Source organism: Cedecea davisae (assembly GCF_044095835.1).
Taxonomy (GTDB): Bacteria; Pseudomonadota; Gammaproteobacteria; order Enterobacterales; family Enterobacteriaceae; genus Cedecea; species Cedecea davisae.
The window spans coordinates 1,076,491-1,132,963 of sequence record NZ_CP172054.1; the positions used below are offsets into that span (position 1 = coordinate 1,076,491).

52 protein-coding genes and 1 other annotated feature (2 of these 53 running past the window's edge) are annotated in these 56,473 nt (G+C 55.3%); of the genes, 23 read left to right on the forward strand and 29 right to left on the reverse strand.

Annotated features, from left to right (window positions below):
• On the reverse strand, positions 1-1,134 hold the 5' portion of the coding sequence (locus tag ACG1VR_RS05640) for an EAL domain-containing protein (protein ID WP_016537681.1). It extends 432 nt beyond the left edge of the window; the window shows 1,134 of its 1,566 coding nt (coding positions 1-1,134); its start codon is at positions 1,132-1,134; its stop codon lies beyond the left edge, outside the window.
• A gap of 106 nt (positions 1,135-1,240) precedes the next feature.
• On the opposite strand from ACG1VR_RS05640, the gene ACG1VR_RS05645 reads away from it, so the two are divergent.
• Positions 1,241-1,963, forward strand: a complete 723-nt coding sequence (locus ACG1VR_RS05645; RefSeq protein WP_395490426.1) for a GntR family transcriptional regulator — start codon at positions 1,241-1,243, stop codon at positions 1,961-1,963.
• Here ACG1VR_RS05645 and ACG1VR_RS05650 read toward each other — a convergent pair.
• Positions 1,951-3,150: an enolase C-terminal domain-like protein gene (locus ACG1VR_RS05650; RefSeq protein WP_395490427.1), complete on the reverse strand. Its 1,200-nt coding sequence runs from the start codon at positions 3,148-3,150 to the stop codon at positions 1,951-1,953. The genes ACG1VR_RS05645 and ACG1VR_RS05650 overlap by 13 nt on opposite strands.
• A gap of 291 nt (positions 3,151-3,441) precedes the next feature.
• On the opposite strand from ACG1VR_RS05650, the gene ACG1VR_RS05655 reads away from it, so the two are divergent.
• On the forward strand, positions 3,442-4,842 hold the full coding sequence (locus tag ACG1VR_RS05655; protein ID WP_395490428.1) for a PTS transporter subunit EIIC: 1,401 nt from the start codon (positions 3,442-3,444) through the stop codon (positions 4,840-4,842).
• A gap of 43 nt (positions 4,843-4,885) precedes the next feature.
• A complete protein-coding gene (locus tag ACG1VR_RS05660; protein WP_016537677.1) occupies positions 4,886-5,881 on the forward strand; it encodes a LacI family DNA-binding transcriptional regulator in 996 nt (331 codons plus the stop codon).
• Here the strand turns inward: ACG1VR_RS05660 and ACG1VR_RS05665 are convergent.
• From ACG1VR_RS05665 to ACG1VR_RS05690, 6 genes are all read right to left on the reverse strand, one after another.
• Positions 5,876-7,318, reverse strand: coding sequence for a glycoside hydrolase family 32 protein (locus tag ACG1VR_RS05665; protein ID WP_395490429.1), 1,443 nt, complete (start codon positions 7,316-7,318; stop codon positions 5,876-5,878). The genes ACG1VR_RS05660 and ACG1VR_RS05665 overlap by 6 nt on opposite strands.
• Positions 7,319-7,322: 4 nt before the next feature.
• The gene (locus tag ACG1VR_RS05670; protein WP_016537675.1) at positions 7,323-8,573 is read right to left on the reverse strand and encodes an MFS transporter; all 1,251 of its coding nucleotides are present in this window, start codon (positions 8,571-8,573) and stop codon (positions 7,323-7,325) included.
• A gap of 200 nt (positions 8,574-8,773) precedes the next feature.
• Complete coding sequence (locus ACG1VR_RS05675; protein ID WP_395491063.1) at positions 8,774-9,433, reverse strand: methionine ABC transporter permease; 660 nt, start codon at positions 9,431-9,433, stop codon at positions 8,774-8,776.
• Positions 9,430-10,221 carry a methionine ABC transporter ATP-binding protein gene (locus ACG1VR_RS05680; RefSeq protein ID WP_395490430.1) on the reverse strand — a complete coding sequence of 264 codons (792 nt, stop codon included), beginning with the start codon at positions 10,219-10,221 and terminating at the stop codon, positions 9,430-9,432. The genes ACG1VR_RS05675 and ACG1VR_RS05680 overlap by 4 nt, the downstream gene beginning before the upstream one ends.
• Positions 10,218-11,024, reverse strand: a complete 807-nt coding sequence (locus tag ACG1VR_RS05685) for a MetQ/NlpA family ABC transporter substrate-binding protein (RefSeq protein WP_395490431.1) — start codon at positions 11,022-11,024, stop codon at positions 10,218-10,220. The genes ACG1VR_RS05680 and ACG1VR_RS05685 overlap by 4 nt, the downstream gene beginning before the upstream one ends.
• 30 nt (positions 11,025-11,054) lie before the next feature.
• Positions 11,055-12,092, reverse strand: a complete 1,038-nt coding sequence (locus ACG1VR_RS05690; protein WP_395490432.1) for an isopenicillin N synthase family dioxygenase — start codon at positions 12,090-12,092, stop codon at positions 11,055-11,057.
• 378 nt (positions 12,093-12,470) lie between these two features.
• Between ACG1VR_RS05690 and ACG1VR_RS05695 the strand changes: the two genes are divergently transcribed.
• The 3 genes from ACG1VR_RS05695 (at position 12,471) to ykgO (ending at position 14,903) form a co-directional block, all read left to right on the forward strand.
• Positions 12,471-14,375, forward strand: a complete 1,905-nt coding sequence (locus tag ACG1VR_RS05695; protein ID WP_395490433.1) for a methyl-accepting chemotaxis protein — start codon at positions 12,471-12,473, stop codon at positions 14,373-14,375.
• A gap of 123 nt (positions 14,376-14,498) precedes the next feature.
• Complete coding sequence (locus tag ACG1VR_RS05700) at positions 14,499-14,759, forward strand: type B 50S ribosomal protein L31 (protein WP_008460319.1); 261 nt, start codon at positions 14,499-14,501, stop codon at positions 14,757-14,759.
• A 3-nt stretch (positions 14,760-14,762) separates the two neighbouring features.
• Positions 14,763-14,903: a type B 50S ribosomal protein L36 gene (ykgO, locus tag ACG1VR_RS05705; protein ID WP_016537667.1), complete on the forward strand. Its 141-nt coding sequence runs from the start codon at positions 14,763-14,765 to the stop codon at positions 14,901-14,903.
• Between the two features lie 3 nt (positions 14,904-14,906).
• Here ykgO and ACG1VR_RS05710 read toward each other — a convergent pair whose 3' ends face one another.
• The 6 genes from ACG1VR_RS05710 to acrA form a co-directional block, all read right to left on the reverse strand.
• A complete protein-coding gene (locus ACG1VR_RS05710; protein WP_016537666.1) occupies positions 14,907-15,383 on the reverse strand; it encodes a YlaC family protein in 477 nt (158 codons plus the stop codon).
• Between the two features lie 120 nt (positions 15,384-15,503).
• Positions 15,504-16,055, reverse strand: a complete 552-nt coding sequence (gene maa, locus ACG1VR_RS05715; protein WP_039898584.1) for a maltose O-acetyltransferase — start codon at positions 16,053-16,055, stop codon at positions 15,504-15,506.
• 252 nt (positions 16,056-16,307) lie between these two features.
• Positions 16,308-16,523: an HHA domain-containing protein gene (locus ACG1VR_RS05720; protein ID WP_008460299.1), complete on the reverse strand. Its 216-nt coding sequence runs from the start codon at positions 16,521-16,523 to the stop codon at positions 16,308-16,310.
• Positions 16,524-16,551: 28 nt separating this feature from the next.
• Positions 16,552-16,926: an Hha toxicity modulator TomB gene (gene tomB / locus ACG1VR_RS05725; protein ID WP_016537663.1), complete on the reverse strand. Its 375-nt coding sequence runs from the start codon at positions 16,924-16,926 to the stop codon at positions 16,552-16,554.
• 562 nt (positions 16,927-17,488) lie between these two features.
• Positions 17,489-20,638, reverse strand: coding sequence for a multidrug efflux RND transporter permease subunit AcrB (gene acrB, locus ACG1VR_RS05730; protein ID WP_016537662.1), 3,150 nt, complete (start codon positions 20,636-20,638; stop codon positions 17,489-17,491).
• Positions 20,639-20,660: 22 nt separating this feature from the next.
• On the reverse strand, positions 20,661-21,860 hold the full coding sequence (acrA, locus tag ACG1VR_RS05735; protein ID WP_016537661.1) for a multidrug efflux RND transporter periplasmic adaptor subunit AcrA: 1,200 nt from the start codon (positions 21,858-21,860) through the stop codon (positions 20,661-20,663).
• A gap of 143 nt (positions 21,861-22,003) precedes the next feature.
• Between acrA and acrR the strand changes: the two genes are divergently transcribed.
• Together acrR and mscK are read left to right on the forward strand one after the other, a co-directional pair.
• A complete protein-coding gene (gene acrR, locus ACG1VR_RS05740) occupies positions 22,004-22,642 on the forward strand; it encodes a multidrug efflux transporter transcriptional repressor AcrR (RefSeq protein WP_395490434.1) in 639 nt (212 codons plus the stop codon).
• 150 nt (positions 22,643-22,792) lie between these two features.
• Complete coding sequence (gene mscK / locus ACG1VR_RS05745; RefSeq protein ID WP_395490435.1) at positions 22,793-26,161, forward strand: mechanosensitive channel MscK; 3,369 nt, start codon at positions 22,793-22,795, stop codon at positions 26,159-26,161.
• 9 nt (positions 26,162-26,170) lie between these two features.
• Here the strand turns inward: mscK and rsmS are convergent, their stop codons facing one another.
• Together rsmS and priC are read right to left on the reverse strand one after the other, a co-directional pair.
• Entirely contained in the window at positions 26,171-26,329 is a 159-nt protein-coding gene (gene rsmS / locus ACG1VR_RS05750) for a pleiotropic regulatory protein RsmS (protein WP_172569251.1), read from the reverse strand.
• Between the two features lie 24 nt (positions 26,330-26,353).
• Complete coding sequence (gene priC / locus ACG1VR_RS05755) at positions 26,354-26,890, reverse strand: primosomal replication protein PriC (RefSeq protein ID WP_016537657.1); 537 nt, start codon at positions 26,888-26,890, stop codon at positions 26,354-26,356.
• A 35-nt stretch (positions 26,891-26,925) separates the two neighbouring features.
• On the opposite strand from priC, the gene ACG1VR_RS05760 reads away from it, so the two are divergent.
• From ACG1VR_RS05760 to ACG1VR_RS05775, 4 genes are all read left to right on the forward strand, one after another.
• Positions 26,926-27,294: a DUF454 family protein gene (locus ACG1VR_RS05760; RefSeq protein WP_016537656.1), complete on the forward strand. Its 369-nt coding sequence runs from the start codon at positions 26,926-26,928 to the stop codon at positions 27,292-27,294.
• Between the two features lie 161 nt (positions 27,295-27,455).
• Complete coding sequence (apt, locus tag ACG1VR_RS05765) at positions 27,456-28,007, forward strand: adenine phosphoribosyltransferase (protein WP_016537655.1); 552 nt, start codon at positions 27,456-27,458, stop codon at positions 28,005-28,007.
• Between the two features lie 95 nt (positions 28,008-28,102).
• Positions 28,103-30,028 (forward strand): DNA polymerase III subunit gamma/tau, encoded by a 1,926-nt coding sequence (gene dnaX / locus ACG1VR_RS05770; protein ID WP_395490436.1) that lies wholly within the window; start codon positions 28,103-28,105, stop codon positions 30,026-30,028.
• Positions 29,364-29,428: a sequence feature (DnaX frameshifting element), on the forward strand. It overlaps the preceding gene by 65 nt.
• A gap of 86 nt (positions 30,029-30,114) precedes the next feature.
• Positions 30,115-30,444, forward strand: coding sequence for a YbaB/EbfC family nucleoid-associated protein (locus ACG1VR_RS05775; RefSeq protein WP_016537652.1), 330 nt, complete (start codon positions 30,115-30,117; stop codon positions 30,442-30,444).
• 46 nt (positions 30,445-30,490) lie between these two features.
• Here the strand turns inward: ACG1VR_RS05775 and ACG1VR_RS05780 are convergent, their stop codons facing one another.
• On the reverse strand, positions 30,491-31,396 hold the full coding sequence (locus ACG1VR_RS05780) for a LysR family transcriptional regulator (RefSeq protein ID WP_395490437.1): 906 nt from the start codon (positions 31,394-31,396) through the stop codon (positions 30,491-30,493).
• Positions 31,397-31,505: 109 nt separating this feature from the next.
• Between ACG1VR_RS05780 and ACG1VR_RS05785 the strand changes: the two genes are divergently transcribed.
• The 3 genes from ACG1VR_RS05785 to htpG all read left to right on the forward strand — a co-directional run bounded on the left by ACG1VR_RS05785 (position 31,506) and on the right by htpG (position 35,069).
• Positions 31,506-32,375, forward strand: a complete 870-nt coding sequence (locus ACG1VR_RS05785; RefSeq protein WP_395490438.1) for a pirin family protein — start codon at positions 31,506-31,508, stop codon at positions 32,373-32,375.
• A 103-nt stretch (positions 32,376-32,478) separates the two neighbouring features.
• On the forward strand, positions 32,479-33,084 hold the full coding sequence (gene recR, locus ACG1VR_RS05790; RefSeq protein ID WP_039898577.1) for a recombination mediator RecR: 606 nt from the start codon (positions 32,479-32,481) through the stop codon (positions 33,082-33,084).
• 110 nt (positions 33,085-33,194) lie between these two features.
• A complete protein-coding gene (htpG, locus tag ACG1VR_RS05795) occupies positions 33,195-35,069 on the forward strand; it encodes a molecular chaperone HtpG (protein ID WP_039899387.1) in 1,875 nt (624 codons plus the stop codon).
• 155 nt (positions 35,070-35,224) lie between these two features.
• Here htpG and ACG1VR_RS05800 read toward each other — a convergent pair whose 3' ends face one another.
• Entirely contained in the window at positions 35,225-35,575 is a 351-nt protein-coding gene (locus ACG1VR_RS05800; protein ID WP_227318793.1) for a hypothetical protein, read from the reverse strand.
• 372 nt (positions 35,576-35,947) lie between these two features.
• On the opposite strand from ACG1VR_RS05800, the gene adk reads away from it, so the two are divergent.
• Complete coding sequence (adk, locus tag ACG1VR_RS05805) at positions 35,948-36,592, forward strand: adenylate kinase (protein ID WP_039898575.1); 645 nt, start codon at positions 35,948-35,950, stop codon at positions 36,590-36,592.
• 134 nt (positions 36,593-36,726) lie between these two features.
• On the forward strand, positions 36,727-37,689 hold the full coding sequence (gene hemH, locus ACG1VR_RS05810; protein WP_172569256.1) for a ferrochelatase: 963 nt from the start codon (positions 36,727-36,729) through the stop codon (positions 37,687-37,689).
• On the opposite strand, the gene aes is transcribed toward hemH, so the two are convergent.
• Positions 37,686-38,645: an acetyl esterase gene (gene aes / locus ACG1VR_RS05815; protein WP_395490439.1), complete on the reverse strand. Its 960-nt coding sequence runs from the start codon at positions 38,643-38,645 to the stop codon at positions 37,686-37,688. The two genes, hemH and aes, sit on opposite strands and share 4 nt — an antisense overlap.
• Positions 38,646-38,797: 152 nt before the next feature.
• Here aes and ACG1VR_RS05820 point away from each other — a divergent pair, with 152 nt between their 5' ends.
• The gene (locus tag ACG1VR_RS05820; RefSeq protein WP_395490440.1) at positions 38,798-40,102 is read left to right on the forward strand and encodes an inosine/guanosine kinase; all 1,305 of its coding nucleotides are present in this window, start codon (positions 38,798-38,800) and stop codon (positions 40,100-40,102) included.
• 76 nt (positions 40,103-40,178) lie between these two features.
• Here the strand turns inward: ACG1VR_RS05820 and ybaL are convergent, their stop codons facing one another.
• Both ybaL and ACG1VR_RS05830 read right to left on the reverse strand, forming a co-directional pair.
• A complete protein-coding gene (gene ybaL / locus ACG1VR_RS05825) occupies positions 40,179-41,855 on the reverse strand; it encodes a YbaL family putative K(+) efflux transporter (protein ID WP_016537641.1) in 1,677 nt (558 codons plus the stop codon).
• Between the two features lie 218 nt (positions 41,856-42,073).
• Entirely contained in the window at positions 42,074-43,291 is a 1,218-nt protein-coding gene (locus ACG1VR_RS05830) for an MFS transporter (protein ID WP_016537639.1), read from the reverse strand.
• 189 nt (positions 43,292-43,480) lie between these two features.
• Here ACG1VR_RS05830 and ushA point away from each other — a divergent pair, with 189 nt between their 5' ends.
• Complete coding sequence (ushA, locus tag ACG1VR_RS05835) at positions 43,481-45,133, forward strand: bifunctional UDP-sugar hydrolase/5'-nucleotidase UshA (protein WP_395490441.1); 1,653 nt, start codon at positions 43,481-43,483, stop codon at positions 45,131-45,133.
• A 3-nt stretch (positions 45,134-45,136) separates the two neighbouring features.
• Here ushA and ybaK read toward each other — a convergent pair whose 3' ends face one another.
• From ybaK to copA, 3 genes are all read right to left on the reverse strand, one after another.
• The gene (gene ybaK / locus ACG1VR_RS05840) at positions 45,137-45,616 is read right to left on the reverse strand and encodes a Cys-tRNA(Pro)/Cys-tRNA(Cys) deacylase YbaK (protein ID WP_016537637.1); all 480 of its coding nucleotides are present in this window, start codon (positions 45,614-45,616) and stop codon (positions 45,137-45,139) included.
• A gap of 209 nt (positions 45,617-45,825) precedes the next feature.
• On the reverse strand, positions 45,826-46,626 hold the full coding sequence (locus ACG1VR_RS05845) for a TraB/GumN family protein (protein WP_395490442.1): 801 nt from the start codon (positions 46,624-46,626) through the stop codon (positions 45,826-45,828).
• A gap of 98 nt (positions 46,627-46,724) precedes the next feature.
• Entirely contained in the window at positions 46,725-49,229 is a 2,505-nt protein-coding gene (gene copA / locus ACG1VR_RS05850; RefSeq protein ID WP_395490443.1) for a copper-exporting P-type ATPase CopA, read from the reverse strand.
• Between the two features lie 496 nt (positions 49,230-49,725).
• On the opposite strand from copA, the gene ACG1VR_RS05855 reads away from it, so the two are divergent.
• Both ACG1VR_RS05855 and cueR read left to right on the forward strand, forming a co-directional pair.
• Positions 49,726-50,229, forward strand: coding sequence for a DUF4760 domain-containing protein (locus tag ACG1VR_RS05855; RefSeq protein ID WP_395490444.1), 504 nt, complete (start codon positions 49,726-49,728; stop codon positions 50,227-50,229).
• A 115-nt stretch (positions 50,230-50,344) separates the two neighbouring features.
• Complete coding sequence (cueR, locus tag ACG1VR_RS05860) at positions 50,345-50,755, forward strand: Cu(I)-responsive transcriptional regulator (RefSeq protein ID WP_016537634.1); 411 nt, start codon at positions 50,345-50,347, stop codon at positions 50,753-50,755.
• Here the strand turns inward: cueR and ACG1VR_RS05865 are convergent.
• Both ACG1VR_RS05865 and ACG1VR_RS05870 read right to left on the reverse strand, forming a co-directional pair.
• Positions 50,752-51,198: an NfeD family protein gene (locus tag ACG1VR_RS05865; RefSeq protein WP_395490445.1), complete on the reverse strand. Its 447-nt coding sequence runs from the start codon at positions 51,196-51,198 to the stop codon at positions 50,752-50,754. The genes cueR and ACG1VR_RS05865 overlap by 4 nt on opposite strands.
• A complete protein-coding gene (locus ACG1VR_RS05870) occupies positions 51,195-52,109 on the reverse strand; it encodes an SPFH domain-containing protein (protein WP_016537632.1) in 915 nt (304 codons plus the stop codon). Before ACG1VR_RS05870 ends, ACG1VR_RS05865 begins: the two co-directional genes overlap by 4 nt.
• Before the next feature lie 255 nt (positions 52,110-52,364).
• Between ACG1VR_RS05870 and cfa the strand changes: the two genes are divergently transcribed.
• Positions 52,365-53,516, forward strand: a complete 1,152-nt coding sequence (gene cfa, locus ACG1VR_RS05875) for a cyclopropane fatty acyl phospholipid synthase (RefSeq protein ID WP_395490446.1) — start codon at positions 52,365-52,367, stop codon at positions 53,514-53,516.
• Positions 53,517-53,564: 48 nt separating this feature from the next.
• On the opposite strand, the gene ACG1VR_RS05880 is transcribed toward cfa, so the two are convergent.
• The 3 genes from ACG1VR_RS05880 to tesA form a co-directional block, all read right to left on the reverse strand.
• Positions 53,565-54,419 (reverse strand): co-chaperone YbbN, encoded by an 855-nt coding sequence (locus ACG1VR_RS05880; RefSeq protein WP_016537630.1) that lies wholly within the window; start codon positions 54,417-54,419, stop codon positions 53,565-53,567.
• Positions 54,420-54,477: 58 nt separating this feature from the next.
• Entirely contained in the window at positions 54,478-55,248 is a 771-nt protein-coding gene (locus ACG1VR_RS05885) for an SDR family oxidoreductase (protein WP_395490447.1), read from the reverse strand.
• Positions 55,249-55,325: 77 nt separating this feature from the next.
• Positions 55,326-55,949, reverse strand: a complete 624-nt coding sequence (gene tesA, locus ACG1VR_RS05890) for a multifunctional acyl-CoA thioesterase I/protease I/lysophospholipase L1 (protein WP_039899385.1) — start codon at positions 55,947-55,949, stop codon at positions 55,326-55,328.
• On the opposite strand from tesA, the gene ybbA reads away from it, so the two are divergent.
• Positions 55,917-56,473, forward strand: partial view of a putative ABC transporter ATP-binding protein YbbA gene (gene ybbA / locus ACG1VR_RS05895; protein WP_216374858.1) — the 5' portion only. Its footprint extends 130 nt past the window's final position; the window shows 557 of its 687 coding nt (coding positions 1-557); its start codon is at positions 55,917-55,919; the stop codon falls past the right edge of the window. The genes tesA and ybbA overlap by 33 nt on opposite strands.

Genomic DNA, 56,473 nt, shown 5'->3' on the forward strand with positions numbered 1-56,473 from the left:
CGGTTTGATAAGCGGCAGGATGCGGTCGCTCAGCACGTCGGAGGGCGAAAGGTTGATGGAAATATGGTGCCCCGGATGGGCGTGCAGCCAGTCGCCCATTTCGCTGAAGACTTTATTGATAACCAGCCCGGTAATTTGGGTGATCAGCCCGGTTTGCTCGGCAATCGGAATGAAAATGTCCGGGCTGATAAAGCTCCCGTCCGGCAGACGCCAGCGTATAAGCGCCTCTGCGCCTACGCCTTCACCCGATTTCAAATCGATAATGGGCTGGTATTCGAGGCTAAATTCGCGGCCGCGAATGGCGTCCTGAATGCGGGTTTCAGGCGACTCCAGGCGGCGCAGCAGGCGGGTGATAAACCAGCCCGCGCTCAGGCTAAACAGCATACCGATGGGCAGCCAGATAACCATTTGCTTATACCAGGCCGTTTGCAGCGGAGCGCTGGGCGCCCAGGCTATCATCGCCAGCCCCAGTTCCGGCGCGCGGCGAATGACGTAATCGTTTTGCCCGTCCGACCAGGTGGTTGTGCCTTTGCGTATCCGCGCATGCCAGCCGTCATTGGGCAGCGTGGCGTTGCTGGCAATTTGCCTGTCGTGCTCAAGGCCAACCATCGCGATATTGACCGGGTTATGGCCGAAAGGGATAACGTCAATAAACGCGACGGGATCGATAACCACGACGTGCGGCGTTTTCCCGACGTAAATCATGGGCCGTTGAAAGCCCAGATCGGTGGTGTCGGTATACCAGGCGGAAAACCCCTGCGGGCCGATGGTGTCTGGCGGGCCAAGCTGTGCGCCGTTGTTGTTGGCTTCAAGCGAGGAGCAGCGGGCGCGATTATTCTCCAGGTAAAGCACTTCCTGAATGTAGCGAAAATCAAAGGCTACGCGGCGCATCGCTTCAAGGTGAGGGCGGGTGCAATATGTGCTACTGAAGCGGTTGATTTGCTTGAGTGCTTCAACGGCCTGATCCATCACTTTTTCGCTGCGCAGCAGCGCACGGTCGGCGTAATTTTCCAGCTCGCTGTGAAAGGTTTTTTCGGCCTTGTTATGCGCCAGGTAAATGCTGAGCAGTATCGGCAGCAGTACCGCGAGGATCAGCACGCCGTTAACGATGCTGACCAGTTTTTTGCCTGCCATAGTTGAGTCCTGGCGTCAGAAGTGAAAAGTCAGAGGAATTTATCTGCCAGCATAGTTCAGGCGGCGCAGCAGTGTTATGTTTCAGCGCAAAGGACAGGAGCCAGCGATGAAAAAAAAAGAATTTGTGACTCAGGATTTGCTGAGCAAAATTTACCAGCACGCAAGCTCGGGGCCGCGTAAATTGCCGCCGGAGCGCCAGCTTGCTGAAGAATACGGCGTTTCGCGCTTTACTATTCGCCAGGCGCTGGAAAAGTTGGTGAGTATTGGCGTGGTGACGATTATTCAGGGATCGGGCGTCTGGATTAACGAACAGGCCCGCAATAGCCCACTGGTGTACAACTCGATAACTGAAAAACACTTCGACCGCATTGCGTTTCGGCTAGTCAGCCTGCATAAGAAATTACCCGACCGCGACGAGCAGCAGGTTTTTGGCCTGAACGAGGACGAGTTTATCTGGCAGTTTTGCCGCCTGCGGCTGGTAGACAACCGCAAAGTGCAGATTGAAACCTCGCGCATGCCGGTAAAAGATTTCCCTGACCTGAACCAGAAGGCCATTGAAAGCTCGCTGCAACAATACGTTCTGAGCAAGGGTTACCGCATTTCTCACCTGCTGACCAGCTACCAGGCGGTGGTGATTAACAAGGAACAGGCTCAACTGCTGGAGTGCAAGAAGGGGTTTCCGGCGATGCAAATACGCAACCGCGGTATTCTGGAAGGGGGACGGGTATTTGAAATCAGCGACATCGTTGATATCGACTACTCCTGCACCTACGTCATCCCCTTCAACCACGATAATCTTGCCCGCCGCAGAGTGCCTCAGGGGGTGTGAATCGCCCCGTTTGGCAGGCGGCTTTGGGTCCACTCGTGCGGGCGGTATTCCACCGGGAAGCGCTCCGCTTGTCGCTCGTCAAAACCTACCCCGATTCCCGGTTTCTCCAGCGGATACATATAGCCCTGTTCTGCCTCAGGTGCGCCGGGGAACACCGCTTTGGTATTCGGCTTGTTCGGAATAAATTCCTGAATCGCCGCATTATGCAGGTGGATATTGAGATGGGTGTTCACCGCGACCGCAATCGGCGTCATATCAGGCGGCCCGTGCCAGGCAAGACGTACTCCAAAGGCCTGGCAAAGTACCGCCAGTTTTAGCGCCGGGGTAATTCCGCCTATCTGCGAAACGTGGCAGCGAATAAAGTCGATGCGGCGGTTAACGATAAGGTCATGCCATTCCGCCGGGTTGTTAAACAGCTCGCCCATTGCCAGCGGCACGGAGGAGTGGTTGCGAACCTGTTCGAGCCAGGCGCTTTGCTGCGGCGGCAGAATATCCTCGATAAACCACGGCTGGTAAGGCTCCAGCGCTTTGGCAAGCTGGACGGCCTGCTGCGGGAACAGGCGCTCGTGTACGTCGTGCAGGATATGGAAGCGATGGCCGTATTTCTCACGCAGGGCGCGGAACATTTCCACCGTATTAGCCATGTATTCGTCCTGGTCGTAATAGGCGCCGGGCGTTGGGGTTCGGGTCTGGTGCAGGCCCTGCGGCGTGCCGCCGTAGAACCCGAGCTGGCAACGAATATAGCGATAGCCTTCGCCCAGCAGCTTATCGACCTCCTGATACAACCCCTCCAGCGTTTCGCTGGCGGCGTGGCTGTAAACCGCAATAGCGTCTTTCGACTTACCGCCCAGCAGCTGATAGAGCGGCATCCCGGCAAGCTGGCCTTTAATGTCCCATAGCGCCATATCCACGCCCGCAATGGCGTTGTTCATCACCGGGCCGTTACGCCAGTAGGCGTTGACCGTCATCATCTGCCACAGGTCTTCGATATGGTTGGCATCGCGGCCAATCAGCAGCGGTTTGAGGTATTCATCGACCATCGTTTTCACCGCCAGCGGGCGCTGCTGGAAGGTGGCGCAGCCGAGGCCGGTGACGCCTTTGTCGGTAGTGACGCGCACCGTGACGAGATTATGGCGGTCCGGTTTAGTAATAAAACATTCAATATTTTCGATAATCGTTGGTAGCACGAGCAAGCTCCACCGTCAGGCTAAATTAAACGGAAAAATATAAGTTCTGCTATTACTATCACCCTATTTTTCCCCGCCGGTAAACGGTTTTTTTACTCTTTTTTATTGGTCAGTTATTTGATTGTAAAGCTGGATGAAAACGTACCAATTTAGGCCGGTGTTGGGTTTTGTTGTCTTTTATATGGCTAATTGTGACGTGGTTCATGTTTCATTGGTTTGTTTTTTATTTTTTGATTCTCTACCATCGGCAACAACAAAACAGAACAATAAGCCAACACCGGGGAGTGCTTTATGGGGAGTCGCGAGGTCATCGCTTCTATTATCCGTTTGGTCGGCGGAACGGATAATATTAATAACGTCTGGCACTGCATGACGCGCCTGCGTTTCGATTTAATTGATGATAATAAAGTGAATCAGCAGGAGATTAAAAAACTGCCCGGCGTGCTCGGCGCGCAGATCCAAAGCGACCAGTTTCAGATAATCATCGGCCCGCAGGTTAATAGCTGGTATCAGCAACTGACCACTTTGCTCGGCGGGGCGCAGGAACAGCCCGCAGCAACGGCGCAGAAGAAGGAGCGCAAGGGGCTGGTGTCGCTGTTTATGGACACGGTTTCCGGCGTTTTTGGTCCAATAGTGCCGGCGATTGCCGGGGCAGGGATGATAAAAGGGCTGCTGGCGGGGCTGATTGCGCTCAAAGTTATTTCGGCTAAAAGCGATACCGTGGTGGTTATCGACCTGATTGCCAGCGGGGTGTTTTACTTCCTGCCGTTCTTCCTGGCGATTTCCGCCGCAAGGATTTTTAAAACCAACGAATATCTGGCCGCGGCCGTTGCCGCCTGCCTGATGTATCCGTCGCTAATTGAGGCGGCAAAAGCGCTGGCCGCGCATCAGGCCGGGGCGGTGGACGCTTTCTACTTTCTTAATCTGATCCCGGTTTCGGTGTTTAACTACGCCTCAAGCGTCATTCCGGTCATTTTCTCGGTGCTGGCGCTGAGTTATATCTACCGCTGGGTTGACCGCATTATGCCGGAAGTGCTGAAAACGGTCTTCACGCCAACGCTGACGCTATTCCTCGCCGCGCTGGTGGCGCTGGTGGTGATTGGCCCGCTGGGAATTTACCTCGGGAAAGCGCTGGCCTGGTTTATCGAAGGGCTGTTTGGCGTCTCCGCGAGCTTTGCCGGGCTGGTGGTGGGAGCTATCCGCCCAATTGCGATTCTCACCGGGATGCACCACGCCATGACGCCCATCGCACTGCAAAACTTCACCGACCGCGGCTATGACATGCTGATGCCGATGATGTTTATGGCGAACATGGCGATTGCCGGTGCGACCTTCGCTATCTGGCGGCAGAGCAAGTCGAAGGCGGATCGCTCGGTGGTGCTTTCGGCGGGGATTTCCGCGCTGCTGGGGATCACCGAACCCGCGCTGTTCGGCGTGCTGACCCGTTATAAGAAAGCGTTTATCGCCGCCACGATAGCCAGCTCGCTCGCCTCTGCGTTTATTGCCTTCTTTGGCGTGCGGCTATATGGCTATATCCTGTCGAGCATCTTTAGCCTGCCCGCATATATTGGCCCGTACTTTATCCCAGCCCTGCTGGGCGTGGCTCTGGCGCTGATCCTGTCGTTTACGCTGACAACTCTGCTGGTGCGCGAGAAAGGCGCAGACTCATTCTCGTCGAGAAAAAACGCGTAAAAACGGCTACTATCGGTTTTTCTTCTACGCTGAATGACTGGATATGGCTTCTCTGAAAGACGTAGCAACCCTGGCGGGCGTGTCATTGATGACCGTCTCCAGGGTTATTAATCAGGCTGAACACGTTAGCCCGGCAACCCGGGAGCGGGTGCAGCGGGCCATTGACGAGCTTAATTATGTGCCGGACTATTCTGCCCGAAAGATACGCAGCAAAGGCGTTAAAGCTTCGACAATAGGCATTCTGGCGCTGGATACGGCGACCACCCCCTATTCTGTAGAAATGCTGCTGGCTATCGAGCAAACCGCGCGTGAGCGGGGCTGGAACAGTTTCCTGATTAACATTCTTTCTGCCGACGACGCCGAGCGAGCGGTCAATCAGTTATTGGCCCAGCGGCCTGATGGCATTATTTTTACTACGATGGGCCTGAGGCACGTTGAGCTACCCGCAGTATTAAAAAACCATCGTGTGGTGCTGGCTAACTGTACGAGCGGCGATGCGGGTTTACCGAGCTATATCCCCGATGATTTTAACGGCCAGTATCAGGCCACCCGCTATCTGATTGAACAAGGATACCGTCGCCCGCTGTGTCTGTGGCTGCCCAGTGAAGCGCTTGCCAGTCGTCCTCGCCGGGACGGATTCGAGCAGGCCTGGCGTGAGGCCGGGCTCGACGTTGAGGCGGTGAAGCAGTATCACATGCAATGGGGCGATGCCCATTATCCTGAACTGGCTGAGTGTATTGCAGGGCATAGTAAGGACGGGAAGGCGGATTTCGATGTGCTGGTTTGTGGTAACGACCGTATCGCTTTTGTCGCCTATCAGAAGCTGCTTGCGCAGGGGATTGCTCTTCCAGAGCAGGTGGCGGTACTCGGATTTGATAACCTGGTCGGGGTCGGCGATTTGTTCCTGCCGCCGCTGACAACAGTCCAGTTGCCGCATGAAGAAATTGGTCGACAGGCGGCACTGCACTTGATTGACGGCCTGACCAGCGGCGGCGTGAAGCGGCTGCCTTGCCCGCTGGTTAAGCGTGTTTCGCTATAGCGCGTTCAACTGCCACAGGGTGCCGCCACGGCATAAGGCTTTTCCCTGGCTGGCGAACAGCTCAAGCTGACGTTCCCCCTCTTGCGGATAGAGACGGCTGCTGAGGCAATATTCTCCCTGGTTAACAAAAACTTCAATGGACGAGCGATCGATAAAAATACGCAGGTGAAGATCGCTGCTTTCCGATAAGGGCACGCTGCGCTCCCCGTTAAGCTGCCCATCCTGATAGCTTCGTGACAGCACCAGACGTCGCGCCTGAACATCCACAAACAGTTCGCAGCCTTGCCCCAGACGAATACCGTAGCGTTTGGCCGTGCTTTGCCCGCATTCCCAGGTTATCTCCAGCTCCACCGCCTGCGCATCAGGAAACAGCCTCTGGTTATTTTTATCCAGCACGCAGGGCAGAACCAGCTGCTCATGGGCGCGCAGCGTTGCCAGTTCATGAACCGGATTCTGATAGAGTTTTCCATTTGGCATCATGCACACTTCCCGGGGGAGGGTAAGGCAGCCCGCCCAGCCTTCGCATTTAGAAGGCATTGGTGATTCCCACATGTCCATCCAGCCCATTACGATACGGCGACCATCTTCAGCGACAAAGGACTGCGGCGCATAAAAGTCGTGCCCGTGGTCCATCTCTTCAAACGGCTGGCAGAGCCTGAACTCTTCCCCCGGCTGCCATCTCCCGCGCAGATAGCCGCTCTGGAACAGATTTTGATACTTCAAGCCTTGTGACGGGATGCCCTGCGGGGAAAACATCAGGATTTGGCTGTTACCGAGCGGGAAGAAATCCGGGCATTCCCACATATAGCCCATGTCCGAGTCGGCTTCAGTGAGGACACGATCCAGCCGCCACTCCCGCAGTGAACTGCCGCGATAAAGCAGCACTTTTCCCCGATCGTGCTCATCGCGCGCACCTATTACCATCCACCAACTGCCATCCTGTTGCCAGACCTTTGGATCGCGGAAATGCATGATACCCGGCGGTGGGGTCAGAATGACGCCCTGTTTCTTAAAATGGACGCCGTCTTCACTGGTCGCGAGACATTGTACCTGACGTATAGCGCTGTCATTTCCCGCGCCTTCCAGCCAGATATGCCCGGTGTAGATAAGTGCGAGCACGCCATTATCATCTACCGCGCTGCCGGAGAAGCAGCCGTCCCGGTCCCATTCTTCACCCGGAGCCAGTGCGATGGGCTGGTGTTCCCATCGCACCATATCCCGGCTGGTGGCATGCCCCCAGTGCATCGGCCCCCAGTTTTCATCAAACGGATGGTGCTGATAGAAGGCATGGTACAGCCCGTTGTGATAAATCAGGCCGTTAGGATCGTTCATCCAGCCTGCGGGCGGCGCCAGATGATAAAGAGGATAAAAGGCGTTACCGCGCGTTGCCTGTAGCGTTTCTAAGGCAGCCTGTGCCTTGATCAGTGGGGTATTCATAACATTACCTGGTCGTCAGATTTAAAGAAGGGTGTGAGTTATCGGGGGCCGAGTCGCTGAGCAGTAAAGCGGAAACCAACGTCAGTGCCAGCACCAGTCCGGCCAGAATCATATAGGTGTCGGCAAAGCCGAGCTGGTCGTATCCGCGCCCAACAAGAGGAGAAAGTACGGTGGCACATATAGACGTAATAAACTGGAAGCCGACCAGATAGAGCGTGGCGGAGAGGCGTTGATCGAACTGCGTGGTGATGTACTTAAACATTGAAATCAAAAGAATAGGTAGTTCGACCGCGTGCAGAAGCTTCATGAAGGAGATGGTCAGCGGGTCGCTTGCCATGCCTGAACCAAAGATACGCATAGCCATGATCAGGCCACTGAGCAGCAGCCCGCGCTTTGCGCCAATGCGGTTTACCAGCATCGGGGCGAGGAACATCCCGCCTGCTTCGAGAAATACCTGGAAGGAGTTGAGAAAGCCAAACATTTCGTTGCCGCGCTGCACGTTGTTAAACAGCGAGGCGAAGTAAACGGGGAATTGCTGATCGTAAACGTTGTAAACGCTGACGCCGCAAACAAAAAGCACCAGCGCCCAGAAGCGAGGGAGCTTCAGCAGACCGAAGGCATCGGCAAGCGTCAGCGCGCTGGTTTTACCGTATTCCAGTTCGCTGAGGGCGTTAGGCTGCATGTCACGCATGCGCCACAGGAGCAGCAGAAACAGGCAGGCAGAGACGCTACCCATCCAGAAATTCAGCTGCGGATTGAGGTTAAACAGCAGTCCGGCAAAAAAAGTGGCACCGGCCCAGCCTAAAGACCCCCACATGCGTGATTTTCCGTATTCAAAGCCGACGATACGGCTCACGCGTTCGGTATAGGACTCCAGTGCGCCAATACCGGCAAAGAAGGTGGCGCCAACGTAAAGCCCGACGCTGATTGCTCCTGCGAGAATATGCACCTGAAGCAGCGGGGTGCAAACGAAGATAAACCAGGGGCCGCTGACTAGCAGCAGCCCGCCAATAACCCACAGCAGCGATTTGCGCAGACCGAGCTTGTCCTGGATGAAGCCGTACAGCGGCTGAGCGCAGAGCGCGGTGAAGGCTATTATCGAGAAGATAAGCCCGGTTTCCGCGCCTTTCAGGCCGATTTTCTGATTTAGCCAAAGTGAGATCAGCGAAAAGGCCGATGACCAGGTCCAGAAAAAGGTAAATAGCAGCCCGCTCAGGATCAGATAGTGATGTTTATTGCGTTTTGTCAGTGCCATGTGTGCAGCCTCTGAGAGCTTGAATGGCGATATTGTTAACGTTAACTTTTTGGTGTGAGAAGAGAGTGACCGTCATAAATGTGATGTTAATCGCAATAGTTAACGTTAACAATTTGGTTTTGTGATCCAAGGCGGATAATAAACGCGTGTATGGAAATGGGTTAAAAGCCCGGTAGAGGATACAGGGCTTAGAAGAAAGATCAGCGGCGGTGGGCGAGGCTGCGAACCAGCCTGTCGCCAAGACTTTGTACCAGTTGCACCATCACGATAAGAATGATGACCGTGCCAACCATCACCTGATTATTAAAGCGCTGGTAGCCGTAGCGTATCGCCAGGTCGCCCAGCCCGCCGCCGCCGATGACGCCTGCCATCGAAGAGAAGCCAATCAGCATTACCACCGTGAGCGTAATACCCGCCAGCACAGCAGGCAGCGCTTCCGGGAGCAGCACTTTGCTGACCACATGCCAGGCGTTGCCGCCCATCGAGAGAATGGCTTCAATTCGTCCTTTGTCTACCTCGTCGAGGGCGTTTTCCACCACGCGGGCAAAGAACGGAAAGGCTCCGATGGTTATCGGCACAACCGCCGCGGTGCTGCCGAGCGTGGTGCCGATAATGATGCGCGTGAACGGGATCAGGGCTATCAGCAGCACGATAAACGGCAGCGAACGGCCAATGTTAATTACTGCGCCAAGGATCTTGTTGAAGCGAGGAGAAGGCAATACGCCGTCTCGCCTGCTGAGAAACAGCAGCACGCCCAGCGGCAGGCCAATCAGGATGGTAAACAGCGCGGCCAGCCCGACCATGTAAAGCGTGTCGAGGGTGCCTTCCAGCAGCAGCGGCCATAAATCCTCCCAGCTCATGCTACTTCGCATAACACATTCCCCTCAACGCCGTGGCGGCGTAAAAATTCTCGCTCGGCTTCCTCGTCATGGAGCAGGGAAGTCCTGAGCCGTGAGAAGGGATCCACCAGCCTTTCGGACAGCGGCCCGCTTTCGATTAGCCTGCCGTTCTCCAGCAACGCGGCGTGGTCGCAAATTGCTTTCACCACCTCGAGCTGGTGGGTGATTAGCACGATGGTCAAACCCAGCTGGCGGTTGATATCCGCCAGCAGCGCCAGTACCGAGCCGGTTGTTTCCGGGTCAAGCGCGCTGGTGGCTTCGTCGCACAGCAGAATATCAGGGCGAGCGGCCAGCGCCCGTGCAATGCCAACGCGCTGCTTTTGCCCGCCGGAAAGCTGGGACGGAAACGCCCGGGCTTTATCGCTCAGGCCCACCAGCTCAAGCAGTTCAGCTACCCTTTTACGCCGCTCATCTCGCGCCAGGCCTGCGATTTCCAGCGGCACGGCAACATTGTCTTCAACGCTGCGGGCGTGGATCAGGTTGAAATGCTGGAACACCATGCCGGTACGCTGACGGTGCAGGCGCAGCTCGCGCTGGTTATAAGTAGTGATGTCTCTGTCGTTCATGATGATGCGGCCCGAAGTGGGCCGCTCCAGTAAATTGAGACAGCGGATCAGCGTACTTTTCCCGGCACCGCTGCGGCCCAGAATGCCGTAGATTGCGCCGTCCGGGACGACCAGGTTGATATCATCCAGCGCCGGTCGGCCTTCTCCGGCGTACACTTTGCTCAGCCGCTCAAGGGTAATCATGACTTATTCTCTACCGGGATAACGGAGCCGTTGTACTGCTTGCGTATAAACTCGGCCACCTGAGGCGATTCCAGATCCTTAGCCAACTGTTTGATGCGCGGATCGTTTTCCAGATTCGGGTTAGTCACCAGAATATTGGCATACGGGTTATGGGTAGCGCTTTCCAGGCCAAGCGAGTCTTTAGCCGGGCTGAGGCCCGCTTCCAATGCGTAGTTACCGTTAATCACGCCCAGGCCGACGTCATCCAGCGAGCGCGGGATTTGCGGCGATTCCACTTCCACAATCTTCAGCTTTTTCGGGTTGCCGACGATGTCCTTCGGCGTGGCCTGGTTAGTGGAGGCGTCTTTAAATTCAGGCTTCAGGGTAATCAGCCCTTTGTCCTGCAACAGATACAGGGCGCGGCTCAGGTTGGTGACGTTGTTCGGCACCGCCACGGTTGCGCCTTCCGGTACGGATTTCAGATCTTTGTATTTATGCGAGTAAATTCCCAGCGGCTCGATATGTACCGTGGCGGCCACAACAAATTTCTTGCCGAGCGCTTTTTCCTGATCGCGTAAGTAAGGAACATGCTGGAAGTAGTTAGCGTCCACGTCGCCGCTGGCCAAAAGTTCGTTGGCGTTGGCACCGCTGGTCAGCTCAACGACTTTGAGTTTCAGATTAGGGTCCAGCTTCTGCACGAAGGCGAGGATCTCCGCGTGCGGAACCGGGTCGGCGGCAACGCGCAGCGCGTCTGCGGCCTGTACCGCGAAAGCCAGAGAAAGCGACAGAGCAACACCGGCCAGTTTAAAAGCAGCATGTTTCATCACGGTTTTCCTTATTATTTATGTCGTTAGTTAAGCTATCAGTTCACTGCTGTTACGAAGAACGTCGGCGTAGTAGCGCTCGGCTACGTCCGGGTGAGAGCGCAGGCGGCCTTTCAGGTAGTTCCAGCCAACGTCGCGCAGTAGCGGGTTAAGCGGATCGCTTTCCGGTCCCCGGGCTTCTTTGGCCAGCGCTTCCGGCAGCTGATAAACGGGCACTACGGCGTTGAGCTGTGCGCCGAGGAAGAAGGCGATGGACTGGCGCTCCTCATGCTGCGGCGGGGAAACCACGCGGTGAACCGTAGCGCGAAGATAGCCGTTGGTCGCCAGCTCCAGCAGTTCACCAATATTCACCACGAAACTGCCCGGCAGAGGCTGGGCGTCAACCCAGTTATCCGGGGAGACTTCGACCTGGAGCCCTTTTTTATCGTCCTGAAGCAGGAAGCTCAGGAAGCCTGAATCTTTGTGCGCCCCCACGCCCTGGCTGCTTTGCGTCGCAGACTGGCCGGGGTAGCGAATCAGTTTGATATGTTCGTTAGGCAGGCTGCCGTAAAGAGCGTCGAAGGCGTCGGCCGGGAGGCTAAGCGCCTCGGCAAAAGTGCGCAGCAGCTTTAACGCCACGGCGGTCATTTCGCGCTGCCATTGCAAAAGCGTGGGCTTCAGCTCAGGTTGTGCCGCTGGCCAAAGGTTTGGTCCCTGTAAGCGTCGCCATGCCGGAGCGTATTCATCAGGCGGGAAAGCCTGGCGTTCAGCGCCAAGGTCGAACTGCTCACGCCAGTCCGGCTGGCCGCGGGTAAGCTCGCTGGCGGCGCGGTTATAGCCACGGAAATGCGGCGAGTGGATCATCGCCACCTGCTGTTTGTCTTCGTCGGGGAGGGAAAAAAAGCTGCGGGCCTCATCCTGTACTGCCTGTTGCAGTTCGGGGCTGATGCCGTGGTTTATCAGGTAGAAAAAGCCAATTTCCCGCGCGGCGTAGCGCAGCTGGCTAAGGAAGGCCGAGCGGTCTGTTTCGCTGCCGCTAAGCTGGGAGAGGTCAAGAATCGGCAGTGCCAGTCCTGGATTGTTGCTCATGTTTTGCTCCGGTAATCAGGGTAGTCGAGAAAGAGGTGGCGTTGGGTTCGGCACAACAGCGGCGCAGCAGCATGGCGATTTCCTTCTGGATGATGTCGGATAGCTTCAGGCTCACCTTGCCGGAATCGAAAAGGCGCGCCCAATATTGTTATCTTCTAAGCTATGACGGGGAGGGGTTCTAAGCTTTTGCGGAAACGAGAAAAGTCTAAGTATTGCAAAATGTTTCAACCATAAGGGTTAACTTATGGATTTAACTGGAACTTAATTACATTTGGAAATAATTAACGACCGCTTAAATTCAGGAGGCATTTAAGTTTGTCGGCTTTATGCCGAAGAGGATGCTAAGCGTTTCGCTTTCTACCACCAGGTATCCTCATCATGCTAAAAACGACACAATCCCGGTTCATTACCTCTCTAAGTTTGTTTTTCCTGCTGTTAGTCGCGATAACGTCGCTGGTTATCCATTTCTTCGTGACGCCGCAAATCAAGCGCAATGAAACCCAGCTGATCCGCTTTGCGGTGGATAACGTTGCGGTGAATATCACCGAACAGATGAACCGCGTGCAGGCACAAATGCGCAGCATCACCCAGTCAGTTTCCGCGATGCAAAGCGATGACATCAACCGGCTGCTGCCGATGCTGGTAGACCAGTATCAGGATGTGAACGTCTTCGGCGGTGGAATATGGCCGCTGCCGGAAAAACGCGAAGCGGGGCGCAATAAGTTCAGCACCTTCTTCGCCCGTAACGGCAGCAATAAGCTTGAGGAAAACACCTACTGGAACTCAGACGCCGCGCCAAATTATTACGAGCAGGTGTGGTACAAAGCCGGTCTGGCTTCTCCGGCCGGGCAGTGCGCCTGGGCAAATGCCTACCAGGATGACGCCAGCCCGCAGCCGCGCACCAACTGCGCAATGGCGATAAGCAAAGAGGGGCAGCCGTGGGGCGTGGCCACCATTGATGTGACCCTTGGTTTCTTTAACCAGCTGGCGAAACAGATGAGCGAGGCGGTTAAAGGCCAGGTTCTGATCATTGAAGCCGACGGTAAAGTGGTGGGAAATGCCGACCAGATTGGCAAAACGGCAGGGCTGAAAAATCTTTCCGAGCTGAGCAGTACGCTGCCAATGGCAAAAGCGGTACAGGAGATGCTGCCCGGTTTTAGCGCCAGCCAGAATAGCGAAAATGAATACGACAATGAGGGCACTTCGCATACCGTGATTTTGCAGACGGTGAAAGGCAGCCCGTGGATCCTCGCCGTCGATTTGCCCACTTCTCTGCTGACTAAGCAAACGGACGCTATTCTGCTGCGCCTCGGTATGGTGCAGATCCCAATGGCAATTATTCTGCTGGGCATTCTGGTGCTGTTTATCCGCAATATGATGCGCCGCCTGAGCGATCTTAACCATAACATCAGCCGACTTTCTGCCGGTGGGGCCGACCTGACCCAGCGCCTGGAGCCGACCAGCAGCCCGGAGTTCAACGCCATTATCGACAGTTTTAACGGCGTGATTACTTATCTGCAAACCATGCTGCGCCAGGTTGGCGACAGCGCGAGAGCCATCTCTTCCGCGTCGCACCAGATAGCGACCGGTAACCAGGATCTTTCCGCCCGTACCGAGGATCAGGCGAGTTCGATTGAGCAGACGGCGGCTTCAATGGAAGAGCTGACCAGCACCGTACGTCAAAATGCCGATAACGCCGCCCACGCAAATGAACTGGCACGCGAAGCCTCAAACGTAGCCGTTAAAGGGGGCGATGTGGTCAAGCAGGTCGTCAGCACCATGAACGCTATCCAGACTTCATCTGGCAAAGTGGTGGATATTATCAGCGTCATCGACAGCATTGCGTTCCAGACGAACATTCTGGCTCTGAATGCGGCGGTAGAAGCAGCGCGTGCCGGAGAGCAGGGCCGTGGTTTTGCCGTTGTCGCTTCAGAAGTGCGCAGCCTGGCACAGCGTTCGGCCCAGTCGGCAAGGGAGATTAAGGCGCTTATCGAAAACTCGGTGAGCAACGTTAATCTGGGCACCGAGCTGGTACACCAGGCCGGGAGCACGATGGAAGAACTGACCCTGGGCGTGCGTAACGTCACCACGCTGATGGCCGAAATTATGTCGTCCAGCCGCGAGCAGAGTACCGGTATTGAGCAGGTTAATCTGGCAATTAATCAGCTGGATAGCACCACTCAGCAAAATGCCGCGCTGGTTCAGCAGGTCTCTTCCGCTTCCCACTCGATGGCCGAGCAATCGCTGCAACTTGAGCGCGTTGTCGCCGGTTTTAAACTGTAATTCTGACGGGCACTTACCGGGTGCCCGCCTCCTTTTTGCTCCCCGTACTTTCAAACCCCGCTTGCATTTCGTCCGTTCATCTCTTATTTTATTGTTACGTTATAACATATCGGAATGATTTTTATGCAGCGCGATATCCATCCGTTTTACCGGACCGTGGTGTTTCATGACACCAGCGTAAATGAGTATTTTAAAGTTGGGTCGACGATTAAAACCGACCGTGAGATTGAGCTGGACGGGGTGACTTACCCTTATGTGACTATCGAAGTCTCTTCGGCTTCGCACCCGCATTACACCGGCAAGCAGAAAGTCTTCGTTAATGAAGGCGGCCCGGCTCGCTTCCAGCAGCGTTTTGGCAAGTTTTTTGGCGGTAAGGAGTCTTAAGAAATGCAGGTATTAAATTCGTTACGCAGTGCAAAACAGCGCCACCCCGATTGCCAGATTGTTCGGCGCAAGGGGCGGCTGTATGTGATTTGCAAGACTAACCCGCGTTTTAAAGCGGTGCAGGGGCGTAAGAAACGCCGCTAGCCGTTAATGACCGCCAGCAGGCTGCTGGCGAGTCAGTGAGAAGACGTCGTAAAACGACAGCTCCCCTTTGCGGCTGAGCATTTTATGCAGCAGCGATTTTTGCTCTTCATCCACGCTCGGGGAGCTGAGGATTTGATCTATCAGCGTTGTTGGCACATTGCGGGTGTTGTACCACTCGCCGTTGTAGCACACGCGTAAGTCGAGCACGTCGATGTCGCTATAGCGGTAGCGAGGATTGACGTCAAAGAAGAAGAACGCGTTACACAGCGCAAACAGCACCACCAAAAGCCATACTGAGCCCGCCAGGGTTTCTGATTCAAGCATTACCCAGAGGGTGGCAAACCACCCGATATACATACCGATAAATAATCCAGGATGCTTACGGATAAAACTGATACTGAAGCGCGGGCGGTTATCGCGCTTTTCAGTCACGTTCAGATGTTCGATAGTATCGGTGAGCAGGCGCTGAATTTCTGTCATGGTGTGCCTTCTAAGTTCTCTGTTTCGGGTTGTACGCGTGACCAGACTATTTTAAGAAGCGCGGGCCGGGCAAAAAAGTAACAGATAAGGCAAAAATAACCATAACAGTTAACCGCTGCGCTACAGCTTTTTGATAATGCGCGCCGGGTTGCCCGCAACAACGCAGTTTGCCGGAATGTCCTTCGTGACCACCGAGCCGGAGCCGACGACCACATTATCCCCGATGGTCACGCCCGGGTTGATAACCGCCCGGCCGCCAATCCACACATTATGGCCGATAGTCACAGGTTTACCGAATTCAACGCCGCTGTTGCGCGTCTGAGCGTCGAGCGGGTGAGTTGCGGTATAAATGTGTACGCCCGGAGCCAGCATGCAGTTGTCGCCGAAGCGGATCGGACAAACGTCCAGCATGACGCATTCAAAGTTAGCGTAGAAGTTTTTACCGAGGAAAATATTGTAGCCGTAGTCGCAGCGAAAGGTCGGCTCAATATAGGCGCCTTCGCTCTGGCCCAGCAGCTCGGCAAGTATTTCATCGCGCCAGGCCTGCTCGTCGGGTGAGCTTTGGTTGTAGCGATGCAGCAGCTGGCGGGCTTTGTGGCTTTCGCGCTGTAGGGTTTCATCGCCGGGGCGGTAAAGTTCACCGGCAATCATCTTAAGCTTCTCTTCGCTCATTTCATCCTCCATGTTCCGTGGTCAGCAAGACTAGCGAAATTTAGAGAAGAAAGAGCGGGAGCCTTTCCTGCGCGTGATCCTTGTCACGTAGCGGGATAGCCGCACGGTAATGCAGGAAGAGGGTTGCGCTTTGGCGATGTTTAACCGATTGAGCGTGGAGTATGGCGTTTGCACAAAAAAGCAGCAGATATAAGCCAGGCAATAACAATAGATAAACTTTAATATTAATTATTATTTAAAAACACACTGTAATTAACGAATGAATTTCCATACAGAGGGTGGGATTTTATCATACAGTTTATTCATCGTGAGTTCGGCCAGGCGGTGATCGGCTGCTGAATAAAATACCGCCAGCTCATTATCCGATAATTCGTATTTATTCTTTTCAATAACGCGTTCCAGCGTATCAATAGTCTGACAACGCCGCAGGCGCATCAAATAATCAGTCTTGGTCAGTTTTGTAGTCATAAATTAGCCTTAAGTGTTTTTAATATTTTTAGAACGAGTGGCTTACTGGATTAGCACGGCTTTCAGTGACGAAGCAGCGGAACAAGCGATTCCCCGATTTACGCCATCTTTGCAGATCCTGAGCATTAATGCCGTAATTGCTAAATAACATGAAAGTGTCGTCCAGGTATTCATCAATCTGTTCTATCAGCTTGCTTTCATCCGGATACTTAATCTTGTAATTAAGCGCCGAGGCAGCAATGTGTTCAATCAATTCATTCAGCTGAAGGTTAATGGCCGACGTCGGATCATTAACCCATCCATGATTGCTCTCACCAAGATTGGTAAGGCAGTCGTGATACAGACTCTCACAGAGGAACTTAAGCTGCGCAATGTCGTGCCGCTTTGGTGAGTATTCGTCCATAATGCTTGCCCCCTTTATCGATACAACGAATGATAAACATAACGGGTTGCGGTGGACACACCTGAAGAGGTGAAGAACTGTTGCCACGATTATTACATGTGCTGTAACTATAAATCAATATTGGCTGGATTTCATGCTGCTCTAACGAAAAATTACAATTAAATTAAAAACCCGTAATACGTTACTAAATGTGAATTAAGAAGATAGTATGAATTTTAACTTAAATCATCGGAAATAAATTAAGAAAAACTTAACAATATTTATAACTTTCAGCCGGTTAATACAATGTTAAAATCGCTATATATATCTGCATATAGCGGTGTGAATTCGTAAGAATATTCTTAAATAAACGCATGATTCGGTTTTTATTGTTCTATAGCCCACGAATTAACGAGCAGTTAAGATTTATTTAATTGCCCACAAAGTCTTATATAGCGAACAAATTGTTCGGTATAGGAATAATCGGCGGTGATAATAAAATCATTAAATGCCGGCTGAAATCGGTTTCTTTATAAATAAAAAAGGCCGCTATAAGCGGCCTTTTGTTATGTGATTGAACGGCTTACTGGTGGTGTTCTACCGGATGCGCATGTTCAATATCTTCATTCTTGCGGCTGAAGCGGCGGCGAACCACCACGAAGAACACCGGTACGAAGAAGATAGCCAGCACGGTTGCGGTAACCATCCCGCCCATTACGCCGGTACCTACTGCGTTCTGTGCGCCACTACCTGCCCCGGTGCTGATAACCAGCGGCATTACCCCGAGGATAAATGCCAGAGATGTCATCAGAATCGGACGCAGACGCATACGAACCGCATCCAGAGTCGCTTCTATCAGGCCTTTGCCTTCTTTCTCCATCAGATCTTTGGCGAATTCCACGATAAGTATCGCGTTCTTCGCCGACAAGCCAATGGTTGTCAGCAGGCCTACCTGGAAGTACACGTCGTTGGTCAGGCCGCGCAGGGTGGCGGCCAGCAGCGCACCGAATACCCCAAGCGGAACAACCAGCATGACGGAGAATGGAATAGACCAGCTCTCGTACAATGCCGCCAGACACAGGAAGACAACGATAAGCGAAATGGCATACAGGGCAGGGGCCTGGTTGCCGGACAGGCGTTCCTGGTAGGACATGCCCGTCCAGTCAAAGCCGATGCCGGTTGGCAGTTTCGCCGCCAGTTGCTCCATCATGTCCATTGCTTCACCGGTACTTTTACCCGGTGCTGCCTGGCCAAGGATCTCCATCGATGGCAGACCGTTGTAACGTTCCAGACGAGGTGAACCGTATTCCCAGCGCGAAGTAGAAAACGCGGAGAACGGCACCATCTGGCCGGAGGAACCACGAACGTACCAGTTGCCAATATCGCTCGGCAGCATACGGTATGGCGCTTCAGCCATCACATACACTTTCTTCACGCGGCCGCGGTCAATAAAGTCATTGACGTAGCTACCGCCCCAGGCCGAGCCCAGCGTGGTGTTGATATCGGTGATGGATACCCCCAGCGCCTGCGCTTTTTCCTGGTCGATATCGATTTTAAACTGCGGTGTATCTTCCAGGCCGTTCGGGCGCACGCCAACCAGCAGGTCAGGGTGCTGGGCAATCATCCCAAACAGCTGGTTACGAGCCTGAGTGAGCTTTTCGTGGCCAAGGTTTGCCTGGTCAATCAGCTGGAAGTCAAAGCCGGTTGCGGTACCCAGTTCAACAATCGCAGGCAGGTTGAAGGCAAATACCATCGCATCTTTAATCTGCGAGAAGGTTCCCATAGCACGGCCTGCAATGGCCGGAACTTTGTTTTCTTCACCCGAACGCTCGCTCCAGTCTTTCAGAGAAACGAACGCCAGGCCGGTGTTCTGGCCGCGACCGGAGAATCCGAAGCCGTTAACGGTAAATACCGAATTAACGTTCGCTTTCTCTTTAGTCAGGAAGTAGTCGTTCACCTCATCCAGCACTTTCTGCGTACGTTCCTGGGTCGCACCGGCAGGCAACTGAGCCATCGCCAGCAGTACGCCCTGGTCTTCGTCCGGCAGGAACGAGCTTGGCAGACGAACAAACAGGAAGGCCATGCCCACGACGATAATCAGGTACAGAACCAGATAACGGCCGGTGCTACGCAGGATGTTACCGACGCTGTCGGTATAGTGATGCGTGCTCTTCTCGAACATTCTGTTGAACCAGCCGAAGAACCCTTTCTTGTCATCGTGATGACCTTTCGGGATTGGCTTAAGCATGGTCGCACAGAGTGCCGGCGTCAGGATCATCGCCACCAGCACCGACAGCACCATCGCGGAGACGATAGTAATCGAGAACTGACGGTAGATTGCGCCGGTAGAACCGCCGAAGAACGCCATCGGGATAAATACCGCGGACAGCACCATCGCGATACCCACCAGTGCGCCCTGAATCTGGCCCATTGATTTACGCGTTGCTTCCTTCGGCGGGAGTCCATCTTCCACCATGACACGCTCAACGTTTTCTACTACAACGATGGCGTCATCCACCAGCAGGCCTATCGCCAACACCATGCCGAACATCGTCAGGGTGTTTATCGAATAGCCAAAGGCGGCAAGGATGGCGAATGTCCCGAGCAGTACCACCGGTACGGCAATGGTTGGAATCAGCGTTGCCCGGAAGTTCTGTAAGAACAGATACATAACCAGGAACACCAGCACGATGGCTTCCACCAGCGTTTTCACCACTTCGTTAATGGAAATCTTAACGAATGGCGTGGTGTCGTACGGGTAAACCACTTTCAGACCGGCCGGGAAGAACGGCTCCAGTTTTTCAACGGTGGCACGTACCGCCTCGGCGGTATCCAGGGCGTTAGCACCGGTGGCCAGCTTAATCCCCAGGCCGGAAGCCGGCTGGCCGTTGTAGCGGGCGATAACGTCGTAGTTTTCGCCGCCAAGCTCAACTTTTGCTACGTCTTTCAGCAGGACGCGGGAACCATCCGGGTTCACCTTCATCAGGATTTTGCTGAATTCATCGGCAGACTTGAGGCGGGTTTGCGCGATGATGGAGGCGTTTAACTGCTGGCCTTTCACCGGCGGAGTTCCGCCGAGCTGACCGGCCGCTACCTGGGCGTTTTGCGCTTTAATAGCGTTAATCACGTCAACAGGCGTTAGCTGGTAGTTGTTCAGTTTGTTCGGATCCATCCAGATACGCATTGCGTACTGAGCACCAAACAGCTGCACGTCACCTACGCCGGGAGTACGGCTTACCGGGTCTTTGATGGTCGCGCCAACGTAGTCCGCGATATCTTCCTGGTTCATGGTGCCGTCGGTATTAATCATACCGAGAACCATCAGGAAGCTGCTCGAGGACTTCTCGACGCTAACACCCTGCTGCTGCACTTCCTGCGGCAGCAGCGGCATAGCCAGCTGTAATTTGTTCTGAACCTGTACCTGCGCGATATCCGCGTCGGTGCCGGAGTCGAAGGTAATGGTTATCTGAACAGTACCAGAGGAATCACTGGTAGAGGACATATAAAGCAGGCCATCGATACCGTTCATGTTCTGTTCGATAACCTGCGTTACGGTATCCTGTACCGTCTTAGCATCTGCACCCGGGTAGTTTGCCGAGATCTGAATTGCCGGTGGCGCAATCGTTGGATATTGCGCGATGGGCAATTTCATTATCGCGAGCGCACCCGCCAACATAATGATGATGGCGATTACCCAGGCAAAGATGGGGCGATCGATAAAAAACTTAGACATGTCTTAACGGCTCCTGTTTAAGTTAAGACTTCGGTTGTTCTGACTGCGCGCCTGCGGCTTGTTGCTGTTGGCCTTTATTGTCTTCCGCAACTTCCTGCGCTTTTACCTGAACACCCGGTTTTACTTTCTGCAGACCGGTAACGATAACGCGGTCGCCATTTTGTAACCCATCGGTCACCAGCCACTTGTCGCCGATCGCCTGGCTGGTCGTCAGCTGGCGGACTTCAACTTTGTCATCTTTGCCTACAACCATTGCTGAGGCATCGCCGCGTGGAGTACGAGTGACCCCCTGCTGCGGAACCAGAATGGCGTTCGGGTTAACCCCTTCTTCCAGCTTGGCGCGAACAAACATGCCGGGCAGCAGCGATTTGTCCGGGTTAGGGAAGATGGCACGCAGGGTAATAGAACCGGTGGTCTGGTCTACGGTCACTTCGGAGAATTCCAGTGTTCCTTCCTGCGGATAGGCCGTACCGTTGTTGGTCATCAGCTGAACTTTAGCTTTGCCGTTTTCCTGTTTCAGCTTGCCGTCCGCCAGCTCCTGCTTAAGGCGCAGGAAGTCGTCGCTGGACTGGGTAACATCCACATAGATTGGGTCAAGCTGCTGTACGGTTGCCAGGGCGTTAGTCTGCCCGCTGGTCACCAGCGCGCCTTCGGTCACCGAAGACTTACCAATGCGGCCGCTGATAGGCGAGGTCACTTTGGTGTAGGCCAGGTTGATACGAGCGGTTTCTACCGCAGCTTTGGCGGCTACCACATCAGCATTAGCCTGCTGAGCGGTTGCCACGGCCTGGTCGTAGTCGGACTGGCTGATGTACTGAGTGCCCAGAAGTTTTTGATAACGCTTAACGGTTAACTGCGCGATGTTGGCGCTGGACTGAGCCTTAGCCAGATCGCCTTTGGCGCTATCGTACGCAGCTTGATAGGTCGCAGGGTCAATCTGATAAAGCGAAACACCGGCCTGAATATCACTGCCTTCGGTAAAGTTACGCTTCAGGATGATGCCGCTAACCTGAGGGCGAACTTCAGCAATGCGATAAGCGCTGGTGCGTCCAGGAAGTTCTGTAGTTATCTGCAATGGCGCGCTTTTCAGAGTCACTACACCCACTTCAGGGGCGTGCGGCGCACTCTGTTGAGTCTCTTTGTCGTTACATCCTGTAAGCGCTAAGCTGCCTGAGAGCATCAGAACGGCCGCCAGAGGCGTAAACCCTCTGTTTTTGTTCATATGTAAACCTCGAGTGTCCGATTTCAAAGTTGTTCAATGGATCAAATGTCCACAAACCCATTGCTGCGTTTATATTATCGTCGTGCTATGGTACATACGTTCACAAATGTATGTAAATCTGACTAAAGTAAATTCACCGACATATGGCACGAAAAACCAAAGCTCAGGCGCTTGAAACCCGCCAGCACATCCTCGATGTAGCGATCCGCCTGTTTTCACAGCAGGGCGTTTCAGCGACTTCGCTTGCGGATATCGCTCAGGCTGCTGGGGTAACGCGTGGTGCTATCTACTGGCATTTCAAAAATAAGTCGGAATTGTTTAGTGAAATCTGGGAGCTGACCGAATCAAGTATCGGTGACTTAGATATTGAGTATCGGGCAAAATATCCAGACGATCCACTGTCTGTTGTAAGAGAATTACTGATTTATATCCTACAGGCGACGGTTTCAGAAGAGCGCCGTCGATTGATGACCGAAATCATCTTCCACAAGTGCGAGTTTGTTGGCGAACTTGAAGTATTGCAGCAGGCGAGGCGCACGCTTTATATGGAAGGAAATGAGCGCATCGAAGCCAGCCTTCAGCGCTGCATTGATGCCGGAAAACTGCCGTCCAGCCTGCGCATCCCCCACGCCGTGATAATATTGCGTAGCTATATAACCGGGCTAATTGAAAACTGGCTCGTTTCCCCGGAAAGCTTTGATTTACATGCTAAAGCTCCGGACTATGTGGCCATATTGCTGGAGATGTTCCAGCATTGCCCGACACTGCATAAACCGGCGTAATTCCTCTCTCCACTTTAGCGGTTCCCTGAATTGAGACTCCTCCGAAGGCGTTCGCTATTCTGCGTTCAAAAGCCGTGCTATTCTGCGCCTCTCCCGTGACCTCTTACTTTTAGCTGGCAATCACATGCGCAGCACCGTAACGACTCAATCATGACAAAGCAGCACAACGCTCCGTCGCGGACTTCCCGTTCCGCGTTTATTCTGTTCCTGTTTCTTTTTGCTTCCATCCTGCTGCCTTTCCACGCGGCCCAGGCGGCGCAGAACAACGGCGATCTTCCCGCTCGGGCGGAAGTACAGTCGCAGCTGGACTCGCTGAACAAGCAAAAAAACCTCACTGCCGACGACAAGCTGACGCAGAAAGATCTCTCCGACACGCTCGAGATGCTGGACAAGCTCGACCGCGTGAAGCAGGAGACCGCTCAGCTGAAAACTACCGTGGCCCAGGCGCCGGACAAGCTGAAGCAGGCGACGGACGCGCTTAACTCTCTGAGCGAGCCGAACGATGATGAGGCCACGCGCAAAACGCTGAGCACTCTCTCTTTACGCCAGCTGGAGGCCCGCTTAACCACGGTGCTGGACCAGCTCCAGGCGGCGAATAACGATCTCTCGACTTATAACAGCCAGCTTGTCTCGTTGCAGACTCAGCCCGAACGCGTGCAGAACGCGATGTATAGCGCTTCCCAGCAGCTGTTGCAGGTTCGTAACCGGCTGAACGGCACCACGCCGGGCGAGGCCACACTGCGGCCAAGCCAGCAAAATATGCTGCTGGTGCAGCAGGCGCTGCTCAACGCTCAGATAGAGCAGCAGCGTAAAAGCCTTGAGGGCAATACCGTGTTGCAGGATGCGCTCCAGAAACAGCGTGACTACACCACGGCGAATATCAACCAGCTGGAGCATTCCCTGCAGCTGCTGCAGGAGTCGGTCAACAATAAACGTTTGACCCTCACCGAGAAGACCGCGCAGGAAGCGGTCACCCCGGACGACGCCAGCGCTATCCAAAACAACCCGCTGGTGCGCCAGGAGTTGGACGTTAACCATCAGCTTAGCCAGCGCCTTATCAACGCCACGCAGAGCGGTAACGAACTGGTTCAGCGTAATATTCGGGTGAAGAACTGGCTCGACCGGGCGCTCCAGTCTGAGCGCAATCTAAAAGAACAAATTTCGGTCCTGAAAGGCAGTCTGCTGCTGTCGCGTATTCTCTACCAGCAGCAGCAAACTCTGCCGTCCGCCGACGAGCTTGAGGATTTGACCAACCGCATCGCCGACCTGCGCCTCGAGCAGTTTGATATCAACCAGCAGCGCGATGCGATGTTCCAGAGCGACAGCTACGTTGGGAAAATAGAAGAAGGGCATAAGAACGAGGTTAATGACGAAGTTCATGACGCCCTGATGCAGGTGGTGGATATGCGCCGTGAACTGCTGGACCAGCTGAATAAGCAGCTCGGCAACCAGCTGATGATGGCGATAAACCTGCAAATCAACCAGCAGCAGCTGATGAGCGTCAGCACCAGTCTGCAAAAAATGCTGACCCAGCAAATCTTCTGGGTAAACAGTAACAAACCGATGAACTGGGAGTGGATCAAATCCTTCCCGGGTGCGCTGCACGGCCAAATCAAAGCAATGAAGCTGGATATCACCTGGCACAAAGTGCTGGATGGGCTGTTCATGTCGCTGTTTACCGCCTTGCCTTTATTGCTGCTCGCAGGGCTGCTGCGCTGGCGCTATAAATGGATCGACAAGCGGCTGGCAAAACTCGCCTCCGAGGTCGGGCAATTACGCACCGACAGCCAGCTGAATACCCCGAAAGCGATTCTGCTTAACTTTCTGAAAGTTCTGCCGCTGACCATGGCTATCCTTGCCGTGGGGCTGGTGGTGCTGTTTATGCAAACCAATATCAGCGAGCTGCTGTGGGCATTTGCTAAAGAGCTTGCGCTGTTCTGGCTGGTGTTCGGTATGGCGTGGCGCATCCTTGGCAGCCGTGGTCTGGCGGTGACCTGGTTCAATATGCCGCAGGATCTGACCCGCCACTATCGTCGCCAGATTGTGCGCATTAGCTTTGCGCTACTGCCGCTGCTGTTCTGGTCGGTGGTGGGCGAGCTGTCGCCGCTGCACCTGATGGACGACGTGCTCGGGCAGTTTATGATTTTCCTTAACCTGCTGCTGATCACCGGCCTGGTTATCCCGATGTGTCGCGATAACTGGCGCGACAAAGAGTCACATCCGCTGCGGCTGGTGACAATTACCGTGCTCTCCGTGGTGCCGGTCGCGCTGCTGGTGCTGACGGCTACCGGCTATTTCTACACCACGCTGCGCCTGGCTAACCGCTGGATAGACACCGTTTACCTGGTAATTATCTGGAACCTGATCCACCAGACCGTGATCCGCGGCCTGAGCGTGGCGGCGCGGCGTATTGCCTATCGCCGTGCGCTGGCCCGCCGCCAGAACATGGTGAAGGAGGGCGCGGAAGGTGCCGAGCCGGTAGAAGAGCCGCCGTTAGCGCTCGATCAGATTAACCAGCAGACCATGCGCCTCACTATGCTGCTGATGTTCGCGCTGTTTGGCCTGGTGTTTTACGCAATCTGGTCTGATTTAATCACGGTCTTTGCCTACCTCGACAGCATCGTGCTGTGGCACTACACCGGCAGCGAAGCCGGAACGACGGTGATGAGAAACGTCACCATGGGCAGCCTGCTGTTTGCGCTGGTCGCCGCGATGGTGGCCTGGGCGCTGATCCGCAACTTACCGGGCCTGCTGGAAGTGCTGGTGCTCTCGCGCCTGAAAATGCGCCAGGGGGCTTCTTACGCCATCACCACCATTCTCAACTATGCGATTATCGTTATCGGGGCGATGACGGTGTTTGGTTCGCTCGGCGTATCCTGGGATAAGCTGCAATGGCTGGCGGCGGCGCTGTCCGTTGGTCTGGGCTTCGGGCTACAGGAAATCTTCGGTAACTTCGTTTCCGGCCTGATTATTCTGTTCGAACGTCCGGTGCGCATCGGCGATACCGTGACCATTGGCACCTTCTCCGGCAGCGTCAGCAAAATTCGTATTCGCGCCACGACGATTACCGACTTTGACCGCAAAGAGGTGATTATCCCGAACAAGGCGTTTGTGACCGAGCGGCTGATCAACTGGTCGTTGACCGACACCATTACCCGCGTGGTTATCAAACTCGGCGTGGCCTACGGGTCTGACCTCGACAAGGTGAAAGAGGTGCTGCTGAAGGCGGCAATGGAACACCCGCGCGTGATGCATGACCCAGAGCCGTCGGTGTACTTCACCACCTTTGGGACCAGCACGCTCGACCACGAGCTGCGTTTATACGTGCGTGAACTGCGCGACCGCAGCATCACCGTTGACGAGCTGAACCGCGCAATCGACAGGCTGTGCCGCGAAAACAACATTAATATCGCCTTCAACCAGCTCGAGGTGCATCTGCACAATGAGAAGGGCGAAGAGCTGACCGAAGTGAAGCGTGACCTGGGCAAAAGCGGCAGGCTGCTGCCGCCTTCTGACTAAGGGTAAAAACTAGCGGGAAGAGGCTTCTTCCCGCTGTTTACGCAGAAAATCATCACGCACGATTTCCAGCGCCGCGAGGACGGTATGGTTGGGGATTTGGTGCTGCTCAAGCAGCATAATCAAGTCGACGGCCAGTTTGACCTCGTCCGGGGCGTTCTCTAAAGACATCCGCTTTCCTTACCGTATTTTGAGTTAACTTAAACCGCGTTCGCGCCGTTCAATCGCCCGCTCTATACGAGCCAGAGCCTGGCGGCAACGTTGCAGGCGACCTTCCATTGCGGCGATTTCGCGCTGGAGTTTTTGCTGCCCGGCAAGCGTGGTTTGCGCGGCGTGCTGACTCTCGCGGTCGTTGACCATCGCCAGCAGCCTGCGCTCATAATCCTGGTGCGTGGCCAGCTTTTCGTAGAGGTTTTCCTGCGCTTTTTGCTGCGGCTCGGTTTTACGCAGGTGCGCGGTGGCAAGCTCCCTCTGTAAAGCGGCAATTTGCGCGACCAGCTTTTCGGCGATAAACGCCACCTGGTCGGTTTTGCCGTGGCTGACGCTAAGCTGGAGCTGGGCGAGATTAGCCTGAGCCTCGTGCAAATAATCTTTAAGCTGGGTGCTGTGGGTCTGGAAGAGCTTGCGGTCGAAGCGGGCCTGAGAGGCTCGCTGCAATGCAACCGGCTCAACGGCCGCCGCCAGCTCGCTAACGCGAGCTTCCAGGGCTTGTAACAGCGACGCGGTTTTCACAAAATGGCTCTCCAGGGATTGTCAGGGGTAAAGGCATGAAGCGTATTATTTTAATCATCATCGGCTGGCTGGCGGTAGTGCTGGCAACGCTTGGCGTGGTGCTGCCTTTGCTGCCGACTACGCCTTTCCTGCTGCTGGCCGCATGGTGTTTTGCTAACTCATCGCCGCGTTTTCATCACTGGCTGCTTTACCGCTCGTGGTTCGGCAGCTATTTGCGCTACTGGCAGCAGCACCGGGCGATGCCTCCGGGCGCAAAGCCGCGAGCGATTATTTTTATTCTCATCACCTTCGCCGTTTCGCTGTGGCTGGTGGAGATACCGTGGGTGAGAGTTTTGCTGTTGGTTATCCTCTGCGCGCTGCTAATATTTATCTGGCGCATCCCGGTGGTTGACGAAAAGCAATAAAAGCAGCAAACCGCAGCCGAAGCTGTTGCATTTGTCGCTGGCTGCCAGTAAATTCGAGCGTTTTCGAGCACGGGTACGGGCGGTTAAGCGTTAACCAGTAGTGCATCTACCAGCCAAAAGCGTACCCTGTTTAGTATCATGTTTTTAGCAGGCATAAACCAATGACCGCGACTGCGCAGCAGCTTGAATATCTCAAAAACAGCATTAAAAGCGTTCCTGATTATCCAAAACCAGGGATCCTGTTCCGTGACGTTACCAGCTTGCTGGAAGATCCGAAAGCATACGCCACCAGTATTGCTCTGTTAGTTTCGCGCTTTAAAGATGCGGGCATCACTAAAGTTGTCGGCACCGAAGCGCGTGGCTTCCTGTTCGGTGCGCCGGTTGCGCTGGAGCTTGGCGTGGGTTTCATCCCTGTGCGCAAGCCGCGTAAACTGCCGCGTGAAACCATTGCCGAAAGCTACGAGCTGGAATACGGCACCGACAGCCTGGAAATCCACGTTGATGCCATCCAACCGGGCGATAAAGTGCTGGTGGTGGACGATCTGCTGGCGACCGGCGGCACTATCGAAGCAACGGTAAAACTTATCCGTCGCCTGGGTGGCGAAGTGACCGATGCGGCCTTCGTTATCAACCTGTTTGACCTCGGCGGCGAGCAGCGCCTTGAGAAAATGGGCGTGAAAAGCTTCTGCCTGGTGCCGTTCCCGGGCCACTAAGCTTCTCCGACCTGCAAGCCTCGCCGATCGGGCGGGGCATGTGGTAGCATTACCCCCTCGATTCACCTTTCCCGCGAACCAGAGCCTAACTCCAGATGAGCTACCAGGTCTTAGCCCGCAAATGGCGCCCACAAACTTTTGCTGATGTTGTCGGCCAGCAACACGTACTGACCGCGCTGGCTAATGGTTTGTCGCTGGGCCGCATTCATCATGCGTATCTTTTTTCCGGCACCCGCGGGGTGGGGAAAACCTCTATCGCCCGCCTGCTGGCGAAAGGGCTGAATTGTGAAACCGGGATTACCGCCACGCCGTGCGGCGTGTGCGATAACTGCCGGGAAATCGAACAGGGTCGCTTTGTTGACCTGATTGAGATAGACGCCGCTTCGCGCACCAAGGTTGAAGACACCCGTGACCTGCTGGATAACGTCCAGTACGCTCCGGCGCGTGGCCGCTTTAAAGTCTACCTGATTGACGAAGTTCATATGCTTTCCCGCCACAGCTTCAACGCCTTGTTGAAGACGCTGGAAGAGCCGCCTCCGCACGTAAAATTCCTGCTGGCAACCACCGATCCGCAAAAGCTGCCGGTGACCATTCTTTCCCGCTGCCTGCAATTCCACCTGAAAGCGCTGGATGTCGAACAGATCCGCCATCAGCTGGAGCACATTCTTGGCGAAGAGAAAGTAGCCAGCGAGCCACGGGCTTTGCAACTGCTTGCCCGCGCCGCCGACGGCAGCCTGCGTGACGCTCTGAGCCTGACGGATCAGGCGATTGCCAGCGGGGACGGGCAGGTAACAACCGCCGCCGTCAGCGCGATGCTCGGCACCCTTGACGATGACCAGGCGCTATCGCTGATTGAGGCGATGGTACATGCCGACGGGCAGCGTGTGATGGCCCTGCTGAACGACGCCGCCGCACGCGGTATCGAGTGGGAAGCGCTGCTGGTAGAGATGTCCGCCCTGCTGCACCGCGTTGCCATGGTTCAGCTTTCGCCGTCCGCTTTGGGCAGCGACATGGCGGCGATTGAGCAGCGTATGCGCGAGCTGGCCCGCGTTGTGCCTCCCGCCGACGTACAGCTTTATTACCAGACGCTGCTGATTGGGCGCAAAGAATTACCCTGGGCGCCGGACAGGCGCATGGGCGTTGAAATGACGCTGCTGCGCGCCCTGGCGTTCCACCCGCGTAAACCGCTGCCGGAGCCGGAAGTCCCGCGCCAGGCGGCGGCCATTCCGGTGGTTAACCAGGCTGCGGTTCAGCCTGCTGCCAGGCCTCAGGCGGCTCCACCGCCGAACCGGGAAGCCGCAGCGTTACCGGACTCAACCAGCCAAATCCTCCAGGCGCGCAGCCAACTGATGCGCCAGCAGGAGGCTGACAAAGCAAAAAAGAATGAGCCGGCGGCGCAAAGACTAGCGCGGCCGGCAAAGAGTTCCGCGCTGGAACGTCTGGCCTCGGTGACCGAGCGCGTTCAGTCGCGCCCCGCGCCGTCCGTGCCGGAAAAACCGGCTAAGCCGGAAGCCTACCGCTGGAAGTCGCAGAATCCGGTTGAAGTGGTGCCAGAGCCGGTAGCCACGCCCAAAGCGTTGAAAAAGGCGCTGGAGCATGAGAAGACCCCTGAGCTGGCGCAAAAGCTGGCGGCAGAGTCTCTTGAGCGAGATGAATGGGCGGCCGAGATAGATAAGCTGGTACTGCCAAAGCTGGTGCAGCAGCTGGCGCTGAACGCCTGGAAAGAGCAGGACGGAAATCGGGTTTGTCTGCATTTACGTCCCGGCCAGCGCCATTTAAACTCGCCATCGGCGCAAAAAACGCTGGCAGATGCCATGAGTTCGCTCCATGGCGAGGCCGTAGAACTGACTATTATTGAAGATGAGAACCAGGCTCGCCGTACTCCTCTGGAGTGGCGCCAGGCTATCTATGAAGAGAAGCTGGCGCAGGCTCGCGAGTCAATGAGCAGCGACAGCAATATTCAGACTTTGCAAAGATTCTTTGATGCCGAGCTGGATGAAGATAGTATTCGCCCAATTTGATATGCCGTTTTTGGGCGGCATAGTGTAAAACCCCGATAGCCACTCCCGCATTCCGCGAGGGCTGGCCCGACGAAAGAGAGAATATTATGTTTGGAAAAGGCGGTCTGGGTAACCTGATGAAGCAGGCCCAGCAGATGCAGGAAAAAATGGCTGAAGCTCAGGAAGAAATCGCCAACATGGAAGTCACCGGCGAGTCCGGCGCGGGCCTGGTGAAAGTGACCATCAACGGGGCGCATAACTGCCGCCGCGTTGAAATCGACCCAAGCCTGTTGGAAGACGACAAAGAGATGGTCGAAGACCTCGTTGCCGCGGCGTTCAACGATGCGGCTCGTCGTATTGGCGAAGCGCAGAAAGAGAAAATGGCCGGCGTTTCCAGCGGCATGCAGCTGCCGCCTGGCTTCAAAATGCCATTCTGATTTTGCCGTAAATTCCCTTCTCCTTCCCGGAGAAGGGAGCCCACAATTATTCCTCCCCCAGCTCCTCGTAACGCTCCGCCAGATAATCTATTAGCGCCCGCACGGCCGGTAATTGCCCGCGCCTGGAGGGGAAGACCAGATGAATTATCTCCGCCCGCGCCCGCCATTCAGGCAGCACATGAACCAGGCTTCCGTTGGCTAGCTGTTCTCGCAGCATCAGCTTTGGCAGCTGTATCACGCCCACGCCTTCCTGCGCCGCGGTGCGCAGCGCAATCATATCGGTAGTAATAAAACGCGGCTGGTGATGGATCGTCGCTTCCTGGCCCTCTGGCCCAAGCAGGCACCAGCGGTAGGTTTGCTGCGGTCTGTCAAGGGCGAGGCTGGGCCAGCTCTGTAAATCCGCGGGGGAGGCGGGCATGCCGAACTGCTCAACCAGCTTCGGGCTGGCGACCAGGCACAGGCTGCGCACCGCCAGCTTGCGCATCACTAAATCGCTATCGTCCAGCGGCAGCGGGCGCACGCGAATGGCTAAATCGACGTTTTCATTCAGCACGTCTACCCTGCGGTTGGTCTCCTCCAGGTGGAGGGTTATCTGCGGGTATTTATTCATAAAGCCTGCCAGCATGGTGCCCACATGGATATGCAGCAGCGCAATCGGGCAGGTGAGGCGGATAAGGCCGCGCGGCTCGGCTTTCAGGGTGTCGATAGCTTCCTGCGCCGCTTCGGCTTCAATCATCATCGCTTTGCAGTGGCGGTAGAAAATTTGCCCGGCTTCGGTCACGGTAAAGCTGCGCGTTGAGCGCTGGAGCAGGCGAGTTTCCAGCCTCTCTTCAAGCAGCGCTATGCGGCGGCTAAGGCGCGACTTGGGGATGCCAATAACCCGGCTGGCGGGCGAAAAGCCTCCGTGTTCCACCACCTGCACGAAGTACCAGAGGTCGTTTAAATCCTGCATCTCTATTGTCCTGAATATGGAACACTGAGTCTACTTTAGCACTCTACCGGGCCTAGCGTCTTACGGGTAAGCTTTATGACATCAGAAACAATGCATGTGGAGAAGGATCATGAAATCAATTCTTGGCGTATACACGGCTCCGGCTTCCCACTGGGTGGGCGATGGTTTCCCGGTGCGCTCTTTGTTCTCTTACTCGAAATTTGCCCAGCAGCTTAGCCCGTTTTTGCTGCTGGACTACGCTGGCCCGGCCGAGTTTAAGCCGAGCAATAAAGGCCAGCGCGGCGTGGATCAGCATCCGCATCGCGGCTTTGAGACCGTCACTATTGTTTATAAAGGTGAGGTGGCCCACCGGGATAATGCCGGTAATGGCGGCGTAATTGGCGAGGGCGACGTGCAGTGGATGACCGCCGGGAGCGGTATTCTGCACGAAGAGTATCACTCTCCTGCTTTTAGCGAAGCGGGCGGCACTCTGGAAATGGTGCAGCTGTGGGTGAACCTCCCGGCGAAAGACAAAATGACGGCACCGCATTATCAGCCGATTACCGACGCCGATATTCCGGTCGTTGCCCTGCCGGACAATGCGGGTAGCGCCCGGGTTATTGCCGGTGAGTTTGCGGGCAGCAAAGGCCCGGCCAGAACCTTTTCGCCGCTGGGCATCTGGGATCTGCGCCTAAACGCACGGGGCGTAACCCGGCTTGAATTGCAGGATGGCTGGAATACCGCGCTGGTGGTGCTGAAAGGCACGGTGCTGGTTAACGGCGAAGAAGTGGTTCGCGAAGCGCAACTGGTGGTGCTGGACTCCAAAGGCGATAGCATAACCCTTGAAGCCAACAATGATGCGGTTGTCCTGGTGCTTAGCGGCGAGCCGCTGAATGAGCCTGTTGTCGGTTACGGCCCGTTTGTGATGAACAGCAAAGAGGAAATTCATCAGGCTATCGATGATTTCAATCAGGGACGTTTCGGCAAAGACATCGCGTAAAATTATCCCCCGGCGAGCAATCGTGCGGGGGATATCTTTTCCTATACCCGCTCGCGGGGCTAATGTTAGGCTATACCCCACTTTTTCCACACAAGTCTGAGCGATGCAAACCAGCCCTTTACTTTCAGCCCTTATGGAATCCCTGCGCTGCCTGCCCGGCGTCGGCCCAAAATCAGCCCAGCGCATGGCTTTTGCCCTGTTGCAGCGTGACCGCAGCGGCGGTATGCGTCTTGCCCAGGCGCTGACCCGAGCGATGTCGGAAATCGGCCACTGCGCGGACTGCCGCACTTTTACCGAGCAGGAAGTTTGCTCCATTTGCTCTAACCCGCGTCGCCAGGAAAACGGCCAGATTTGCGTAGTTGAAAGCCCGGCGGATATTCACGCCATCGAGCAGACCGGCCAGTTCTCAGGCCGCTACTTTGTGCTGATGGGGCATCTGTCGCCGCTGGACGGCATCGGCCCGAACGATATCGGCCTCGATCGTCTTGAGCAGCGCCTGGCCAGCGAGCAGATGAAAGAGGTTATCCTCGCCACCAACCCAACGGTTGAAGGCGAAGCCACCGCAAACTATATCGGCGAACTTTGTGCCCAGTACGGCGTGGAAGCCAGCCGTATCGCCCACGGCGTGCCGGTCGGCGGCGAACTTGAAATGGTGGACGGCACCACGCTCTCGCATTCGCTGGTGGGTCGCCACAAGATTAATTTTTAATCGGTCGGGGGAGGTTTTTCCCTCCTCCTGCTTGAAAAGGCACAAATCGCTACCATATCCACCTCAACGTTTTCTTCATCCCGTTTGATTTTGTTGAGGTATCAATGACCATGAAAGGACAAGAGACCCGCGGTTTTCAGTCAGAGGTAAAACAGCTTCTGCACCTGATGATCCACTCTCTTTATTCAAATAAAGAAATCTTCCTGCGTGAACTGATCTCCAACGCCTCCGATGCGGCAGACAAGCTGCGTTTTCGCGCGCTGTCGGACGCTAATCTGTATGAAGGCGACGGCGAACTGCGCGTTCGTGTTTCCTTCGACAAAGATAAACGCACGCTGACCATCGCCGATAACGGCATCGGCATGACCCGCGATGAAGTGATTGACCATCTGGGCACTATCGCCAAATCAGGCACCAAAGCTTTCCTCGAATCTATGGGTTCCGATCAGGCTAAAGACAGCCAGCTGATTGGCCAGTTCGGCGTCGGCTTCTACTCCGCGTTTATCGTGGCGGACAAAGTTACCGTCCGTACCCGCGCCGCTGGCGCCAGCGCGGATCAGGGTGTGTTCTGGGAGTCTGAAGGTGCGGGCGAGTACACCGTTGCCGACATCGAAAAAGCCGATCGCGGCACCGAAATCACCCTGCATCTGCGCGAAGGCGAAGACGAGTTCCTCGATGACTGGCGCGTGCGCTCTATCATCAGCAAATATTCCGACCATATCGCTCTGCCGGTTGAGATTGAACAGCACGAAGAGAAAGACGGTGAAACCATCGTCAGCTGGGAAAAAATCAACAAAGCTCAGGCGCTGTGGACCCGTAGCAAATCTGAAGTTAGCGAAGACGAATACAAAGAGTTCTACAAGCACATCGCCCACGACTTCACCGACCCGCTAACGTGGAGCCACAACCGCGTGGAAGGTAAGCAGGAATACACCAGCCTGCTGTATATCCCTTCCCAGGCGCCGTGGGATATGTGGAATCGTGACCATAAACACGGTCTGAAGCTGTACGTGCAGCGCGTGTTTATCATGGACGATGCCGAGCAGTTCATGCCGAACTACCTGCGCTTTGTTCGCGGCCTGATAGATTCCAACGACCTGCCGCTGAACGTCTCTCGTGAAATCCTGCAGGACAGCCGCGTGACGCAAAACCTGCGTAGCGCGTTGAGCAAGCGTGTACTGCAAATGCTGGACAAGCTGGCTAAAGACGACGCCGAGAAATACCAGACCTTCTGGAAAAGCTTCGGCCTGGTGCTGAAAGAAGGCCCGGCGGAAGACAGCGCCAACCAGGAAGCCATTGCTAAACTGCTGCGCTTTGCCACCACGCATACCGACTCTGCCGCGCAGACCGTGTCGCTGGAAGAGTACGTCTCCCGCATGAAAGAAGGGCAGGAGAAAATCTATTACATCACCGCAGACAGCTACGCGGCGGCGAAGAGCAGCCCGCATCTGGAACTGCTGCGTAAGAAAGGCATCGAGGTACTGCTGCTTTCCGACCGCATTGATGAATGGATGATGAGCTACCTGACCGAATTTGACGGCAAAGCTTTCCAGTCCGTGAGCAAAACGGACGAGTCGCTGGAGAAACTGGCGGACGAAGAAACTGAAGAAGCGAAAGAAGCCGAAAAGGCGCTTGAGCCGTTCGTTGATCGCGTGAAGTCCCTGCTGGGTGAGCGTGTGAAAGAGGTGCGTTTAACTCACCGCCTGACGGACACGCCGGCGATTGTCACCACCGACAGCAACGACATGAGCACCCAGATGGCGAAGCTGTTCGCCGCGGCGGGCCAGGAAGTGCCTGAGGTGAAATACATCTTTGAGCTGAACCCTGAGCACGCGCTGGTGAAACGCGTTGCCGATACCCAGGATGACGCGCAGTTCGGCGAGTGGGTTGAGCTGCTGCTTGACCAGGCTCTGCTGGCCGAGCGCGGGCAGCTGGAAGATCCGAACCAGTTTATTCGCCGTATGAACCAGCTGCTGGTTTCCTGAGCTGCGTTGATAAGCTGATAAAAACCACCTGCATCGTCAGGTGGTTTTTTTTACTTAAATTATTGGGCGCAGCAAACGCCTGAAAATAAATTAATTAAAAAAGTAAGGTTATTTCTCAGTCCGCAATGCGGATATTTGACGTTGAATTCCGGGCATTACAGCCACTGGATCTTGCTTTCCCAGCCTTTGAGTTCCATGCACTGATAAAATAACTTGTCGCGGCTTTCGCTATTTACGTCCATCACATAGCTTTCAATCTCCGGCTTTTTTACCGCCCGAGTTTTCTCTCCGTCACAATCATCTTTCTTGGTGCAGGCTTCATAGTAAGTCGTGTACTTAGTACGCTGTGCAACCTCGTTTCTCACCGGGAAAGTCTGCTGAGACTGGGTTTCACAGGTTGCGCGTGAGGTTGTGTACTCCTGCGCATTGCTGCGTGTTTTTACCCACTGCGACGCGCAGCCGCTTAACAGAAAACAACAGGTGAGGGCGATTAAGGTTTTATTCATGGCAGGTGCTCTTCCTCGTAGCAAAATAGTGCGTCCTTGTTGGCAGCCCGGTGTCTTATGCAGACGCCCGACCGTATTGAGCGTGATTATAATTGCCGCACATAAACCTTATATATATAGCCCACCCTTTTTATCAATCCGGCAGGATCTACGAATAATCCTGGAGCAGGTCGATGCCTGTAGAGAAAAAAATGATGTCTGGCTGAACCGATTCTGGCTTAAGCCGGAGCGGGAAAACGCCCGTAATCCAGGCGGGATCGAGGCTTCAGGCTGTAGCCTGACCCCCTCGCTTTCTTGTGATGATACCGCCTTTAGTGGTATGGTTTTCGCCTCAAATTCGATTGAATATTTAAACGTATGGGGAATTACGCAATGCGTATCATTCTGCTCGGCGCTCCGGGCGCAGGTAAAGGGACTCAGGCTCAGTTCATCATGGAGAAATACGGCATTCCGCAAATCTCCACCGGTGACATGTTACGCGCCGCAGTCAAATCTGGTTCAGAACTGGGTAAACAGGCCAAAGACATCATGGATGCTGGCAAACTGGTGACCGATGAACTGGTTATCGCCCTGGTAAAAGAGCGCATTGCGCAGGAAGACTGCCGTAACGGTTTCCTGCTGGACGGCTTCCCGCGTACTATCCCGCAGGCTGACGCCATGAAAGAAGCGGGTATCAATGTTGATTTCGTGCTGGAATTCGACGTGCCGGACGAGCTGATCGTTGACCGCATCGTGGGCCGCCGCGTACACGCCGCTTCCGGCCGCGTTTACCACATCAAATTCAACCCACCGAAGGTTGAAGGTAAAGACGACGTGACCGGCGAAGAGCTGACCACTCGTAAAGACGATCAGGAAGAGACCGTGCGTAAGCGCCTGGTGGAATACCATCAGATGACCGCTCCGCTGATCGGTTATTACTCTAAAGAAGCTCAGGCGGGTAACACCCAATACGCCAAAGTTGACGGGACTCAGGCAGTTGCTGCGGTCCGCGCTGAACTGGAAAAAATCCTCGGATAATTTCGGCTTCTAAAATCAATACCAGGGCCTGTCCCTGGTATTTTTTTGCCTGAAATTTCTCCTCTTGCTGTAATCGGTTCTCGTTTCGCTCTTTTACGTTACAATTGACGGCAATTTAAAGATAAGGGGTGGGAATGAATCAGGAAAAAATTGGCATCTTACTGGCTAACCTTGGCACACCGAGCGCCCCAACGCCCGCGGCGGTTAACCGCTATCTGCGTCAGTTCCTGAGCGACCGACGCGTGGTGGATACGCCGCGCCTGTTATGGTGGCCGCTTCTGCGCGGGGTGATTTTGCCGCTGCGTTCGCCGCGCGTGGCGAAACTCTACCAGTCTATCTGGATGGAAGAAGGTTCCCCGCTGATGGTTTATAGCCGTCGGCAGCAGCAGGCTCTGGCGCGGCAGTTGCCCGATACGCCGGTAGCGCTCGGCATGAGCTACGGCGAGCCTTCGCTGAAAAGCGCGGTAGACGATTTGCTGGCGCAGAACGTGACGCATATTGTTGTGCTCCCGCTTTACCCTCAGTTTTCCTGTTCAACCGTGGCTGCGGTATGGGACGAGCTGGGCCGAATTTTTGCTGACTACCGCAGCCTGCCGTCAATTTCCCTGATCCGCGATTACGCCACCGACGCCGGATATATCAACGCGCTCGCGGCATCGGTTAAACGTTCCTTTGCCGAACACGGCGAGCCGGACGTGCTGCTGCTCTCCTATCACGGCATTCCGCAGCGCTACGCGAACGAAGGTGACGACTACCCGCAGCGCTGCCGCGATACCACCCGGGAGTTGCTGAGCGTGCTTGAGTTGCCGCCGGAAAAAGTGATGATGACCTACCAGTCACGCTTTGGCCGCGAACCGTGGCTGATGCCGTATACCGACGAAACGCTGAAGATGCTGGCCGAAAAGGGCGTGAAGCATATTCAGGTGATGTGCCCGGGCTTCTCCGCCGACTGCCTGGAAACCCTCGAAGAAATGGCGGTCCAGAACCGCGAAGTGTTTATCGAGGCTGGCGGCACGAAGTATGAATACATCCCGGCGCTGAACGACGATCCGGCCCATATCGCGATGATGGAAAACCTGGTCGCCCGCTACCGCTAAATCTGCGCGTTGAAGAAACGCGCCCCGTCACGCAGAGCCGCATCGGCGGCTTTCATCACGCGTGAATAGTGCAGGAAGGCGTGCAGCGTGCCGGAATACTGTTTGTATTCGCAAGGCTGATGATGCGCCTTTAACGTCTGATACAGCAGGCGGCTGTCGTCGAGCAAAGGATCGAACTCTGCACCAGCGATAAAGCAGGGCGGTACATCGCGTGTGAGATCGTTATTGAACAGGCAGTAATACGGCGACTCGCGATCTGCCGCATCGCGCAGCAAGGCATTTTCGTACATCTCCAGATCCCGCCGTGTTAACCCATCCCACTCGCCGCCCAGCAGCCGGCGGCTGACGGAATCCTGTAGCCCATAAAGGCCGTACCACAGCAGCACGCCTGCCACTCTGCCGCAATGAATATCCCTGTCGCGCAGCCAAAGCGCGCTGGCGAGCGCCAGCATTGCGCCTGCCGAATCCCCGGCGAAGCCGATAGTGTCCATATTCAGTTGATATTCACCAGCCTGATGAGAAAAGTACCGGCAGGCGGCAATGGTTTCTTCAATCGCCTGCGGGAAGCGAGCCTCCGGCGACAGAGAATAATCAATACCTATCACCGTACACCGGGAGTAGCTGGCCAGCAGGCGCATAATACGGTCGTGCGTGTCCAGGTTGCCCAGAATAAAGCCGCCGCCGTGCAGGTAAAACAGCGTGGCTTTGCTGCCCGGTTGCGGGTGATAGAGGCGCGTGTTAACCGCCCCGTAAGCCGTGGGAACCTCACATTCCCTCGTCTCCATTTGCGGTGCGCCTTCATTCCAGTAGCGGCGCTCGAGGGCATAATGCTGGCGCATCGCCGGGTAATCGTTAGTCGAGGGCCACGGCGGGAGATCATTCTGCCGTACGTTGATGGCCGCTTTCATCTCGTCCGAAATAAGGTCGAGAACGGGGATTTTGTTTTCCGGCTTCATAAGATGCTCCTGGTGAAATTGCATCATTTTAGAAACTGAGAGCCGGTAAACCGGGACGCTGCCTTCTGATATTGAAACTTTGCGCCACGTCGCGCTCGCCGGGAGGAATGTGCTACCATGCGCGGCCCAGTTGGCCACTCTTAAACACATTCATGAAATTTCCCGGTAAACGCAAGTCCAAACACTACTTCCCCGTTAGCGCCCGCGATCCGCTGCTTCAGCAAACTTTGCCTGAGTCCGAAAGCGGATCTTCATGGATCGTCGGTATCGATCAAACATTGGTGGATATTGAAGCCAAAGTGGATGACGAGTTTGTGCGGCGTTACGGGCTGAGTTTCGGCCACTCGCTGGTCATCGAGGATGACGTTGCCGAGGCGCTTTATCGTGAGCTGACTGATAACAATCTGATTACCCATCAGTTTGCCGGCGGCACCATCGGCAATACGATGCACAATTACTCGGTGCTGGCCGACGACCGTTCGGTTTTACTCGGGGTGATGTGCCGCAATATCGAAATAGGCAGCTATGCCTACCGCTACCTCTGCAACACCTCCAGCCGGACCGATCTCAACTATTTGCAGGGCGTTGACGGCGCGATTGGTCGCTGCTTTACGCTGGTTGGCGAGCAGGGCGAGCGTACCTTTGCTATCAGCCCGGGGCATATGAATCAGCTGCGTCCCGAGAGCATTCCGGAAGAAGTGATTGCCGGAGCTTCCGCACTGGTGCTGACCTCCTATCTTGTGCGCTGCAAGCCGGGTGAGCCGATGCCGGACGCCACGATGCAGGCGATTAGCTGGGCGAAAAAACATAACGTGCCGGTCGTCCTGACGCTGGGAACCAAATATGTGATTGCCGAAGATCCGGCCTGGTGGCAGGCGTTTCTGCGCGATAACGTGTCGATTCTGGCGATGAATGAAGAAGAGGGCGAAGCGCTGACCGGCGAAAGCGATCCGCTGCTGGCGGCCGATAAGGCGCTCGACTGGGTTGATTTAGTGCTTTGCACCGCCGGGCCGGTTGGCCTCTATATGGCGGGCTACACCGAAGAAAGCTCGAAACGCAAAACTCAGCACCCGCTGCTGCCGGGGGCGATTGCCGAGTTTAACCAGTATGAATTCAGCCGCGCGATGCGCCTGAAGGATTGCAGCGAGCCGCTGCGTATCTACTCCCATATCGCCCCATACATGGGCGGCCCGGAGAAGATAATGAACACCAACGGCGCGGGTGACGGGGCGCTGGCCGCGCTGCTGCACGATATTACCGCCAACAATTACCACCGCAGCAATGTGCCCAACTCCAGCAAGCATAAGTTTACCTGGCTGACCTATTCGTCGCTGGCTCAGGTTTGCAAATATGCCAACCGCGTAAGCTATCAGGTGCTGAACCAGCATTCTCCGCGCCTGACCCGGGGGCTGCCGGAGCGCGAAGATAGCCTGGAAGAGTCATACTGGGAGCGCTAAGCAAAAAAGGCTGACGTGTTTAGCGCCAGCCTGAATGAATAAGGGGTGAGCCGGGCAGCCCACCCCAAAAAGTGATTTATCCCGTCACCGCTTCCTGAGCAACCGGCGGAACCAGCAGCCCAAGCATAGTATTGGCAATCTCTCTTTCCCCCATCACAACCTGATTTGCGCCGCGTTCGGTGATGTAGTCCACTTCATCGTCGTAATGGGCGCGGGCAATGATTTCGATATCCGGGCATTTCTCTCTGGCTGCGGCGACTATCTCCCCGGCCTCATAGCCGTTCGGGATAGTCAGCAGCAGCCAGCGGGCGCAGTCGAGGTGCGCCAGATTCATTATTTCTTCATTGGCGGCATTGCCCAGCACGGCGCGAATACCGCGCTCGCGCAGCTCATCGACGCGGCTGCGGGAGGTTTCAATCACCACCAGCGGCACGCCTTCGGCAATCAGCTTTTCACCGAGCAGGCTGCCAACGCGGCCGTAGCCGACCAGCAGCGCGTGGTTGCAGATATCCACCGGGATCTGTTTTTCTTCTTCGATAGCTTCCTCCAGCGTTTGCTCGTCCAGCGTCTCGGTTTTTTCCAGATAACGCTCGAGGATAGCGAACAGAATCGGGTTGAGCATAATCGACAGAATTGCCCCCGCCAGCACCAGATTTTGCCCGGTCTGCGGCAGCAGGTTCAGCGCCATGCCGAGGCCCGCGAGAATAAACGCGAACTCGCCGATTTGCGCGAGGCTGGTGGCAATTGTCAGTGCGGTACGCTGGGAGTGGCCAAACATGCGCACCAGCAGGAAAGCGGCCAGCGACTTACCGAAGATGATAATCGCCAGCGTGCCCAGCACGGCCAGCGGCTCCTGGATAAGGATCAGCGGGTCAAAGAGCATACCTACCGAGACAAAGAACAGCACCGCAAAAGCGTCGCGCAGCGGCAGCGTGTCGTGCGCCGCGCGGTGGCTAAGCTCGGACTCGTTCAGCACCATCCCGGCAAAGAAAGCGCCGAGGGCGAAGGAGACATCAAACAGCTCAACCGCGCCGAAAGCGATGCCGAGCGCCAGCGCCAGCACGGAGAGGGTAAACAGCTCGCGGGAGCCGGTTGCCGCGCTGCGCGCCAGGATCCACGGCACCAGACGGCGGCCGACCAGCATCATCAGGGCAATAAAGGCGGCCACTTTACCGATGGTAATAGCCATATCAAGGCTAAGCGAGGCCAGGCCAACGTCGCCTTTTTCCAGCATGCCGGCAACCGCAGGCAGCAGCACCAGCGTCAGCACCATCACCAGGTCTTCAACAATCAGCCAGCCGATGGCTATCTGCCCTCGCTGGGTGTCGATTAGCTGCCGCTCCTCAAGGGCGCGCAGCAGCACCACGGTGCTGGCGGTCGACAAACAGAGACCAAACACGATGCCGGTCATTATCGACCAGCCCATCAGCCAGGAAAGCGCCATGCCCAGCAGCGTCGCAACGCCTATTTGCGCGATTGCGCCGGGGATGGCGATGGCCTTTACCGCCATCAAATCCTTCAATGAAAAATGCAGCCCGACGCCGAACATCAGCAGAATCACGCCTAATTCTGCTAACTCGGGGGCCAGTTTGGTATCAGCGACAAAACCAGGGGTAAAGGGACCTGCCAGCACGCCAGCTAATAAATAGCCCACCAGAGGAGATATGCGCAGCTTATTAGCCAGCATACCGAGTAAAAAAGCGAGCACGAGACCACCAACAATGGTGGTGATAAGCGGTGTGGCGTGATGCATTCCGTCTCCTTTGGTTAGCCGATGTTCCAAAAACTTTCTGTTACACAGTTTATGACAATTTCGCTCTCAGCGTTTATGAATAATTGTTGAATTTTGGATAAAAAGCGCATTTCGGTAAAAAAAAGGCCCTGAGTAGCATTTAACTCAGTTATCTGGGGGAGTGACTGAAACTGTATGGGGGCGGGGAGCGGCCAAAGCAACACTTTGGCCGCTAAAAGTCAGGATTTATGGCGGTTATCGGGTAGGAATATTGTCATAATGCCGAGTAACGGCAGGAAGGCACATATTTTGTAGACCAATTCAATGCTGGAGTGGTCGGCAATCACCCCAAGCACCGCGGCACCGAGTCCACCCATCCCAAAGGCAAATCCGAAAAACAGCCCGGAAACCATACCGATACGTCCCGGCAGTAGCTCCTGGGCATACACCAGAATAGCCGAGAAGGCGGAGGCCAGAATAAAGCCAATGATGACTGTCAGCACGCCGGTCCAGTAGAGCGAAGCATAGGGTAAAACAAGGGTAAACGGCGCGACGCCGAGGATTGACCCCCAAATCACGTATTTTCTACCGATTTTGTCGCCCAGAGGGCCACCGATAACCGTCCCTGCCGCAACCGCAAACAGGAAAGCAAACAGGTGGATCTGGGCGTTTTGTACCGAGAGTCCGAATTTTTGCATCAGGTAGAAAGTGAAGTAACTGCTGATGCTTGCCATATAGAAATATTTGGAAAATATCAGCAGCAGCAGAATGGAGACCGCCAGAATGACTTTATTACGCGGCAGCGGGTTAACCACCTGCACAGGCGGGCGGCCCTTCGCGATTCGATGCTGAGCGGCGTACCAGCGGCTGATTTGCAGCAGCACAATAATGGCCAGCAGCGCGGCCAGCACGAACCAGGCGACATTGCCCTTGCCGTATGGCGCAATAATAACTGCCGCCAGTAATGGCCCCAGCGAGCTGCCGAAGTTACCGCCCACCTGGAACAGCGACTGCGCCAGGCCGTGACGGCCGCCGGAAGCCATGCGGGCAACGCGGGACGATTCGGGGTGGAACACCGACGAACCGGTGCCGACCAGCGCCGCGGCGACCAGTACGGCAGGGAAGCTCCCGGCCAGCGCCAGTAGAACCAGGCCGCAAAGGGTGAAGCACATACCAATCGGCAGCGACCACGGCATCGGGTATTTGTCGGTGTAGTAGCCCACCAGCGGCTGTAGCAGCGAGGAAGAGAGCTGGAAGGTCAGGGTTATCATCCCAATCTGCATAAAGCTCAGGGAGAACTCGGCCTGCAGCAGGGGATAGATAGCCAGAATCAGCGATTGAATCATGTCGTTAAGCAGGTGGGAAAGGCTGATGGCTCCGAGGATCCCAAATGCGGTGCGCGCTTTTTTTTGCTCCGGGGGCGTGCCCGGCTGGGTGAGGGTTTGAGAACTTGCCATAATTACCTGTAGAAAACGTTTATTGTTTTTAGAGCGGGCTACGCAGGAGATAGCCCGGGATAAATCGTTACCCTGCTAACATACCTGCGCCGCGGATTTGAAGGAAGTCGCATTTCGGAAAAGTTAGTTGTCTATCCTGAAGGCTATCTGGTATTTCTGCGCAGTTACATTTTGACATGGAGATTTGCAATGCGGTTTGCTACAAAAACAATAACCACGGCGCTGCTGGTGGCATTGAGCTTAACCAGCGCGTCGGCGCTGGCCTGGGAAAAAGACAAAACTTACAAAATCACCATTCTGCATACCAACGATCATCACGGCCATTTCTGGCGCAATGAATATGCCGAGTATGGCCTGGCGGCGCAAAAGACGCTGGTGGACAGCGTGCGTAAAGAGGTTGCGGCCGAAGGTGGAAGCGTGCTGCTGCTCTCCGGCGGGGACATCAATACCGGCGTGCCGGAGTCTGACTTGCAGGATGCCGAGCCGGACTTCCGCGGCATGAGCCTGATTGGTTATGACGCGATGGCGGTAGGCAACCATGAATTTGATAACCCGCTCTCCGTTCTGCGCCAGCAGGAAAAATGGGCGAAGTTCCCGCTACTGTCGGCCAACATTTACCAAAAAAGCACCGGCGAACGCCTGTTCAAGCCTTATGCGCTGTTTAAGCCTCAGGGTATTAAGGTGGCGGTTATCGGCCTGACGACCGACGACACGGCGAAAATCGGCAACCCTGAATACTTCACCGACATAGAATTCCGCAAACCGGCCGATGAAGCCAAACTGGTGATTCAGGAGCTGCAAAGCACCGAGAAGCCGGATGTGATTATCGCCGCCACCCATATGGGCCACTACGATAACGGCAATCACGGCTCAAACGCACCGGGCGATGTGGAAATGGCGAGAAGCCTGCCGGAAGGCGCTTTGACGATGATTGTGGGTGGTCACTCACAAGATCCGGTTTGTATGGCGGGCGAGAATCAGAAACAGAAGGATTATGTTCCGGGGACGCCTTGCGCGCCGGACAAGCAAAACGGCACCTGGATTGTCCAGGCCCACGAGTGGGGCAAATACGTCGGGCGCGCGGACTTTGAGTTCCGTAATGGCGAAATGAAACTGGTGCATTACCAGCTGATCCCTATCAACCTGAAGAAGAAAATCACCTACGACAACGGGCAAAGTGAGCGCGTACTTTACACCCCGGAAATCCCTGAAAATCAGCAAATGCTCTCCCTGCTGACGCCGTTCCAGAACAAAGGCCAGGCGGCGCTGAAGGTGAAAGTGGGCAGCGTTAACGGGCATCTGGAGGGCGACCGCAGCAAAGTTCGCTTCGTGCAGACCAACCTGGCCCGCGTGCTGCTGGCGGCGCAAATGGCGCGTACCAGTGCCGATTTCGCGGTGATGAGCGGCGGCGGGGTTCGTGACTCCATCGAGGCCGGTAACATCAGCTATAAAGATGTGCTTAAGGTGCAGCCGTTTGGCAACACCGTGGTGTATATCGATATGAACGGCAAAGACGTTGAGGAGTACCTGACGGCCGTGGCGCAGAAAACCCCTGACTCCGGCGCTTATCCTCAGTTCGCCAACGTGAGCTTTGTTTCTACCGGCGGCAAGCTTAGCGGCCTGAAAATCAAAGACCAGCCTGTCGACCCGGCCAAAACCTACCGCATGGCAACCCTGAGCTTTAACGGCACCGGCGGCGACGGTTATCCGGAAATCGATAAAAAGCCGGGCTATGTCAACACCGGCTTTGTGGATGCGGAAGTGCTGAAGCAGTACATCGAACAGAACTCACCGCTGGACGTGAATGCTTACCAACCTAAAGGCGAGGTGAGCTGGAACTAAGCGTTAATCCAGGCGGGCGATGTCGGCGAAACGGGCATCCAGCAGTTTTGCCAGGTCGCTCGCCGCCAGCTCGATATCCAGCCCGCGTTTGCCGCCGGAAATATAGATGGTGGCAAACGTCTGCGCCGGTGCGTCAATCACCGTTGGCAGGCGTTTTTTCTGCCCCAGCGGGCTAATGCCGCCGACCAGATAACCGGTGATGCGCTGGGCGACCATCGGGTCAGCCATCTCAACCTTCTTCACGCCAAGCGCCTTCGCCACCTTTTTCAGGTCAAGCTGTCCGGCGACCGGCGTCACCGCCACCGCCAGGTGTTTCATATCGCCATTTAGCGCCACCAGCAGCGTTTTATAAACCTGGTCGGCGTTCAGCCCCAGCTTGCGAACCACTTCGTCGCCGAAGTTGGTTTCCAGCGGATCGTGCTCATAGGCATGGATTTGAAAGCTGATTTTGTTTTTTTCGAGGAGTTTTACCGCGGGAGTCATGGTTTCCTTCTTTCTTAGTTGTTTTGAAAACGCACAAAATAGTAATCGTAGTGATATACTTGGAGAGTAATATAGCGCTACATAATAGTGATGGCGCAAATCATCACATTGAGCGACAATTCAGCTTCGGTTGCTTCGGCAGCCGAGGATAAACAGAATAATAAATGAAATTCCTCTTTGACGGGCCAATAGAAATATTGGCCATTTTTTTACCCTTTTTTCAGTAATTCCGGCAAGTTACCTTCACCGTAAAGATGCAGCGCCCCCACCGCAACCACATAGCGCCCGGCCGGCAGTTGCTGAAGAAAATCCCGCCACTGATGGTTTCGCTGATGCATCAACACATCGTACAGCTCATCGCCGAAGGTGTTCGGCAGCGCAATATTTCCCTGTTGGGGCGGCGTTTCCAGCCACCAGCCAATCATAATTTGTAATAAGCGCGCGTTGGTGTGCCAGTGGGTAAGCGTATCGTTTAACAGCGACATACCGCCGTTCGGCAGCGCCGTCAGCAGGTCAATCTGGCTTTGCGCCCCCTCCAGCTCGGTAACGGGCACCCCAAAGCGCTGCGCGGCTTCAAGCAGCTGATAGTCGATGCCGTAATCTGGCCGCAGCCCAAGCCGCTGCGCCTGATGTGCCTGCATAATTAAGGCGACCTGCCAGGCTGGCTGGTTTTCAATGCTGCTGAGCGAGAGGCCAAGCTCGTCGCACAGGGTCACGACCTGCTGATAAGTCTCAGGTTCAAGGCGCTGTTCAAGGCTGATTTCTGGCTCGATATTGCTAAACGGCGAGCCGCCGGAACTGACATCCGCTTCGACAATCAGCGCATCCGCCGCGCGCAGCTTACCGATTAAGCGCTCGGACAGCGGGGCCATATCACGAGTCCCCATATGGATACTGCCCACCAGATGCAAATGGCGTTTACCGGGGAGGGTGACATCGAGAGCGGGCCAGGGATAAGTAGAAGCCGTCAGGCCGGAAAACAGTGAGCTAATACGTTGAAACAAACCCATATCGCGATTCCCTGGCAAAAAAGCCATGCTAACGCCGCGGGCCGGAAGGGGGAAGTAAAAAGTCATCCGGGCCGGTGAAGGCCCGGATGAGCGGGAGGTCAATCTTTTGGTTTAAAGCGCAGCAGGCGGTTAGCGTTGCTTACCACGGTAATGGAAGAGAGCGCCATTGCCGCCCCGGCAACCACCGGGTTGAGCAGCGTGCCGGTCAGGGGATAAAGCACGCCTGCGGCAATCGGGATGCCAAACGAGTTGTAGACGAAGGCACCCAGCAGGTTTTGCTTCATATTTCGCAGCGTGGCTTTTGAAATAGCCAGCGCGTCGGCAACGCCCACCAGGCTGTGGCGCATCAGCGTAATCGCCGCGGTTTCAATAGCCACATCGCTGCCGCCGCCCATTGCTATCCCCACGTCGGCCTGGGCCAGCGCCGGAGCATCGTTGATGCCGTCCCCGACCATAGCAACCTGGCGACCCTGCTGCTGAAGCTGCTTAATGGCTTCGGCCTTGCCGTCCGGCAGCACGCCCGCTATCACCTCATCAATACCGGCCTCTTTGGCAATCGCATTGGCGGTAACCGGGTTATCGCCGGTGAGCATCACCAGACGGTAGCCGTTGCGGTGCAAACGTTGCAGGGCGCTGATGCTGTCTTTACGAAGTGGGTCGCGGACGGCCAGCAGCGCCATCAGTTTCCCATCCACCGCCAGCAGAACCGGCGTTGAGCCAAGCCGTGCCTGGGCATCAATACTTGCGGCAAGCGCCTCCGTTTCTACGCCCTGCTCGTCGAGCAGCGCTTTGTTACCCAGCAGAAGCTTGTGTCCTTCCGCCTCGCCGCTAACGCCCAGCCCGCGCAAGGTGCGGAATGAACTAACCTCCGGCAGCGTTGCGTCACCCGCTTTTTCGATAATAGCCCGTGCCAGCGGGTGGCTGGAGCCTTGTTCAAGCGCGGCAGCCAGGCGCAGAACCTGGTCCGCATCCACGCCCGGCAGGGTTTCAACGGCAACAACCTGCGGTTTGCCTTCGGTCAGGGTGCCGGTTTTATCGAATACCACGGTATCGAGCGTGCTGGCGCGCTGCAATGCGTCGGCATCCCGCACCAGAACCCCAAATTCGGCGGCGCGGCCTACGCCGGAAATAATCGACATCGGCGTGGCAAGCCCAAGGGCGCAAGGGCAGGCGATAATCAGAACCGTGGTGGCGATAACCAGGGTATAAACAATTTGCGGCGCAGGGCCGACGAAGTACCAAACTGCGGCGCTAAACAGGGCAATCAGCACCACTATCGGCACAAATACCGCAGAGATTTTATCCGCCAGCTGGCCGATTTCCGGCTTGCTGCTCTGTGCCTGGCGAACCATGCGGATAATGCGCGACAGCGTGGTGTGGCTGCCGGTTGCCGTGGCGCGGAACAGCACGCTGCCGTCCTGCACAACGGTGCCCGCGTGAATGCCGTCGCCGTTTGATTTTTGCATCGGTATCGGCTCGCCGGTCAGCATTGCTTCGTCGAACCAGGCTTCGCCCCGGGTAATCTCGCCGTCAACCGGCACGCGGTCGCCCGTTGCAAGGCGCAGCGTCATCCCGGCGGTAACTTCGGACAGCGGCAGCGTTTTTTCACCTTCTTCCGTGACCACTCGTGCGGTTGGCGGCGTCAGATCCAGCAGGCGTTCGAGCGCTTTCGAGGAGCGCTGGCGAGCGCGCTGCTCAAGCATATGGCCGAGATTTATCAGGCCGATGATCATCGCGCTGGCCTCGTAGTAGAGGTGGCGAGCTTCCATCGGGAAGTGTTGCGGCCAGATATTCACGGTAATCGAGTAGAGCCATGCCGCGCCTGTGCCGAGGGCGACCAGCGTATCCATGGTGGCCGCGCGGTTCATCAGGCTGCGCCATGCGCTGCGGTAGAAATGGCCGCCGGCAAAAATCATCACCGCCAGCGTCACGACGCCGATTGCCAGCCACAGGGAACGGTTACTTTCGGTGACCATCATATTGTCGCCGATCATCCCCCAGACCATCACCGGAATGCCGACGGCGAGGGCGACAATGGCCTGCCAGCGGAAGCGCTTCATGGCGGCGTTAGCCGTCTCCTGCTGGCGTTCACGGCGTTTCTGGTCGTCTTCAATGGCTTCTGCGCCGTATCCGGCACTTTCTACGGCTTTAATCAGAGATTCTGCGGAGGCGGTGCCCATCACCAGCGCGCTGCGCTCCGCAAGGTTGACCCGTGCCTGGCTGACGCCCGGTACTTTCTGCAGAGCGTTCTGCACCCGTGAGACGCAGCTGGCGCAGCTCATTCCGTCGATAAGCAGCTGTCGGCTGTCATCTTCGGTTGAGGCTGCCGGAAGCGAAGGGGCGACCGCTGTCAGTGCTTCCGACGGAGTTGATGACTCTGCCAGCGGTTCAGCCTTTGGGTGGCTGGCGACTTCTGCGCCGTATCCCGCTTCTTTAACGGTTTCTACCAGAGCTTCCGGCGTAGCGCTGCCGGTGACGCGGGCGTGGGTTTGCGTCACTTCCGCCTGCTCAACGTCCGAACGCTGTTCGAGGCTTTCTTTAACGCGTTTTACACAGTGGCCGCAGGTGAGGCCGTCCAGATTCAACTCTACAATGTGTGACATCGTCAGACTCCTGTACGATTACGAGGTGAAATATTGACCGAAAAGGAGATTCGGTTAACTATGATGAAGGTTAAACCTTCCATCAAGGGGAAGGTCAAGGCTTTAAATTTCTGAAGGCTAAGTTGTGTATTGCTATGAGGCATTAAGTCAGGAGACAACGGATTTTCGGGCGGAATTGGGAAGACCGTGCGTGTACAGTGCGGCGGCATCCCTGCTGTAATTTTTGCATCTACACGCAACTTTCATTTCGTTTTGCGCATTTGTCGATCCCCGTCAGGATTTTGCTCTTAACGCACATAAAAATGCCCATATATTTGACTGCGTATTATCTTTGAGGTAATTTTCAGCGACGCATGACTACAAAGCGTAGTCACATCAGCGCACCTTATAAGGGGGTTATATGAATATAATATCTGACGAGTTTGACGGCTTCTAAGCCGCACTAACCTCTATGAGGCGGGGATACTAACCCCGCCTTTTTTATGGATGAAGGAACATGACACCAGACGCGACAACGCTACAAATCATCAGCAATGCTATCGTTCTGATCGGTGTGTTGGTTGCTATCGGTGCGATTGTCTATAACGTCCGTACAGCAAAGAAAACCCAGACTGCCAATTTTTTATTTGAGAGCCGCCAGGATACGCAGTACATAGAATCTTTGCACACCCTTAAGCAAGTACACCGCTCAGGAAAGTCCTTTCGCTCTTATGTTTTCCCATGCGAAGGTACCGCGATCACTGAAGAAGAGATGGCCGAACGCCGCAAATTTCAGTACATCCTGAATTTTTATGAAAGGGTTGCAGTGAGTATCCGTGAAGGGATCTATGACGAGCAGATGATTAAGAGAACGTCTTTCACCACGGTAATAGAAACTCACGATATCGCTGAACCTCTGATCAAAGCCATCAGGGAACACATCAAATCGGAAACGACCTATCAAGAATTCGAATGGTTGGTTAAGCGCTGGAAGGCCAGACCTCTTAAGAAAAACAAGTAACAATCACTATGAAAAAGCCGCCAGTTTCTGGCGGCTTTTTCTTTTTCACCATAGAGTATATTGTGGCTTTGTGTCCGCCGGAGTCCCATCATCCAGTGGAGGTCAAGGAGGAAAAATGAATATTAGCGATGTGGCGAAAAAAACCGGGTTAACCAGCAAGGCAATCCGTTTTTATGAACAGAAAGGGCTGGTTACCGCGCCTTTTCGCGCCGACAACGGCTACCGCAGCTATACCCAGAAACATCTCGATGAGCTAACGCTGCTGCGTCAGGCCCGCCAGGTGGGGTTTAATCTTGAAGAGTGCAAAGAGCTGGTGAGCCTGTTTAACGATCCGGCAAGGCACAGCGCGGACGTAAAAGCGCGCACTTTGCAGAAAGTGGCGGATATCGAACGGCACATTATCGAATTGCAGAATATGCGCCAGCATCTGCTGACGCTGGCGGAAGCCTGCCCGGGCGATGACGGCGCCGATTGTCCGATTATCGACAACCTTTCCGGCTGTTGCCATCGCCACGGGGTGAGTTAAGCGGCTCTGATTTTCAGCGTGATGCCTTCTACGGCAAGCACGACCACTTCACAGCCTGCCGGGAGATCTTTGTCTGCGGTAACCGGCCAGCTGCTGTCCGCCACACGAACATGCCCCCGGCCATTGACCAGCGCCGTGTCCAGGCGGAACCGGCGGCCAACCAGCTGCTGGCCGCGCTGATTCAGCACTTCACCCGGGACCTGCTGTTTACGCCCGGAAAGCCAGCGCCACCAGAGGAAGGCGGCAACCAGCGTCAGTAGCGCAAAGCAAACGCCCTGTAGCTCCCAGCCCAGCGGCAGAGCCCAGACCAGCAGGCCGGTTATCACCGCCGCCACGCCGCTCCACAGCAGATAGCCGCTGGCGCCCAGCATCTCCGCCGCCAGCAGCAGTCCACCCAGCGCAAGCCAGAAGACGTGCGGATGCGCGAGAATACTGTCTATCATTTTTTACGCTCGCTGCCGCTCTGGGCGATAAGTTCGCTGATCCCGGCGATAGAGCCCATCAGGCTTGTGGCATCCAGCGGCATCAGCACTACTTTGCTGTTATTGGCCGAACCGATTGTCTGTAGCGCGTCGGTGTATTTCTGGGCGACGAAGTAGTTCACCGCCTGGATATCACCTTTGGCAATCGCTTCTGAAACCATCTGCGTGGCGCGGGCTTCCGCTTCGGCGCTACGTTCGCGGGCTTCTGCTTCAAGGAAGGCCGACTGGCGCTCGCCTTCGGCTTTCAGGATCTTCGACTGTTTCTCACCTTCGGCTTTTACGATTTCGGCCTGGCGAATACCTTCCGCCTCAAGAATGTACGCTCGTTTGGTACGCTCGGCTTTCATCTGGGCGTTCATCGCGTCGATAAGCTCCGCCGGCGGGCGGACGTCGCGAATTTCAATACGGGTAATTTTAATGCCCCACGGGTTGGTGGCTTCATCGACGATGTGCAGCAGGCGGGTATTGATGTTGTCGCGCTGGGAGAGCATTTCGTCCAGCTCCATTGAGCCAAGCACGGTACGAATGTTGGTCATCGTCAGGTTGATGATGGCCAGCTCAAGGTTGCTGACTTCATAGGCGGCACGCGGCGCGTCGACCACCTGAATAAAGCATACGGCATCGATGGAAACGTTGGCGTTATCCTTGGAGATAACTTCCTGGGAAGGGATATCGAGCACTTGCTCCATCATATTGATTTTGCGGCCTACGCGGTCCATAAACGGCACCACAAGGTTGAGCCCCGGCATCAGAGTTTTGGTATAGCGGCCAAAGCGCTCTACGGTCCATTGGAAGCCCTGAGGCACAATTTTTACCCCGGCAGCGACAATCACCAGCGCAACAAGGATTAATACGGGGATCACGATAAGCATTTAAAAACCTCCTGTTTGTTTTGCCGCCAGTCTACCCGCTTAAGTTGAAACATTCAGCAACATCCTGGCAACGGCCGCTAATTAAGTGTAGGCAATCCCGGTCTCTGACCGTAACTATGCCAAATTGGAATGAAGTTGATGAGTTAAGTTCATTTTTTACATGTGATGTCTAGGCGTAATATCGAATCATTCGGCAGACCAGCTGCGCTGTATGGGACGCCTTAGACGAGGGAGTTTTATTCGGTAGAGGAAGCAATGGGAACGATAATAGCTGAACAGCAACAGACGAATAACAGCCGCTGGCAAAAAATAGTTGAAGAGTTAATTTCCCCGCTGGCTATTGATATTAACGGTAGCGGTCCGGCGGATATTCGGGTTAATAACCCAGAGTTCTTTAAACGAATATTGCAGGAAGGCTCCCTGGGGCTGGGCGAAAGTTACATGGATGGCTGGTGGGAGTGCGACCGGCTGGATATTCTTTTTACCCGCATTTTGCGTCACGGCCTTGATAGCCAGATGCCAAAACATTTTTCTGACTTAATGCGTATTGCAGGTGCACGGCTGTTCAATTTACAGTCCCGCAAGCGCGCATGGATAGTCGGCAAAGAGCATTACGATATCGGCAACGATCTGTTTGCGGCGATGCTGGATCCGTATATGCAATACTCCTGCGGCTACTGGAAAGAGGCTACGGATCTTGCTTCCGCGCAGCGCAACAAACTGCATATGATCTGCGAGAAACTCCAGCTTAAACCGGGTATGAAGCTGCTGGATATCGGCTGCGGATGGGGCGGCCTGGCGCAGTACGCGGCCCAGGAGTATGGCGTCAGCGTGGTTGGCGTGACGATTTCCGCAGAGCAGCAAAAAATGGCTCAGGATCGCTGTCGGGGCCTGGATGTCGATATTCTGCTACAGGATTACCGTGACCTGAACAGTAAATTTGACCGCATTGTTTCGGTCGGCATGTTTGAGCACGTCGGCCCAAAAAACTACAACACATATTTTGAAGTTGCGGCCCGTAATATAAAAGATGACGGTCTGTTTCTGCTACACACCATTGGTTCTAACGAAACTGATTTAAACGTTGATCCCTGGATCAATAAATATATTTTCCCCAACGGCTGCCTGCCTTCGGTTAGCCACATTGCCGCAGCCAGTGAAAAGCATTTTGTAATGGAAGATTGGCACAATATCGGCTCGGATTACGATAAAACCTTAATGGCCTGGTACGATAACTTTTTACGCTGCTGGCCGAATATCGAACGCAATTACGATAGGCGTTTCAAACGTATGTTCAGCTATTATTTGAATGCCTGCGCCGGTGCATTCCGTGCGCGTAATATTCAGCTTTGGCAGGTGCTGTTAAGCCCGAGCGGCGTAGACGGCGGGATCCGCGTTTACAGATAAACAGTTAAAGAAAAGGCCGGGAAACCGGCCTTTTTCGTTTTGAACGGATTAATACATCAGGGCATAAATCTGGCGGCGATATTTGGATGCCAGAGCATCGCCCGTTCCCAGCGCGGCCAGAATTTCCATCATCATTTTACGAGCTTGACCGTCGGCGGCGCCGAGGTCTTTTTTCAGATGGGTGTAAAGCAGCTCAAGCGCTTCTTCGTTACGCCCGACCTGATGCAGCTGCAATGCCAGCTGCCCGGCAAGCTGGGCGTTTTCCGGCTCGTTTTGCACCTGCTGCTGTAGCTGCTGAATTTCTGGGGTGTCGGCCGCCTGCTTCAGCAGTTCGATTTGCGAGACCAGCGCCTGGTAGCGAGTATCCTGGTCCTGCAGCGGGATGGTTTTCAGCACAGCTTCGGCATCTTCGCTGCGGTGCAGGGCAATTTGCACTTCCGCCAGCAGCAGGCCAATTTCGCTGTTCTGGCCGGAAAGCTGCCATGCATCTTTTAGCAGCGGCAACGCTTCGGCGTGTTTCCCTTCCTGCATCAGCTCAACCGCCTGCTGAGCCTTCAACTCTTCTTCACGCGGCAGCACTTTGTCGAGCAGGGCGCGAATCGCTTCTTCCGGCTGCGGCCCCTGGAAGCCGTCAACCGGCTGGCCGTTCTGGAACAGATAAACGGTCGGAATGGAGCGCAGACCAAACTGCGAAGCCACCATCTGCTCGGCGTCGCAGTCAACTTTAGCGAGAATAAACTGACCGTTGTATTGGGCTGCAAGCCTGTCCAGAACCGGCGTTAACTGTTCACAATGCTGGCTGCGGGCAGACCAGAAATAGAACAGCACCGGCTTAGCCATGGACTGTTCCAGCGTCTGGTGCAGGTTCGCTTCGGTAATGTTAATAATATTTTCTGCGGACATGGGCGATTCTCAGTTAAGCATTTGTTTTTTACATGGGGGCTGAGGTCGGGACTTCAACTCAGCTGCGTAAAATTTTGTCCATCGCGCAGGCCGGAAGCAGGCGGCGCAGTACGGAAACAACGTGCGTTACCACGGTCACCGGGTAGCGTAATTTTGGCCTTGGGCTTTCAAACGCATGGCGCACTTTTGCCACTACGGCTTCCGGGCCGAGGGTAAAGCGCGCGGCAATTCCCGGGTTTTCAACCGGCTTGTCGGACTGGGTCTGGTTAACGTTATCGGTAAAGCGGGTGCGGATTGGGCCCGGCTCTATCAGGCTAACCTTAATTCCGCTGTGGCGAAGCTCCATACGCAGCGCGTCTGACCAGGCCTCAAGCGCGTATTTACTGGCGGCATAAGCCCCGCGCCCCGGGGTGGAGATCAGCCCCATTACCGAGCTGGTCATCACGATGCGGCCTTCATGGTGAGGCTGCATGGCGGGCAGCAGCAGTATGGTTAGCTGGTGCGTGCCGAAGAAGTTAGTTGAAAACTGCTGTTCAAGCTGTTCGCGGGAAATGGCGTTCAGCGGGCCATACACGCCATAACCGCCGTTATTAAACAGGCCGTAAAGGCGGTTACCGGTGATTTCAATCACTTCGGCGGCGGCACGTTTGACGCTTTCCGGGTCATCAAGATCGAGCTGAATGCCGGTAAAACCGAGCTGATTCATGCGCTCTACGTCTTCCGGTTTACGGCAGGCGGCGAGAATGTTGTAGCCAAGCTTCTGTAACTCCTGCGCGCTGGCTAAGCCAATCCCGCTGGAGCAGCCTGTAATTAAAACGGATTTTTGCATAACTTTACCCGAGGGTGGCCCCGATTATTTATCAGTCGTGTTTAACTATCTCGTCATGCCTGGCGCTGCTGCACCAGTTATTTAGAGAGTAATGGAGCCAGCCGGGTCGCCATCCAGTCGGCGATAAACGGCTGAGCATCACGGTTTGGGTGAATGCCGTCATCCTGCATCCATTGCGGTTTCAGATATACCTCCTCCATAAAGAACGGGAGCAGAGGAATATCAAACTCTTTGGCAAGCTGCGGATAAATAGCGCTAAACGCCTCATTATAACGGCGTCCGTAGTTGGCGGGCAGGCGAATTTGCATCAGCATGGGCTCAGCGTTCGCCGCCTTAACGTCGGTGATGGCCTGGCGCAGCGTTTTTTCTACCGCCTGAGGCTGGAACCCGCGCAGGCCGTCATTGCCGCCGAGTTCGACCAGCACCCAGCGCGGCTGATGCTGTTTTAGCAGAGCGGGCAGGCGAGCCAGGCCCTGAGCCGCAGTATCGCCGCTGATGCTCGCATTAACTACTTTTGTTCCCTGCTGCTGCCATTTCGCATCCAGCAGGGCGGGCCAGGCACCGTTGGCCGCCATGCGATAACCGGCGCTCAGGCTATCGCCTAATATCAATAACGTGTCCGCCGCCGCGGCGCGGAAGGTCATCAAAGCCAGAAACAGGAAGGGCAAATGCCAGCGGAAAACATTGTTGAAGTTCATCATCTTAGTAAGTCCGTGGGTCAGGGTGAACACGAGCTTTCCATCCTTACCGGAGTTGAGCTGGTTGTCAAACCGGCCGAAACCATCGCCCTGATTGGCGAATCCGGCTCGGGGAAGTCCACGCTGCTGGCGATTCTCGCCGGGCTGGACGATGGCTCGAGCGGCGAGGTTCACCTTTGCGGCCAGCCGCTGCACAGCATGGATGAAGAAGCAAGGGCGGCGCTGCGGGCAAAAAACGTCGGCTTTGTGTTCCAGTCCTTTATGCTGGTGCCCACCCTTAATGCTCTCGAAAACGTTGAGCTTCCCTCGCTGCTGCGTGGCGAAAATAGTTCTGCCAGCCGGACCCAGGCCAAAGCGCTGCTGGAGCAGCTTGGGTTGGGCAAGCGTCTCGACCATCTTCCTGCTCAGCTTTCCGGCGGCGAGCAACAGCGTGTAGCCCTGGCTCGCGCCTTCAACGGGCGGCCCGGCGTGCTGTTTGCCGATGAGCCAACCGGCAATCTCGACAGGCAAACCGGCGACCGTATCGC

What these genes read in the sequence shown, in the direction of transcription:
- ACG1VR_RS05645 (WP_395490426.1), top strand. Translation starts at nt 1,241, where the DNA reads ATGAAAAAAAAAGAATTTGTGACTCAGGATTTGCTGAGCAAAATTTAC.
- ACG1VR_RS05655 (WP_395490428.1), top strand. Translation starts at nt 3,442, where the DNA reads ATGGGGAGTCGCGAGGTCATCGCTTCTATTATCCGTTTGGTCGGCGGA.
- ACG1VR_RS05660 (WP_016537677.1), top strand. Translation starts at nt 4,886, where the DNA reads ATGGCTTCTCTGAAAGACGTAGCAACCCTGGCGGGCGTGTCATTGATG.
- ACG1VR_RS05665 (WP_395490429.1), bottom strand. Translation starts at nt 7,318, where the DNA reads ATGAATACCCCACTGATCAAGGCACAGGCTGCCTTAGAAACGCTACAG.
- ACG1VR_RS05670 (WP_016537675.1), bottom strand. Translation starts at nt 8,573, where the DNA reads ATGGCACTGACAAAACGCAATAAACATCACTATCTGATCCTGAGCGGG.
- ACG1VR_RS05675 (WP_395491063.1), bottom strand. Translation starts at nt 9,433, where the DNA reads ATGAGCTGGGAGGATTTATGGCCGCTGCTGCTGGAAGGCACCCTCGAC.
- ACG1VR_RS05680 (WP_395490430.1), bottom strand. Translation starts at nt 10,221, where the DNA reads ATGATTACCCTTGAGCGGCTGAGCAAAGTGTACGCCGGAGAAGGCCGA.
- ACG1VR_RS05685 (WP_395490431.1), bottom strand. Translation starts at nt 11,024, where the DNA reads ATGAAACATGCTGCTTTTAAACTGGCCGGTGTTGCTCTGTCGCTTTCT.
- ACG1VR_RS05690 (WP_395490432.1), bottom strand. Translation starts at nt 12,092, where the DNA reads ATGAGCAACAATCCAGGACTGGCACTGCCGATTCTTGACCTCTCCCAG.
- ACG1VR_RS05695 (WP_395490433.1), top strand. Translation starts at nt 12,471, where the DNA reads ATGCTAAAAACGACACAATCCCGGTTCATTACCTCTCTAAGTTTGTTT.
- ACG1VR_RS05700 (WP_008460319.1), top strand. Translation starts at nt 14,499, where the DNA reads ATGCAGCGCGATATCCATCCGTTTTACCGGACCGTGGTGTTTCATGAC.
- ykgO (WP_016537667.1), top strand. Translation starts at nt 14,763, where the DNA reads ATGCAGGTATTAAATTCGTTACGCAGTGCAAAACAGCGCCACCCCGAT.
- ACG1VR_RS05710 (WP_016537666.1), bottom strand. Translation starts at nt 15,383, where the DNA reads ATGACAGAAATTCAGCGCCTGCTCACCGATACTATCGAACATCTGAAC.
- maa (WP_039898584.1), bottom strand. Translation starts at nt 16,055, where the DNA reads ATGAGCGAAGAGAAGCTTAAGATGATTGCCGGTGAACTTTACCGCCCC.
- ACG1VR_RS05720 (WP_008460299.1), bottom strand. Translation starts at nt 16,523, where the DNA reads ATGACTACAAAACTGACCAAGACTGATTATTTGATGCGCCTGCGGCGT.
- tomB (WP_016537663.1), bottom strand. Translation starts at nt 16,926, where the DNA reads ATGGACGAATACTCACCAAAGCGGCACGACATTGCGCAGCTTAAGTTC.
- acrB (WP_016537662.1), bottom strand. Translation starts at nt 20,638, where the DNA reads ATGTCTAAGTTTTTTATCGATCGCCCCATCTTTGCCTGGGTAATCGCC.
- acrA (WP_016537661.1), bottom strand. Translation starts at nt 21,860, where the DNA reads ATGAACAAAAACAGAGGGTTTACGCCTCTGGCGGCCGTTCTGATGCTC.
- acrR (WP_395490434.1), top strand. Translation starts at nt 22,004, where the DNA reads ATGGCACGAAAAACCAAAGCTCAGGCGCTTGAAACCCGCCAGCACATC.
- mscK (WP_395490435.1), top strand. Translation starts at nt 22,793, where the DNA reads ATGACAAAGCAGCACAACGCTCCGTCGCGGACTTCCCGTTCCGCGTTT.
- rsmS (WP_172569251.1), bottom strand. Translation starts at nt 26,329, where the DNA reads ATGTCTTTAGAGAACGCCCCGGACGAGGTCAAACTGGCCGTCGACTTG.
- ACG1VR_RS05760 (WP_016537656.1), top strand. Translation starts at nt 26,926, where the DNA reads ATGAAGCGTATTATTTTAATCATCATCGGCTGGCTGGCGGTAGTGCTG.
- apt (WP_016537655.1), top strand. Translation starts at nt 27,456, where the DNA reads ATGACCGCGACTGCGCAGCAGCTTGAATATCTCAAAAACAGCATTAAA.
- dnaX (WP_395490436.1), top strand. Translation starts at nt 28,103, where the DNA reads ATGAGCTACCAGGTCTTAGCCCGCAAATGGCGCCCACAAACTTTTGCT.
- ACG1VR_RS05775 (WP_016537652.1), top strand. Translation starts at nt 30,115, where the DNA reads ATGTTTGGAAAAGGCGGTCTGGGTAACCTGATGAAGCAGGCCCAGCAG.
- ACG1VR_RS05780 (WP_395490437.1), bottom strand. Translation starts at nt 31,396, where the DNA reads ATGCAGGATTTAAACGACCTCTGGTACTTCGTGCAGGTGGTGGAACAC.
- ACG1VR_RS05785 (WP_395490438.1), top strand. Translation starts at nt 31,506, where the DNA reads ATGAAATCAATTCTTGGCGTATACACGGCTCCGGCTTCCCACTGGGTG.
- recR (WP_039898577.1), top strand. Translation starts at nt 32,479, where the DNA reads ATGCAAACCAGCCCTTTACTTTCAGCCCTTATGGAATCCCTGCGCTGC.
- htpG (WP_039899387.1), top strand. Translation starts at nt 33,195, where the DNA reads ATGAAAGGACAAGAGACCCGCGGTTTTCAGTCAGAGGTAAAACAGCTT.
- ACG1VR_RS05800 (WP_227318793.1), bottom strand. Translation starts at nt 35,575, where the DNA reads ATGAATAAAACCTTAATCGCCCTCACCTGTTGTTTTCTGTTAAGCGGC.
- adk (WP_039898575.1), top strand. Translation starts at nt 35,948, where the DNA reads ATGCGTATCATTCTGCTCGGCGCTCCGGGCGCAGGTAAAGGGACTCAG.
- hemH (WP_172569256.1), top strand. Translation starts at nt 36,727, where the DNA reads ATGAATCAGGAAAAAATTGGCATCTTACTGGCTAACCTTGGCACACCG.
- aes (WP_395490439.1), bottom strand. Translation starts at nt 38,645, where the DNA reads ATGAAGCCGGAAAACAAAATCCCCGTTCTCGACCTTATTTCGGACGAG.
- ACG1VR_RS05820 (WP_395490440.1), top strand. Translation starts at nt 38,798, where the DNA reads ATGAAATTTCCCGGTAAACGCAAGTCCAAACACTACTTCCCCGTTAGC.
- ybaL (WP_016537641.1), bottom strand. Translation starts at nt 41,855, where the DNA reads ATGCATCACGCCACACCGCTTATCACCACCATTGTTGGTGGTCTCGTG.
- ACG1VR_RS05830 (WP_016537639.1), bottom strand. Translation starts at nt 43,291, where the DNA reads ATGGCAAGTTCTCAAACCCTCACCCAGCCGGGCACGCCCCCGGAGCAA.
- ushA (WP_395490441.1), top strand. Translation starts at nt 43,481, where the DNA reads ATGCGGTTTGCTACAAAAACAATAACCACGGCGCTGCTGGTGGCATTG.
- ybaK (WP_016537637.1), bottom strand. Translation starts at nt 45,616, where the DNA reads ATGACTCCCGCGGTAAAACTCCTCGAAAAAAACAAAATCAGCTTTCAA.
- ACG1VR_RS05845 (WP_395490442.1), bottom strand. Translation starts at nt 46,626, where the DNA reads ATGGGTTTGTTTCAACGTATTAGCTCACTGTTTTCCGGCCTGACGGCT.
- copA (WP_395490443.1), bottom strand. Translation starts at nt 49,229, where the DNA reads ATGTCACACATTGTAGAGTTGAATCTGGACGGCCTCACCTGCGGCCAC.
- ACG1VR_RS05855 (WP_395490444.1), top strand. Translation starts at nt 49,726, where the DNA reads ATGACACCAGACGCGACAACGCTACAAATCATCAGCAATGCTATCGTT.
- cueR (WP_016537634.1), top strand. Translation starts at nt 50,345, where the DNA reads ATGAATATTAGCGATGTGGCGAAAAAAACCGGGTTAACCAGCAAGGCA.
- ACG1VR_RS05865 (WP_395490445.1), bottom strand. Translation starts at nt 51,198, where the DNA reads ATGATAGACAGTATTCTCGCGCATCCGCACGTCTTCTGGCTTGCGCTG.
- ACG1VR_RS05870 (WP_016537632.1), bottom strand. Translation starts at nt 52,109, where the DNA reads ATGCTTATCGTGATCCCCGTATTAATCCTTGTTGCGCTGGTGATTGTC.
- cfa (WP_395490446.1), top strand. Translation starts at nt 52,365, where the DNA reads ATGGGAACGATAATAGCTGAACAGCAACAGACGAATAACAGCCGCTGG.
- ACG1VR_RS05880 (WP_016537630.1), bottom strand. Translation starts at nt 54,419, where the DNA reads ATGTCCGCAGAAAATATTATTAACATTACCGAAGCGAACCTGCACCAG.
- ACG1VR_RS05885 (WP_395490447.1), bottom strand. Translation starts at nt 55,248, where the DNA reads ATGCAAAAATCCGTTTTAATTACAGGCTGCTCCAGCGGGATTGGCTTA.
- tesA (WP_039899385.1), bottom strand. Translation starts at nt 55,949, where the DNA reads ATGATGAACTTCAACAATGTTTTCCGCTGGCATTTGCCCTTCCTGTTT.